This is a genomic window from Pedobacter cryoconitis (assembly GCF_003259615.1).
GTDB lineage: Bacteria > Bacteroidota > Bacteroidia > Sphingobacteriales > Sphingobacteriaceae > Pedobacter > Pedobacter cryoconitis.
Genome location: NZ_QLLR01000002.1, coordinates 346,029 through 393,710 on the forward strand (window position 1 = coordinate 346,029; position 47,682 = coordinate 393,710).

42 protein-coding genes and 1 tRNA gene (1 of these 43 cut by a window edge) are annotated in these 47,682 nt (G+C 39.4%); 29 read left to right on the top strand and 14 right to left on the bottom strand.

The window, feature by feature from the left end:
• The 3 genes in view from LY11_RS04450 to LY11_RS04460 are tightly spaced (at most 41 nt apart) and all read left to right on the top strand, a layout consistent with a single transcriptional unit that may run on beyond the window.
• Window positions 1-1,048 carry the 3' portion of a heavy metal translocating P-type ATPase gene (locus LY11_RS04450; RefSeq protein WP_111632517.1) on the top strand. 986 nt of this gene lie to the left of the window's left edge, so 1,048 of the gene's 2,034 nt are visible here — the last part of the coding sequence; its start codon lies off the left edge, out of view; it ends in the stop codon at window positions 1,046-1,048.
• Between the two features lie 23 nt (window positions 1,049-1,071).
• Complete coding sequence (locus tag LY11_RS04455; protein ID WP_111632518.1) at window positions 1,072-1,947, top strand: hypothetical protein; 876 nt, start codon at window positions 1,072-1,074, stop codon at window positions 1,945-1,947.
• A 41-nt stretch (window positions 1,948-1,988) separates the two neighbouring features.
• Window positions 1,989-2,582 carry a putative glycolipid-binding domain-containing protein gene (locus LY11_RS04460; protein ID WP_111632519.1) on the top strand — a complete coding sequence of 198 codons (594 nt, stop codon included), beginning with the start codon at window positions 1,989-1,991 and terminating at the stop codon, window positions 2,580-2,582.
• Window positions 2,583-2,640: 58 nt separating this feature from the next.
• Here the strand turns inward: LY11_RS04460 and alaS are convergent, their stop codons facing one another.
• Complete coding sequence (alaS, locus tag LY11_RS04465; protein WP_111632520.1) at window positions 2,641-5,340, bottom strand: alanine--tRNA ligase; 2,700 nt, start codon at window positions 5,338-5,340, stop codon at window positions 2,641-2,643.
• 116 nt (window positions 5,341-5,456) lie between these two features.
• On the opposite strand from alaS, the gene LY11_RS04470 reads away from it, so the two are divergent.
• The 3 genes from LY11_RS04470 to LY11_RS04480 are packed head-to-tail and all read left to right on the top strand — an operon-like array spanning window position 5,457 to window position 9,998.
• A complete protein-coding gene (locus LY11_RS04470; protein ID WP_068396413.1) occupies window positions 5,457-5,792 on the top strand; it encodes a MerR family transcriptional regulator in 336 nt (111 codons plus the stop codon).
• A gap of 48 nt (window positions 5,793-5,840) precedes the next feature.
• Complete coding sequence (locus tag LY11_RS04475; protein ID WP_245952601.1) at window positions 5,841-7,925, top strand: helix-hairpin-helix domain-containing protein; 2,085 nt, start codon at window positions 5,841-5,843, stop codon at window positions 7,923-7,925.
• Window positions 7,926-9,998, top strand: coding sequence for a ComEC/Rec2 family competence protein (locus LY11_RS04480; protein ID WP_111632521.1), 2,073 nt, complete (start codon window positions 7,926-7,928; stop codon window positions 9,996-9,998).
• Here the strand turns inward: LY11_RS04480 and LY11_RS04485 are convergent.
• Complete coding sequence (locus LY11_RS04485; RefSeq protein ID WP_111632522.1) at window positions 9,995-10,207, bottom strand: hypothetical protein; 213 nt, start codon at window positions 10,205-10,207, stop codon at window positions 9,995-9,997. The two genes, LY11_RS04480 and LY11_RS04485, sit on opposite strands and share 4 nt — an antisense overlap.
• 7 nt (window positions 10,208-10,214) lie before the next feature.
• Window positions 10,215-10,553, bottom strand: a complete 339-nt coding sequence (locus LY11_RS04490) for a hypothetical protein (protein WP_111632523.1) — start codon at window positions 10,551-10,553, stop codon at window positions 10,215-10,217.
• 159 nt (window positions 10,554-10,712) lie between these two features.
• Here LY11_RS04490 and LY11_RS04495 point away from each other — a divergent pair, with 159 nt between their 5' ends.
• The 3 genes from LY11_RS04495 (at window position 10,713) to LY11_RS04505 (ending at window position 14,535) form a co-directional block, all read left to right on the top strand.
• Window positions 10,713-11,492 carry an enoyl-CoA hydratase/isomerase family protein gene (locus LY11_RS04495; RefSeq protein ID WP_111632524.1) on the top strand — a complete coding sequence of 260 codons (780 nt, stop codon included), beginning with the start codon at window positions 10,713-10,715 and terminating at the stop codon, window positions 11,490-11,492.
• Between the two features lie 20 nt (window positions 11,493-11,512).
• Window positions 11,513-12,184: a DUF4412 domain-containing protein gene (locus LY11_RS04500; protein ID WP_111632525.1), complete on the top strand. Its 672-nt coding sequence runs from the start codon at window positions 11,513-11,515 to the stop codon at window positions 12,182-12,184.
• Between the two features lie 167 nt (window positions 12,185-12,351).
• Entirely contained in the window at window positions 12,352-14,535 is a 2,184-nt protein-coding gene (locus tag LY11_RS04505) for a S9 family peptidase (protein WP_111632526.1), read from the top strand.
• A 58-nt stretch (window positions 14,536-14,593) separates the two neighbouring features.
• On the opposite strand, the gene LY11_RS04510 is transcribed toward LY11_RS04505, so the two are convergent.
• Complete coding sequence (locus tag LY11_RS04510; protein ID WP_211321486.1) at window positions 14,594-15,370, bottom strand: SDR family NAD(P)-dependent oxidoreductase; 777 nt, start codon at window positions 15,368-15,370, stop codon at window positions 14,594-14,596.
• 114 nt (window positions 15,371-15,484) lie between these two features.
• Here LY11_RS04510 and LY11_RS04515 point away from each other — a divergent pair, with 114 nt between their 5' ends.
• From LY11_RS04515 to pdeM, 4 genes are read left to right on the top strand one after another with little or no spacing between them, the layout of a single operon-like run.
• Window positions 15,485-16,492, top strand: a complete 1,008-nt coding sequence (locus LY11_RS04515) for a ligase-associated DNA damage response exonuclease (protein WP_111632528.1) — start codon at window positions 15,485-15,487, stop codon at window positions 16,490-16,492.
• A gap of 1 nt (window position 16,493) precedes the next feature.
• Window positions 16,494-18,098, top strand: coding sequence for an ATP-dependent DNA ligase (locus tag LY11_RS04520; RefSeq protein ID WP_111632529.1), 1,605 nt, complete (start codon window positions 16,494-16,496; stop codon window positions 18,096-18,098).
• Entirely contained in the window at window positions 18,095-20,668 is a 2,574-nt protein-coding gene (locus LY11_RS04525; protein ID WP_111632530.1) for a ligase-associated DNA damage response DEXH box helicase, read from the top strand. The genes LY11_RS04520 and LY11_RS04525 overlap by 4 nt, the downstream gene beginning before the upstream one ends.
• On the top strand, window positions 20,665-21,312 hold the full coding sequence (gene pdeM / locus LY11_RS04530; protein WP_111632531.1) for a ligase-associated DNA damage response endonuclease PdeM: 648 nt from the start codon (window positions 20,665-20,667) through the stop codon (window positions 21,310-21,312). The genes LY11_RS04525 and pdeM overlap by 4 nt, the downstream gene beginning before the upstream one ends.
• Window positions 21,313-21,391: 79 nt before the next feature.
• On the opposite strand, the gene LY11_RS04535 is transcribed toward pdeM, so the two are convergent.
• Window positions 21,392-21,841 carry an NUDIX domain-containing protein gene (locus LY11_RS04535; RefSeq protein ID WP_111632532.1) on the bottom strand — a complete coding sequence of 150 codons (450 nt, stop codon included), beginning with the start codon at window positions 21,839-21,841 and terminating at the stop codon, window positions 21,392-21,394.
• 279 nt (window positions 21,842-22,120) lie between these two features.
• Between LY11_RS04535 and LY11_RS04540 the strand changes: the two genes are divergently transcribed.
• Window positions 22,121-22,723 carry a hypothetical protein gene (locus tag LY11_RS04540; protein ID WP_111632533.1) on the top strand — a complete coding sequence of 201 codons (603 nt, stop codon included), beginning with the start codon at window positions 22,121-22,123 and terminating at the stop codon, window positions 22,721-22,723.
• A gap of 20 nt (window positions 22,724-22,743) precedes the next feature.
• Here the strand turns inward: LY11_RS04540 and LY11_RS04545 are convergent, their stop codons facing one another.
• A complete protein-coding gene (locus LY11_RS04545; RefSeq protein WP_111632534.1) occupies window positions 22,744-23,721 on the bottom strand; it encodes a cation diffusion facilitator family transporter in 978 nt (325 codons plus the stop codon).
• 176 nt (window positions 23,722-23,897) lie between these two features.
• Between LY11_RS04545 and LY11_RS04550 the strand changes: the two genes are divergently transcribed.
• A complete protein-coding gene (locus LY11_RS04550) occupies window positions 23,898-25,091 on the top strand; it encodes a pyridoxal phosphate-dependent aminotransferase (protein WP_211321487.1) in 1,194 nt (397 codons plus the stop codon).
• Between the two features lie 90 nt (window positions 25,092-25,181).
• Here the strand turns inward: LY11_RS04550 and LY11_RS04555 are convergent, their stop codons facing one another.
• A complete protein-coding gene (locus tag LY11_RS04555) occupies window positions 25,182-26,252 on the bottom strand; it encodes a PDDEXK nuclease domain-containing protein (RefSeq protein WP_245952603.1) in 1,071 nt (356 codons plus the stop codon).
• 260 nt (window positions 26,253-26,512) lie between these two features.
• Between LY11_RS04555 and LY11_RS04560 the strand changes: the two genes are divergently transcribed.
• Window positions 26,513-27,706 carry an MFS transporter gene (locus tag LY11_RS04560; protein WP_111632535.1) on the top strand — a complete coding sequence of 398 codons (1,194 nt, stop codon included), beginning with the start codon at window positions 26,513-26,515 and terminating at the stop codon, window positions 27,704-27,706.
• Between the two features lie 35 nt (window positions 27,707-27,741).
• Here the strand turns inward: LY11_RS04560 and LY11_RS04565 are convergent, their stop codons facing one another.
• Window positions 27,742-28,986, bottom strand: coding sequence for an ABC transporter permease (locus LY11_RS04565; RefSeq protein WP_111632536.1), 1,245 nt, complete (start codon window positions 28,984-28,986; stop codon window positions 27,742-27,744).
• Window positions 28,987-29,215: 229 nt separating this feature from the next.
• Here LY11_RS04565 and queA point away from each other — a divergent pair, with 229 nt between their 5' ends.
• On the top strand, window positions 29,216-30,265 hold the full coding sequence (queA, locus tag LY11_RS04570; RefSeq protein ID WP_068396357.1) for a tRNA preQ1(34) S-adenosylmethionine ribosyltransferase-isomerase QueA: 1,050 nt from the start codon (window positions 29,216-29,218) through the stop codon (window positions 30,263-30,265).
• A gap of 155 nt (window positions 30,266-30,420) precedes the next feature.
• On the top strand, window positions 30,421-31,098 hold the full coding sequence (locus LY11_RS04575) for a 2-C-methyl-D-erythritol 4-phosphate cytidylyltransferase (protein ID WP_111632537.1): 678 nt from the start codon (window positions 30,421-30,423) through the stop codon (window positions 31,096-31,098).
• Between the two features lie 43 nt (window positions 31,099-31,141).
• On the opposite strand, the gene LY11_RS04580 is transcribed toward LY11_RS04575, so the two are convergent.
• The 5 genes from LY11_RS04580 to gatC all read right to left on the bottom strand — a co-directional run bounded on the left by LY11_RS04580 (window position 31,142) and on the right by gatC (window position 33,446).
• Window positions 31,142-31,300 (bottom strand): lmo0937 family membrane protein, encoded by a 159-nt coding sequence (locus tag LY11_RS04580; protein ID WP_111632538.1) that lies wholly within the window; start codon window positions 31,298-31,300, stop codon window positions 31,142-31,144.
• A gap of 153 nt (window positions 31,301-31,453) precedes the next feature.
• The gene (locus LY11_RS04585) at window positions 31,454-31,675 is read right to left on the bottom strand and encodes a DUF2795 domain-containing protein (RefSeq protein WP_008240955.1); all 222 of its coding nucleotides are present in this window, start codon (window positions 31,673-31,675) and stop codon (window positions 31,454-31,456) included.
• 83 nt (window positions 31,676-31,758) lie between these two features.
• Window positions 31,759-32,307 carry a cob(I)yrinic acid a,c-diamide adenosyltransferase gene (locus LY11_RS04590; protein WP_111632539.1) on the bottom strand — a complete coding sequence of 183 codons (549 nt, stop codon included), beginning with the start codon at window positions 32,305-32,307 and terminating at the stop codon, window positions 31,759-31,761.
• On the bottom strand, window positions 32,307-33,071 hold the full coding sequence (locus tag LY11_RS04595; RefSeq protein ID WP_068396348.1) for an ABC transporter ATP-binding protein: 765 nt from the start codon (window positions 33,069-33,071) through the stop codon (window positions 32,307-32,309). Before LY11_RS04595 ends, LY11_RS04590 begins: the two co-directional genes overlap by 1 nt.
• Before the next feature lie 84 nt (window positions 33,072-33,155).
• On the bottom strand, window positions 33,156-33,446 hold the full coding sequence (gatC, locus tag LY11_RS04600) for an Asp-tRNA(Asn)/Glu-tRNA(Gln) amidotransferase subunit GatC (protein WP_111632540.1): 291 nt from the start codon (window positions 33,444-33,446) through the stop codon (window positions 33,156-33,158).
• Between the two features lie 282 nt (window positions 33,447-33,728).
• Between gatC and trpS the strand changes: the two genes are divergently transcribed.
• The 8 genes from trpS (at window position 33,729) to LY11_RS04640 (ending at window position 44,942) form a co-directional block, all read left to right on the top strand.
• On the top strand, window positions 33,729-34,727 hold the full coding sequence (gene trpS, locus LY11_RS04605) for a tryptophan--tRNA ligase (RefSeq protein WP_111632541.1): 999 nt from the start codon (window positions 33,729-33,731) through the stop codon (window positions 34,725-34,727).
• A gap of 36 nt (window positions 34,728-34,763) precedes the next feature.
• Window positions 34,764-35,378 (top strand): deoxynucleoside kinase, encoded by a 615-nt coding sequence (locus LY11_RS04610; RefSeq protein WP_111632542.1) that lies wholly within the window; start codon window positions 34,764-34,766, stop codon window positions 35,376-35,378.
• A gap of 1 nt (window position 35,379) precedes the next feature.
• Entirely contained in the window at window positions 35,380-36,120 is a 741-nt protein-coding gene (gene kdsB, locus LY11_RS04615) for a 3-deoxy-manno-octulosonate cytidylyltransferase (protein ID WP_111632543.1), read from the top strand.
• 30 nt (window positions 36,121-36,150) lie between these two features.
• Window positions 36,151-36,690, top strand: a complete 540-nt coding sequence (locus tag LY11_RS04620; protein ID WP_111632544.1) for a hypothetical protein — start codon at window positions 36,151-36,153, stop codon at window positions 36,688-36,690.
• Window positions 36,691-37,154: 464 nt separating this feature from the next.
• Complete coding sequence (locus LY11_RS04625; protein ID WP_111632545.1) at window positions 37,155-38,771, top strand: CTP synthase; 1,617 nt, start codon at window positions 37,155-37,157, stop codon at window positions 38,769-38,771.
• Between the two features lie 20 nt (window positions 38,772-38,791).
• Window positions 38,792-40,594: a membrane protein insertase YidC gene (yidC, locus tag LY11_RS04630; RefSeq protein ID WP_111632546.1), complete on the top strand. Its 1,803-nt coding sequence runs from the start codon at window positions 38,792-38,794 to the stop codon at window positions 40,592-40,594.
• A 178-nt stretch (window positions 40,595-40,772) separates the two neighbouring features.
• Window positions 40,773-43,613, top strand: coding sequence for a S9 family peptidase (locus LY11_RS04635; protein WP_111632660.1), 2,841 nt, complete (start codon window positions 40,773-40,775; stop codon window positions 43,611-43,613).
• Window positions 43,614-43,703: 90 nt separating this feature from the next.
• Window positions 43,704-44,942 carry a nucleoside recognition domain-containing protein gene (locus tag LY11_RS04640; protein WP_111632547.1) on the top strand — a complete coding sequence of 413 codons (1,239 nt, stop codon included), beginning with the start codon at window positions 43,704-43,706 and terminating at the stop codon, window positions 44,940-44,942.
• 9 nt (window positions 44,943-44,951) lie between these two features.
• Here LY11_RS04640 and LY11_RS04645 read toward each other — a convergent pair whose 3' ends face one another.
• Window positions 44,952-45,191 carry a hypothetical protein gene (locus LY11_RS04645; protein WP_111632548.1) on the bottom strand — a complete coding sequence of 80 codons (240 nt, stop codon included), beginning with the start codon at window positions 45,189-45,191 and terminating at the stop codon, window positions 44,952-44,954.
• A gap of 131 nt (window positions 45,192-45,322) precedes the next feature.
• Between LY11_RS04645 and LY11_RS04650 the strand changes: the two genes are divergently transcribed.
• The 3 genes from LY11_RS04650 (at window position 45,323) to LY11_RS04660 (ending at window position 47,332) form a co-directional block, all read left to right on the top strand.
• Window positions 45,323-45,730, top strand: a complete 408-nt coding sequence (locus LY11_RS04650) for an OsmC family protein (protein WP_111632549.1) — start codon at window positions 45,323-45,325, stop codon at window positions 45,728-45,730.
• Window positions 45,731-45,796: 66 nt separating this feature from the next.
• Window positions 45,797-47,188, top strand: a complete 1,392-nt coding sequence (locus LY11_RS04655; RefSeq protein WP_317047977.1) for an exonuclease domain-containing protein — start codon at window positions 45,797-45,799, stop codon at window positions 47,186-47,188.
• Between the two features lie 70 nt (window positions 47,189-47,258).
• Window positions 47,259-47,332, top strand: a tRNA-Arg gene (locus LY11_RS04660).
• Window positions 47,333-47,682 lie beyond the last annotated feature (350 nt).

The window sequence follows — 47,682 nt, forward strand, 5'->3', positions numbered from 1 at the left end:
TGTTTTCTTAGTGATCAGCTGCCCTTGTGCTTTAGTTGTTTCGATTCCACTGGGTTATTTTGGCGGAATAGGGCTGGCTTCTAAAAACGGTATTCTGTTTAAAGGATCAAACTTTTTAGACGTGATGACTACGATCAATACCGTAGTGATGGATAAAACCGGGACACTGACTAAAGGTGTTTTCAAAGTACAGCGTGTAGTTGCAGTGAATGGCGATGAAAAAGAGTTATTGCGTTTAACTGCGGCTATTGAAAGCAAATCTACCCACCCTATTGCCACTGCGGTAACTTTACATGCGGGCGATATTTTACAAGGCACAAAGATTGGCGAAGTAGAAGAAGTGCCAGGAAAAGGTCTTAAAGGCTTAATTGACGGCAAACAGGTTCTGGCCGGAAATATCAGGTTACTGGATCAGTTTAACATTAGTTATGCTGAGGAAGCAGCGAAAGAAGAAGATACTGTGGTTGTAGTTGCGATAGATGGCGTTTATGCCGGGTTTATTACCATCGCTGATGAACTGAAAGAAGATGCAGTACAGGCGGTAAAGGAAATGCACGAAATGAAGATCCAGACGGTGATGCTGAGTGGTGATAAACAGGCTGTGGTTGACAAAATAGGCAGATTACTAGGGATAGATCGTGCCTTTGGAGATCTTTTACCAGAAAACAAAGTTGAAAAAGTAGAGGAGCTGAAGCAGCAAGGCAAACATATTGCTTTTGTTGGGGACGGAATTAATGATGCTCCGGTTGTAGCATTGGCTGATGCAGGGATTGCTATGGGCGGATTAGGTAGTGATGCCACTATTGAAACTGCGGATATTGTAATTCAGAACGATATGCCTTCAAAAATTGTCACTGCGATTAAAATCGGAAGACTGACTAAAAACATTGTATGGCAGAATATTGCACTGGCCATGGGCGTGAAAGTAATCGTACTGATTTTGGGAGCCGGTGGTGTTGCTACCTTATGGGAAGCAGTAATCGCAGATGTAGGTGTTGCTTTACTGGCGATTTTAAATGCAGTCAGAATTCAGAAAATGAAACTTTAATTTTAATTATCTTCATCCCTGAAATGAGAAGATTACAGGGAATAAAAAACTGCTGGAAATTAAGCCTGATCATAATCAGCTTAATTTCCTGTGGTCATCCGAAAGACAGCATTTATCAGGCAGAATTATTTACTGAAAAGACAGACCTGAATATACCTGCAAAAAACAAGCTTTTTCAAAGACTCACATTAACCAGCAAAAAGGAAGAATTGATAGGTGGTATATTTGGGCGCAAGGGGCACATGTCCTGGAATATTATCAATTACAGAGATACCACGATCCACTTTAATCCTAACCTGAAAAATGTAGTTGAGGATTATCAGTCAGCTGAAATACCTTTATTTGATTTTTCAGCAATTTATTATCTGAATCCACAAAAAACTGCATTCCTTGCAGATATGCCGGGGCCTTCCCATATCAGCAGCCGTTTTTTTGTATTTTGTGCACAACCAAACGGCCTAAAAGTTTACCGGGTCGAGCGTCCTGTTCAAGAACAGCTTTCCTCCGGAGACGAAAGCCTCTACCTGGGTATTTCTAAAATAGGCGGTAATCTGCTGTTGGTCAACAATGATTACCTTTTTAATCAGCGAACGGCAAAGGCATACCTGATCCCAAGACCAGATCCGAAAGAAAGAATGCAGGCAGATTTTACGATCCTCTCGCCTGATGGAAAAACTGTAGTTTTTAATGCAAAAGGCAGTTCCACTGACCAGTTTGACTATATCTATCAATTCCATTATCCAAGCGGCAAATTTGAAACAGATAGTATTCGTGCGGATCAATATCAAAGTCCGTTACTGGACAAGAAAAAAAAGTGGCCGGAAACTCACTATGACTGGAACAAAGATGCAAATGGAAGAATGTTTCTAAAACCTAAAACGGCTTTTAGTTTAAAATAATGCTATAAAAAACACTTCTTTCATTTACTTGTTTAGGTAGTATGGAACAGCTGCAACCTGAAACTAAACAAATCAATTTACTTTGGGAGGGTCACCATTATAAATCGGTAGAGAATTGTGTGGTGACTATCCAGGAAAAAGGAACCGAAATCACTGCTGTGGTTATTGGAGATTCCGGTGAAAAGCCTTTTCGCCTGGATTATACTATCAGAACCAATCAAAAATGGGAAACTGTCTTTTTTGATATTAAAAGTCAATTTGATGATCAAAGAGTTGAATTAAGCTTTGAAAGTGATGGAAAAGGTAACTGGACTGATCATGGAAAACCGCTGGAAGAATTTAAAGGCTGTATAGATATTGATATTTCCCTGACCCCATTTACGAATACTTTACCCATCAGAAGACTGGGTTCAAAACTGAAGACAGAACAAGAAATTAAAGTGATTTACTTTGATATTCTGAAACAGCGGGTCAGACCCAATTTACAGGCGTATATCGCATTAACAGACTTTTGTTACCAGTACCGGAATATAAACAACGGTTATGAGGCTTTGCTCACGGTTGACGAACAAGGACTTGTGGTTGTTTATCCGAGCCGGTTTATCAGAGGTACACACGTAGAGAGCAATTACTAGCTTATAAAAAACGTGCTGTCTTTTTAGAGACAGCACGTTTTTTGTATTGCAATTTTGATTACTGAATTAAGGTCGCCGCTTTTTCCAGCACTTTAGCTAATCCGTCTTTATTTTTCCCTCCGGCAGTAGCGTAGAAAGGCTGGCCTCCTCCGCCACCCTGAATATCTTTCGCCAGTTCTCTAACCATATTCGAGGCATTGAGTTTTTCATCTGCAACCAGATTATCAGATAACATGACACTGATTCCTGGTTTGTCATCAATCAGGGTCGTGAAAACAAGGTATAAATTATCTACAATATCCTTAATTGAAAACGCAAGGTTCTTCACTGCATCTGCACTTGGAAGATCTACATGAACAGCAATCATATTGATGCCGTTGATCGTTTTCATATGGTGAACGATTTCATGTTTAAGATTTCCTGAACGCTCTACAACCGCTTTTTCAGCTTCTTTTTTAAGTTTGTTATTTTCTTCAATCAAAGCTGTAACCGCACCAGCCAGGTCTTTATTTCCTTTAAGTAACGCTTTTAACTCACTGATTTCCTTATCCTGTTGTAAAATAAACTCTTCTGCGCGATCTGCCGTAATGGCTTCAATACGTCTTACACCCGCAGCTACAGCACTTTCAGAAATGATCTTAAAGTAACCGATCTGACCAGTTGCCTGAACGTGTGTGCCACCACATAATTCCTTCGAATAGTTATCATCGAAAGTAATGATGCGGACAAAGTCTCCGTACTTTTCACCAAACAAAGCAGTCACCCCGCTGGATAATGCTTCCTCGTAAGGTACAAGCCGCTGCTCTTTTAACGCGATGTTAGCTCTTACTCTTTTGTTAACGATGTGCTCAATCGCTGCTAATTCCTCCTCAGTGATCTTGCTGAAGTGAGAAAAATCGAAACGCAGGTAATCTGCATTCACCAAAGATCCCTTTTGATTCACATGATCGCCCAGGACGCTCTTTAATGCTGCATGCAGTAAATGTGTCGCCGAGTGGTTGTTATTCGTTTGTACGCGCTTATCTTCATCCACAACGGCCCAGAACTGACCATCTATGTCTTCAGGTAAAGAGTCTGCGAAATGTACGATCACCCCGTTTTCCTTTTTGGTATCTGTAATTTCAATAGAAAACATTCTGCTATGGTCTTCCAGACGGCCTGTATCGCCTACCTGACCACCGCTTTCACCATAGAAAGGTGTTTTCTGCAATACGATCTGATATTGTTCTTTTCCTTTGGCAGTAACTTGTCTGTATTTTAATATTTTAGTTTCAATTTCCAGGAAGTCATAACCCACAAATTCCGTTTCGGGATCATCATGAACGGTAATCCAGTCACCGGTGTCAATTGCTGTTGCAGCTCTTGACCTGGCTTTTTGCTTCTGAAGGCTTTTCTGGTATTCCTCCATATCCACACTCCATTTTTTCTCCCTTGCCATCAGCTCGGTCAAATCAATCGGGAATCCGTAAGTGTCCTGCAATTCAAAAGCAAAATCACCTGAAATTACCATCTGGTCTTTAAGGATGCTGTAAACCCATGGATCTTCAAAAGATTTCTCCAGGTCAATTGCATTTTCAGACATCAGGAAGTCTGCTTGTTTAGCGGTGTAATTTTCAAAACGCTGAATACCTGTAGCCAGTGTTCTCAGGAAAGAAACTTCTTCTTCCAATACTACTTTCTGAACAAAATCCTGTTGTAAAACCAGTTCTTCAAAAACGCCTTTGAACTGCTCTGCAAGAACAGGCACCAATTGGTTTAAGAAAGGTTCTTTTAAATCAAGGAAAGTATAAGCGTAACGTACTGCTCTTCTTAAAATCCTGCGGATCACATACCCTGCTTTATTGTTTGCAGGTAACTGCCCGTCTGCAATTACAAATGAAATTGCACGGATATGATCGGCCATCACGCGCATCGCAATATCCGTTTTTTCATCAGCGCCATAAGCTATACCAGCCTTTTTTGCGATGAACTGGATCAGTGGCTGAAATACATCAGTATCATAGTTTGAAGCCTTATTCTGCAACACGCGAACCAGGCGTTCAAAGCCCATTCCTGTATCAACGTGTTGTGCAGGTAATGGCTGTAATGAACCATCTTTCAACCTGTTGAACTGCATAAATACGTTGTTCCAGATCTCTATCACCTGTGGGTGATCTGCATTCACCAATTCTTTCCCGCTTGTGGCTGCACGTTCATGATCAGGACGGCAATCTACGTGAATTTCAGAACATGGGCCACATGGCCCCATATCTCCCATTTCCCAGAAATTGTCTTTTTTATTTCCCAGAACGATGCGCTCTTCCGGAACGTATTGCTTCCACAATTCGAAAGCTTCTGTGTCTCGGGGAAGGCCTTCTTTTTCGTCTCCTTCAAAAATGGAAACGTATAATTTATCTTTAGGGATACCATAAACTTCTGTCAATAATTCCCAGCTCCAGGCAATAGCCTCTTTTTTGAAGTAGTCACCGAAACTCCAGTTGCCCAACATTTCGAACATCGTATGGTGATAGGTGTCTATCCCCACTTCTTCAAGGTCATTGTGTTTGCCGGAAACCCGTAAACAACGTTGCGTATCGGTTACCCTTGGATACCTGGCGGGTGCCTCTCCCAAAAAGATGTCTTTAAACTGATTCATACCTGCATTGGTAAACATCAGTGTCGGATCATTTTTTACAACGATAGGTGCGGATGAAACGATATGGTGTTGTTTCGATTCAAAAAAAGCTAAATATGCGTGTCTGATTTCTTTTGCTGTCATTCGTAGTAGAAATTATCCAACAAAATTAAAATTTTATTGCGGTATTCTACTAAAATCCCTTTACATTTGAATGCTTTATATAAAAGCTATAAACCACTAAATATCAACATAGAAGTATGCCTTACAAGGAACGGGAAATTAATAAAATGTATTATACGATGGGTGAGGTGACGGAAATGTTCAATGTAAACGCCTCACAGATCCGCTTTTACGAGAAGGAATTTGACGTTCTGCAGCCTAAGAAAAACAAGAAAGGGAACCGTCTTTTCACTCCGGAAGATATTGAAAATCTAAAGATCATTTTCCACCTGGTGGATGATAAGGGTTTTACGCTTAAAGGTGCAAAAGATCATTTAAAGAATAATAGTGCAGACGTTAAAGAGAACCAGAAGATCATTGCCTCCCTGGAAAAGCTAAAAGATTTCTTATTAAAGTTAAACGACGAAATTTAATTAATAAATTAACTTAGTTAATTCAATCAGCAGTACTTTGGGCACATTATGCCAAAGTCAGCTATCTCTTCCATCCAGTGTCCCGGTTTGCAAAGTATCAGAACTTCTTTGCCGGGATGCGGAATATTACTCTATATAGTCCTTTTCTGCCCTTACAACACTGTATTTGCACAGCAAGAGGTACAAATCAAAGAAATAACAGCCACGCTTTCACCCAATTTTACAGCGGAAGACCTTGCTGAGCTGACTGAACAGCTTTCCTTTTATTTGAAACACCCTTTAGATCTCAATAGCGCAAGTCCTGAGCAGCTGAAAGAACTGTTTTTTCTTTCTGCCCTGCAAATCAGCAATTTTTTCACCCATATCCGGCTTACGGGAAAGCTAAAGGATGTGCTGGAACTTCAGGCTGTAACTGGTTTTGATGTCACAACAATTACCAGGCTGCTCCCTTTTGTTACCGTGAAAGAAGAGCTGCCCCTGGATTTCAGTAAAGCCGGTAAAGGAGTCAGCGAACTTACCCTGAGATACGGACAGCTCCTGGAAAAACAGAAGGGTTATACTCAGCTTCCGGGAAGCAGGTATCTGGGTAGCCCCGGAAAAATACTGCTCCAGTACAGATACCATCTGAATGATCGGGCCGCGCTTTCTATGGTAGCCAAAAAGGATGCCGGGGAAAGCTTTTTCAGCGGCAACAGCAAAAGTGGTTTCGACTTTATTTCAGGAAGTCTTGCCTTGTATAAATCCGGTAGATTTAAAAAGATAATTGCAGGAGATTACAGCCTGCAGTTTGGCCAGGGTTTAAGCCTTTGGTCTGGTTCGTCTTTTGGCAAAGGTGATGATGTAGCAGGCATTGCCAAAAAGGATACTGGTCTTAAACCTTATACTTCTGCCAATGAGTATTCATTTTTCAGAGGCACAGGTGTAACTTATAAAGTTATAGAAAGCATTGATTTAACTACCTTTATATCACTCAGAAATTTAGATGCCAGTTTAACAAAATCTCCAGAAGGGGATTACCAGTTATCAGCGATCAGCACCAGTGGTTTACACCGCACTGCTGCCGAAAACGAGCACAAAGGGAAGCTTGGGTTATTACTTTACGGAGCGGCCGTCACTTATAATAAGCACAGTTTAGATCTCGGGTTTACTGCCTATCATTCGAGCTATCAGCAGGAATTTATCACAGGTAATCAGCGTTACAAAAAGTATAATTTCAGTGGCCGGGAACTGACGAACCTCGGGTTTCATTACAATTATACTTTCCGGAATATTTACTTTTTTGGTGAAGTGGCGCATAGCATCCCCGGCGGTACCGCAGTTCTCACCGGGGCCATGGCCAGTTTGTCTCCGCGCGTCTCTGCTGTAGTTCTTGTCCGTAATTATGAGAAAGAGCATGTCAGCTTTTACAATAAGGCAGCTGGAGAAGGAAGTACAGCGGCCAATGAAAAAGGGGTTTATGCTGGTTTCCATATCAATGTGACCAAAAAGTGGACTTTATCAGCCTATGGAGACCTTTTTTGGTTCCCATGGGCAAAGTATAGAATTGATGAAGCGTCTGCTGGATATGAATTAAACGCAAGGATCAGCTTTAAACCGGATAAGATGTTTAAAGCGCTGCTGAGTTATCAAACCAAACAGAGCCAACAGAACGAAGGTTCAGGCAAACCTGTAAACCCAATAGCTGACCTCAGGAAGGATAACTGCAGACTGGAAGGTAATTTCACGTTCAACAGGAAAATAACTCTGCAAAGCCGCTTTGAACTGACCCGTTATCAAAAAGGAACTGTTAGTGCTGAGTATGGATATATGTTTTATCAGGATGTAGCTTACCACCCGATGTCTTCCAGGGTTTCAGCAAATCTCAGACTGGCTTTTTTTCACACGCCCTCTTATAATAGCAGGATCTATGCTTATGAAGATGATGTGCTGCATGGTACGGGTTCGGGCGTTTACAGCGGCGAAGGAATCAGGTCTTATTTTAACCTGAGTTATAACTTATCCAGGCAGCTCAGGGTATGGGGTAGGTATGCTGTATATGTGTATCCGGGAATGGAAAAAACAGGTTCGGGATTAGAAGAAATAGCTGGTAGCAGGAAGTCTGAAATCAAGCTTCAGCTGCGTTATCAGTTCTAAATGCGGATCCGGCAAAACATCAGTATTTTCGGTAAAATTCTGCTCCCATTTTGCATAGGAATATGGGTTTTGCAGGCAGCAGAGAATACCAAATTAAATTTGCCCATACTCATATTGGCAATTTTCGTCTTTATTTTATCATTAATAATCAATTCTTTATACAGATTACTTAAAGTTTATAATTACAAGAGGCTGCTGGCAATTTTAATTAACCTGCTCTTTTTCAGCTTAGGATTACTTTGCTATTCTAACGCAAATCTGTTTGAAAATCCGAACAACTTTTCCAACCAGCAGGCAGATTTCCTGAAGATTTCCATAGCGGACGAGCCGCAGCAACAGGGCTCGGTTTTAAGATTCAAAGCCAAGGTCCTTGCCTCCTATACCGGGCATCATAAACAGCGGGCATCTGGCTATTTACTGGTTGCGCTGCCTTCAGATTCAGCGCAGCCAGCCCGGCTTCATTACGGAGAAAATTACTATATCCCGGCGCACTATAAAGGGATAGCGCCTCCTTATAATCCCGCAGAGTTTGACTTCAGATCCTGGCTGGCTATGCAAAATATCCGCCACCAGATCTTCCTCCGGCCAGCAGAACTGATCACTGCAAATGCAGCTACAGGAATAGCTTTGATCAGCTTTGCACTGGAACTACGAAAACGCCAGGTAGAGCTTTATAGAAACCTGATTAAAGATGACAATGCTTTTGCGGTCGCCTGCACCTTAATCCTAGGCTACCGGGCAGATTTAAGCGCAGAAACCTTAACAGCCTATTCAAAAACGGGAACTATTCACGCACTCTCAGTTTCAGGGATGCACGTGGGGATTATTTACCTGGTGCTGAACTGGGCGTTAAGCTGGATGGACAGGAAAGTCTGGCTAAAATGGAGCAAAGTACTGCTCCTGTTCATCCTGATCTGGGGTTATGCGGTATTAACCGGCTGTTCTGCTTCGGTTTTACGTTCTGCAATTATGCTGAGTATATTCATCCTTTCCAGGTCTGTTCAGAACCAGGCAAACAGTTACCAGGTATTATACTTTTCAGCTTTCTGCCTGCTCGTGTACAATCCTTTTTTCTTGTGGGATGTGGGCTTTCAACTCTCTTACTCTGCAGTACTGGGCTTGATTTATTTACAACCAAAATTAGAACGGCTCCTGAGTTTCCAATCGTTTTGGTTAAGAAAGCTCTGGAGTTTGATTTGCCTTTCCATTGCAGCGCAACTCTTGACTTTCCCGCTGAGCAGTTATTATTTTCACCAGTTCCCTGTATATTTTATGGTAAGCAACTTGTTCATTGTACTTCCAGTTACACTTTTGATGTACATAGGTATGCTACTCTTATTGTTCCGCTTATACTGGATAGCCCCGCTGTTTGAGTGGCTGATTATTTTCATGAACCGCGGACTGGAAAAAATTGCAGCTCTCCCCTACTCCAATATCAATATGATCTGGTTTACAAAAACTGAGCTCATTTTACTTTGCCTGTTCCTGCTGCTGCTCTGCATTGCGCTGCAACAAAAGAACAAATACTATCTTCTGCTTTCGGTATTGGTTTCAGCCTATTTTCAAGCGTTGCTTGTCAAGGATGAACTCGATGCTGCAAGACAACAAAAGATCATCCCTTTTATTTTAAACAAAAATTATGCGGTCGCTTTTATCAGTTCCGATCAGGCCATTCTGGTGACTGATTTACAACCGGGCGACCAGGCTTTTAAATTCCATATTCAGCCTGCACTGGATCAATTGAAGATCCGGGAAACCACCTGTTTGAAATGGAAGGAAAATTGCACCACAAAAAATCTTCAGATCAGGGATCATCAACTCGTTTTCAGGAATTTCAGGGTATTATTACTGGATAGTGCTTTCAATAACCAGAGTATTAAAGGAAAACCAGTCTTTGATGCCATCTGGGTCCATGGGGAACCGCAGGTAACAATAGAGGGGCTGAGAACAGCTGTCGCTTTCCAGAAAATATGGATAGATGCAACCAATAGGAATTACACCATTCAGGGCTACCAGAAAGATACTACAAAATTTAGCAAATCAACGCTGGTTTTAAAACCCGGGTTCCGCTAGCCCACAGGATTCATAATTTTAAACTGCTCAATCCAGCCCTGTTCAAAATTACTATCCTGATATTTAGCTCCAAATTCTTCTGGCGTATACCACATCGCGGTATCCGGCTCATAGATCCAGCAATTTTGACGCAGTGCTTCCTTAATAAGTACAATCACGTCGATAAAATGCCCTTGCTGTTGTTGTTCATTAGTGAATGAATCCATCATAGTTTTTTTAGGTCATCTTAGTGGTGCTCACAAAGTAATCCTTTGCAATAGTGCCGAATAGAATAAAAACAAACCTGAATTTATAAGATTTAACACCAAACTGAATTAAAAACTGAACCAGATAAGGTTCTATGGCCTGTAAGAATACATTGCAGTAATCACCCGGCTGATTGACGATTTGCTTGGTCCTGTATCCTTCACTGAGTTTGTTCAGGTTAACTTTTACAGAACTATCTTCATCGACATTAAAGAAATCTCCGGCTGTAACCGACCAGCTTGAAGATTGACTGTTTTGCACCCATTGGTTCAGGTGATTGTTCAATTGTTTATTAAATTCTTTTTCCATAGCACAACAAAATTATGCTAATATTTTTAGTAAAACAAATAGAATTGAAAGTTTTTGCAGTAAATAACTTAAGCTGATTTATTTATCAGCAGCTGAAATATACCGTTTCTTTGCATTATTTTTTATTTACTTTTGAATAAAATAAGCCTCCTATTCTACATGACATCACCCCTGGTATTATACACAGTAGCTGACCGTATCGCTACGATCTCACTGAACCGCCCTGATAAACGCAATGCTTTTAGCCCGGAACTGGTTAGTTCTTTAACGGAGACTTTATTACAAGCATCTGATGACGAAGAAGTAAAAGTGATCATTTTAAAGGCCATTGGCCCGGTTTTCAGTGCTGGTGCTGACCTTGCTTACCTACAGCAGTTACAAAACAACACCCATGAAGAGAATGTTCAGGATAGCGAAAATCTGAAGACATTATTCACAACAATCTATTATTTACCAAAGGTGGTCATTGCACAGGTTGAAGGACATGCTATTGCTGGCGGATGTGGGCTGGCAACGGTTTGTGACGTTACTTTCGCTGTTCCTGAAGCTAATTTCGGCTATACAGAAGTAAAACTTGGTTTCGTTCCCGCAATCGTTTCTTGCTTTCTGATGCGTAAAACCAGCGAAACAATTGCCAAAAAGATACTGCTGACAGGCGATTTATTCTCTGCAGCGGAAGCACTGGCCTATAATTTGATTACTTATGTAACAAATAAGGATGAAATTAGTCAGAAGGTACAGGATTTTGCGCAAAAGCTTTGCAATGAAACCTCCGGAAATGCCTTGATGGTCACTAAACAGCTTATTGGTCAGACTACTAATCCTGAACTGGAAAAGAGCCTGAATTTAGCGGTACAAATTAATGCAAGAGTCAGGGAGAGTGATGCCTTTAAGAAAGGGATAGCCTCGTTTCTCAGCAAGGAAAAAATTAAATGGTAAACTATTAAAAACTAAAAAATATGTTAAAGTCGATTAAAACAAGTGTACTAGCTGTCATATTAATCAGCACAGCTGTGATAGCACATGCACAGAAAAAAGTAAATGAGGGTACACTGACCTATGGTATTACTTATGAGCTGACTGCAGAACAGCAGTCTATGGCTTCACAGTTACCTGCAGAGACTAAATTAAAATTCAATGGAAACCTGTTAAAAATAGAAATGCAGCAAGGACCTGCAAAAATCACTATTATTTCGGACGGTGTTCAGAAAAACGGATTGGTATTAGTTGATGTACCTCCTATCCAAAAACAATATGCAGTAAAAACTACAAAAGAGGAAAGTGAGCAGACTATGGGCAAACCTCCTGTTTTAAGTGATTTCAAAGCTACTGGTGAGAAATTAAAAATAGGAAACTATAACACAGAGAAATATACTTACAAGGATGATAAAGGTGCTGCTTTTGAGCTATGGGCAACGAATGATATTCAATTGCCGGAAGGAATCATTGGCGAAGAATTCAAAGCTTTAAAAGGTACGCCTATCAAATTTACACGTGTACAAAACGGCGTGAAAGCAGTTTTAACGATCACTTCGGTGGCTGAAGATAAAGTTGGCCCAATTACATTAGATGTTCCTGCAGCTTATGAAGTAACTACAATGGATGCTTTAAGAGCAATGGGTGGTCAATAACACTTCAAAATAAATAACAGGCCCTCTGATGAAGCATTTTAATGCGGATCAGAGGGCCTTTGTATTTTAATAGCGATGTACTTTAAAGGAAACAAACAATGTATTACATTTGAATTGCCGGAAAGATCAGAAAGCCAGCAAAAAAAGTAATTAAACCACTCAATCAAATGGAGCGAAAACTCATTATTTTAAAATTGTCTATTGCCCTGTTTATCACATCCTTCGCTGTTCCGGCAGCCAATGCTCAATATAAAAAAGAAGGAATCAACTGGACGAAAGATGGGAATGGCTATTACCAGAATTCCTATATGGGAATTGATGTAGTTACCTTACCTAAAAGTGAAACTAAAACCTTAATCAGCAGCGCACTACTTACTCCATCGGGCCAGAATCAGCCTTTGCAAATTAAAGATTTTGCACTTTCTGCAGACGGAACCAAAGCGCTGATTTATACCAACAGCAAAAAAGTATGGCGTTATGAAACCAGGGGAGATTACTGGCTGGCCGACCTGACTACCAATAAACTGGTACAAATCGGAAAAGATAAACCGGCTTCTTCTCTGATGTTTGCCAAGTTATCTCCGGATGCAAGCAAAGTTGCTTATGTCAGCGGCCATAATATCTATGTCGAAGACCTGAAAACCGGGACCAGTAAAGCGCTGACCACAGATGGTACAGCCAGACTGATCAATGGAACGTTTGATTGGGTATATGAAGAAGAATTCGATTGCAGAGACGGTTTCAAATGGAGCCCTGACGGAGCTTCTATTGCTTATTGGCAGATTGATGCTAAAAAGATCAAAAACTTTCTCATGATCAACAATACGGATTCTATTTATCCTTATACCGTACCCGTGGAGTACCCTATCGTTGGAGAAGATCCTTCGTCTTGTAAAATTGGTATAGTCAATGTAAGCACTGCACAAACTACATGGTTAAAAGTACCTGGTGATGCGATACAGAATTATATCCCGAGAATGGATTGGGTACCGAATACAAACGACGTAATTTTACAGCAACTAAACAGAGAACAAAATACCAGCCGTGTATTTGTTGCCAATACGCAATCAGGCTCGGTAAATAACATTTATACAGAAACTGATAAAGCCTGGATTGATGCTGCTCCGGAATGGCAATGGATTAACAATGGAAAAGAGTTTATCTGGCCAAGTGAAAAGGACGGATGGCGACACCTTTACCGGATTAGTAAAGATGGTAAAAAACAAACGCTGATTACTAAAGGTAATTATGATGTTATTGAAAGCAGCCTGGTAGACGAGAAGAATAACACAGTTTATTTCCTGGCATCACCAGCAAATGCGACACAAAAATATTTGTACAAAACAAAACTGGATGGTAAAGGCCAGTTAGATCAGGTTACTCCTTCTGTTTTCCCCGGAACACATGAATATGATATTTCCCCAAACGGAATTTTTGCCAAACACACTTATCAGAGTGCAAACATAGCGCCTATCAGCGAATGGATGAAACTGGATTCGGGTAATCCTTTCACGATGGAAGGAAGCCTGACTAACCAGATGGCAAGAATCCGCCAGCCGAAAAACAAAGTAGAGTTTTTCAAAATCAAAACTGAAGACGGCGTAGAGTTGGATGGCATGATGAAAAAACCAGATAATTTTGACCAGACTAAGAAATATCCGGTTTTATTTTATGTTTATGGTGAGCCAGGTGCACAAACAGTATTGGATACCTATGGAGTCGGTAATAATTTCTTATACGAAGGAAATATGTTTCAAGATGGCTACATCTATATTTCTATTGAAAACAGAGGCACACCAGCGCCTAAAGGACGTGAATTCCGTAAATCTATCTACAAAAATATCGGCGTTTTAAATATCCATGACCAGGCAATGGCTGCAAAAAAGATTATAGAATGGCCTTTTGTAGATAAAAACAGAGTTGCAGTATGGGGATGGAGCGGAGGCGGTTCATCAACACTGAACCTGATGTTCCAGTATCCTGAAATTTACAAAACCGGTATTGCTATTGCAGCAGTGGGCAATCAGCTTACTTATGATAATGTTTATCAGGAACGTTATATGGGTTCTCCATTAAAAACCAAGGAAGCTTATATTAAAGGTTCACCGATTACCAATGCCAAAAACTTACAAGGAAATTTATTATATATCCATGGAACAGGTGATGACAATGTACATTATCAAAATGCAGAAATGCTGATCAATGAACTTATTAAGTACAACAAAGTATTTCAGATGATGTCATACCCGAACCGTACACATGATATTTCTGAAGGTGATGGGACCAGGCAACATCTTTCTAAAACTTATACGAAGTTCCTGCAAACTTACTGTCCTCCGGGAGGTAAATAAACCAGTCTTTTAATTTTAGAGCCCCTTATTTGTTTAACAGATAAGGGGCTTTTATTTTTTATGCACCCTGCCCGATATTGATCATTAATCCTCCGTCCATCACATAAGTACTTCCGGTCACATAATTCGCTTCTTCGGAAGCCAAAAATAGAGCCAGGTAAGCAATTTCTTCTGGTCTGCCTGCTCTGCCCAGTGGAATATGCTGCTCTGCTTTTTCTCTGATTTTTGGATCATCAACAGCTTTCTGATTCATTGCAGTCAAAATCATACCTGGTGCTATATTATTGACATTAATTCCAAATTTACCGACTTCTAACGCAATGGTGCGCATCAGATTCTTTATGCCAGCTTTAGAGGCATTGTAATCGCCATTTCCCGGTGCATTGATCTCTTCATGAACGGAAGAAATATTAATAATCTTACCAGGTTTACTTATGCCTTTGCGGTGCTGAATAAACTTCCTGCTACAGAAAAATGTTCCGTATAGGTTTGTTTTAATAGTCTTGTCAAAAGTTTTTGTATCCATTTCATCAATAGGAATTCCTGAACCGTTTACACCTGAATTATTCACCAGAATATCAATTCCTCCAAATTCTTTGATAATTGCCTCCATTTTTGTCTCCACGTCCTGTTCATCACTTACATCAAATTCAATTAATGAAGCTTTTCCGCCATGCACTTTTACAGCTTTCAGCGCCTCCTGCCCCCTTTCTTCATTGCTATGATAGCAAACCACTACGTTTGCCCCGTTTTTAGCGAACTCAATCGCAATTGCACGTCCAATTCCAGAGTCTGATCCGGTTACCAATGCAATTTTGTTTTCCAGTTTCTTCATGATCTATAGTTATAAGCTGTTCGTGTTTATTAAGGTCAGCCTCCTAAGTAACCACAAAAATCAAGATATGTTTTAGCACTAAAACTTTACAGATAACCATTTGTTGTAACATCCATGGCATTAATTTCGTTCACAAATAAGGGTATATTCTGTAAACAGGGAGGTTTTTACATTGATCCCTGGCAGCCCGTAGATCTGGCTGTAACGACTCACGGGCACGCAGATCACGTGAAGTTTGGTAATAAAGCATATTTATGCCATGAACTGACTAAACCAGTTTTACTGCATCGTCTGGGTGCAGATTTACCTGTCCAGACCTTACCTTATTACAAGGAAATCACAATCAATGGTGTTAAATTAAGTCTTTTTCCTGCCGGACATGTGATTGGCTCTGCCCAGGTAAGATTGGAATACAAGGGTGAAATTTGTGTGATTTCCGGAGATTACAAAGTAGAATATGATGGGATCAGCACTGCTTTTGAACCTGTAAAATGCCACACTTTTGTCTCCGAGAGTACTTTTGGCCTGCCTATTTATAAGTGGCTGCCACAAGAAGAAGTCTTTGGAAAAATAAGAAACTGGGTTTCAGATAACCATGACCAGTTAAAAACGAGCGTTTTGATTGCTTATAGTTTAGGAAAGGCGCAAAGGCTGATTAAAAATCTTGCTGGTGATCAAAAGATCTATGTGCATCAATCCATTGCCAACTTAAATGAAGGCTTTATCAAAGCTGGTGTTGACCTCCCGGAAACGATCAGGATTACGCCTGATCTCAAAAAAGAAGAACTTCAAAAAGGAATAGTAATTGTCCCTCCTGCGCTTGCAGATGGCAAATGGATGAAGAGTTTAATGAGCGCTTCTACCGGGATTTGTTCCGGGTGGATGCAGGTAAGAGCAGGGCGCAGGTGGCAGTCTGCCGATGCTGGTTTTGCATTGAGCGACCACGCAGACTGGCCAGGCTTATTAACTGCGATCAAAGCTACAGAAGCTGAAAAGGTATTTGTAACCCATGGGTTTGTGTCTACATTTTCCAGATACCTTAATGAAATTGGAATAGAAGCAGAAGAAGTAACTACACGCTACGGAAGCGAAGAAGACGAAGAAATCATAAAAGAAGCATAATTTGAAACGGTTTACGGAATTGATACAGCAGCTGGAAACCAGCAATAAGACTAACGACAAAATCGCGGCCCTGGTAAGCTATTTCAGTACGGCTGATGAAAAGGACAAGCCTTATGTAATTGCGATGTTCACTGGCAAAAAGCCACGCAGACCGGTTACTACCGCATTGATCCGGGAATGGGCCATTGAACTGAGCGACATTCCGGCCTGGCTATTTGCAGAAAGTTACCATAGTGTTGGCGATTTAAGTGAAACCATTGCTTTGGTACTTCCGCCTGCTAAACATGTTACAGACCGCAAACTGCATGAATGGATTACAGATCTTGCTTTAATCAGCAACAAGGATGATGCTGCCAAAAAGGAGTTTATTCTGCAGTCGTGGGATAGCCTGGATACCCGGGAGCGTTTTATCTTTAATAAATTAATTTCCGGAAATTTCAGAATCGGGGTATCTAATAAGATGCTCGTAAATGCGTTAGCTAAACAAAGTGATACTGACAGTAATAAAATTATGCACAGTATTATGGGCAAATGGACTCCTGCAGAAATCACTTACCAGGAGTTGATTAATGGTGCCCATGTGAATACTGATAATTCATGGCCATATCCTTTTTGCCTGGCTTATGCGCTGGATAGCACACCAGAAAATCTGGGTGAAACTATGGCATGGCAAGCAGAGTGGAAATGGGACGGTATCCGTGGTCAGATCGTGAAGCGAAATGGCGAACTATTCATCTGGTCCAGAGGGGAAGAACTGGTGACGGATCAGTTCCCTGAATTACATTTCCTGAAGGATGACCTGCCAGATGGAACAGTAATAGATGGAGAAATTCTTTCGGTTAAAGATGGAAGTGTACAAGCTTTCAGTATCCTGCAGCAACGGCTAAACAGGAAAACTATTCATAAGTCACAGTTAAAGGATGCCCCAATAGGCTTTTACTGTTACGATGTTCTGGAATTTCAAGGTCAGGACATCAGAACCTCTCCTTTGTCGGCAAGAAGAAAAATTCTGGTGGATATTATTACGGCACTTCAAATCAAAGATGTGGCAATCCTCTCCCCTGTTATTGATTTCAATGATTGGGAGCAATTGGCGGAAATCAGAAAAGAGTCAAGGGCGAATAACAGTGAAGGCATTATGCTGAAAAAACTGGATTCTCTTTACCATAGCGGCCGTAAACGTGGCGATTGGTGGAAATGGAAGATTAACCCGTATACTGTTGATACCGTCATGATTTATGCGCAGAAAGGAAGTGGCCGCCGGGCAAACCACTTTACGGATTACACCTTTGCTGTTAGGGATGGGGAGCAGTTAATTACAATTGCCAAAGCTTATTCGGGTTTAACAGATATAGAGATTAAAGAGGTGGATAGTTTTGTCAGAAAAAATGCGATAGAGAAGTTTGGCCCTGTAAGGACAGTAAAGCCTGAACTGGTATTTGAAATTGCATTTGAAGGAATTGCTGAGAGTAAAAGACATAAAGCTGGCCTGGCTTTACGCTTCCCGCGTATCGCCCGCTGGCGGAAAGACAAAAATGCTTCAGAAATTAATACGCTGGACGATTTAAGACAGTTGTTAGCTTCAACGTTATCAAACGAATTATGATACTGGAAAAGAGTACAGGTTATAAAAAAGTAATCAAATGGTTAAAGAGCAATAAAAAAAAGCCCTTTAAGTTCCAGACTGATGCCTGGCAATATTATGCGGAGGGTTATAGCGGATTAGTAAATGCACCAACAGGTTTTGGAAAGACATTTTCCCTGTTTCTGGCGGTCGTGATTGATGAATTGAATACACAGTTACCTGTTAAAGCCAGCGCAGTAAAAAGGAGCGCGGTGCAAAATAGCGCAGTAAAAAGTAACCTGGTGCAAAGCAGCGCGGCAAAAAAAAGGAAAAAGAGTACGGGGCTTAAACTTATTTGGATTACCCCTTTACGCTCTTTAGCTAAGGATCTGGCCAGAGCCATGCGCGAAGTTTGCCTGGAACTGGAAATCGACTGGCAGGTAGGCGTGCGTAATGGCGATACCCCTCAAAATGAAAAACTGAAGCAGAAAAAGCAAATGCCGGAAGTTTTAATTATCACTCCTGAAAGCATGCACCTTTTACTTGCACAGAAAAACAGTTTGAGTTACTTTGAAGATTTACAATGTATAGTTGCAGACGAATGGCATGAGCTATTGGGAAGTAAGCGCGGGGTGATGGCAGAACTCGCTATTTCCAGAATCAAAGGTCTGGTAAAAGAAAAACATCCTGAAAGGCTGCTGAGAGTCTGGGGAATTTCGGCAACTATCGGAAATATGGCGGAGGCGCTTGATGTACTGGTTCCTGATCAGGACGTTTTAAAAACTACAGTCGTTGCTGATATAGAAAAAAAGATACAGATTAAATCTATCCTGCCTGACCATATTGATATGTTGCCCTGGGCGGGTCACCTGGGCCATAAACTGGCGCATAAATTATTGCCCATTATTGAAAAGAGCAAAACCACTTTAATCTTCTGCAATACCCGCGGACAAGCTGAACTCTGGTATCAGAATTTACTGAAGCTTGATGAAAACCTCGCAGGACAAATCGCTATTCATCATGGGTCAATAGATTATGAGTTGCGCAACTGGATTGAAGAAGCGATTCATACCGGAGTATTGAAAGCGGTAATCAGCACTTCTTCCCTCGATCTTGGTGTAGATTTTAAACCTGTAGATACCGTCGTTCAAATTGGTTCTCCTAAAGGGGTTGCCCGGTTTCTGCAGCGCGCCGGACGTAGCGGGCACTCCCCTTTTGAGACTTCGAAGATTTATTTTTTGCCTACTCATGCACTGGAACTGGTCGAAGCCGCAGCGATTAAAGAGGCAGCGAGGACACAGAATATTGAAAGCCGGCAACCTGTAGTGATGGCCTTCGATACGCTGATTCAATATATGGTCACGTTAGCTGTTGGTGATGGATTTGATGATCAGAAATTATATAATGAGGTCAAAAACACATTTGCCTTCAGAGAGCTGGAACTTGCAGAGTGGAATTGGATGATGCAGTTCATTACTACAGGAGGTGATAGTTTAACGGCTTATACCGAGTTCAGCAAAGTAGAAAAAGAGGACGGTTTATGGAAAGTTAAGAGCAGACAGGTGGCTATGCGCCATCGTTTGCATATCGGGACAATTGTCAGCGATGCGATGATTAAAGTCAAATATCTGACGGGCGGTTATGTGGGTATGCTTGAAGAGTCATTTATGGCTAAAATGAAACCTGGTAATAGTTTCACCTTAGCGGGCAGGGTGCTCGAATTTGTGATGGTCAAGGAAATGACTGTCTTGGTACGTAAAAGTAAACTCAAAAGTGCAATTACACCGAGCTGGATGGGTGGGAGAATGTCTTTAACAGCCAACCTTGGTGCAATTTTGAGGAAAAAGTATAATGAAACATTGGATAAAACCCACGAGGATGAAGAGCTTGATATTATTCTTCCGCTATTTGAAAGACAGGCAAAGGTTTCGCATGTCCCTAAAGATGATGAGTTCCTGATCGAATTGATTAAAACAAGGGATGGCTACCATTTTTTTGCTTACCCTTTTGAAGGCAGGCAAGTGCATGAGATCATGGCAGCCCTGATTGCTTATCGGTTGGGTAAAGTAAAACCAATAAGTTTTTCCATTGCGATGAACGACTACGGTTTTGAGCTGCTCAGTGAACAACCTATTCCTTTGGATGAAGAAAATATTAAAGTACTCTTTAGTCCCGCTAATTTGGGGGAAGATATTGTAGCAAGTATTAATGCGACCGAAATGGCAAGACGGAAGTTCAGAGATATTGCCTGCATTTCAGGCTTAGTCTTTCAGGGTTATCCGGGTAAGTATGTTGCGAACAAACATTTGCAATCTTCTTCCTCTTTATTTTTCAATGTCTTTAGTGATTATGATAAACATAACTTATTATTGCGTCAGGCTTATGATGAAGCATTTTATCAGCAAATTGAAGAACCGAGGCTTGCCGCAGCATTACATAGAATACAGGCTAGTAAAGTAATCATTGTCAAAGCTGAAAGTTATACGCCTTTATGTTTCCCGATCAAAGTGGATAGCCTGAGGGAAAATATGAGTACGGAAGAATTGGGAGAACGGATAGCAAGAATGACTGCTGAGGCAGATAAAAAGCAGACCACACGCAGTAAAAAATGATCATTACTATTAAAGGAGAAGAGCTGGTACTAAGTCAGCAAAGAGCAATTTACTGGACGAGCAAAAAGATGCTGATTATCAGTGACCTGCATCTGGGTAAAGGTGCTCATTTCAGAAAAGCAGGTATTCAGATACCTGTCACACTCAATACGGCAGACCTGAATAAGTTAACGGAATTAATCAATGAGTTTTCACCTGATAGTTTACTGATTACAGGTGATATGTTTCATCATCAAATGAATAGTGAAGCGGAGCTTTTCCGGCAATGGAGATTACAGTATCCGGGGTTGAAGATTATCCTGATCAAAGGGAACCATGATCGGTTAAAGCCTGGAGATTATTTAGGTTTAGGAATTGAAACCTATCAAAAAGAACTTTTATATGCACCGTTCAGGTTTATACACGATCAGCCGGAAATTAGTGATGAATACTATAATATCACTGGACATATTCATCCGGGGGTAACGATCTACGGAAAAGCACGTCAGCTGATGAGATTACCTTGTTTTTATTTCGGTAAAAACTGCGCAATTCTGCCTGCTTTCAGTGTCTTTACAGGTTTAAGTAAAGTTAAGGCTGAAAAGGGTGATTTATTTTATGCGATTACACCAGAAAGGGTAATCCTGATTGATCAGGTAAAGTAACGTTGGTCTGATTACGTAAAATCAGGCTGGTTTAATCAGAGGATCTCCCCTATGATTAAACCAGCCTGAATATTATAACCTAATCCGCAGATTCAGCGATCAGTGAAAGCAGCATATTAACTACCGTTTTATCAGTTTTAAAAGTTACATCACTTTCTTTCAGTTCATTCAAATCAATCCAGCGGAAAGATTGTAAAGTTTCAGGATCAAAATCAAGGGCTTCTGTTTTGAATTTCATCGTTAAGGCATTTACTTCCCTAACCAGGTAATAAATACTAATGATCTGACTATCGTTGAAAGATGATTTTTCGTAAAAATCTGTCGTGTAGAAATGACTTAAGACTTCTATCTCAGCATTACATTCTTCCATAAATTCACGTTTTAGTGCATCAATAAGGCCTTCACCATATTCTAATCCACCACCTGGAAACTTGCTGAAGCTTCGTCCTCCTGATTGTTCGTCGCTCAACAATAGCTGATTATCTGCATTGATTAAAAGACCGTAAACTCTTACATTAAAATAACTCATGGTTGAAATGTTTGTTTTGCTGATATATATATATAGCTACCTGAATCTAAATAAACACGAGGTTTTCATGGCGCAAATCTTTCCTGCAGGCAGCTAATAAGGGGACAAATATAAACAAACATATCACCCATGCTATGATAAAAGCATTTTTAAGTGAGTTCACAATGATGTGTTCAAACACGAGAAGAGATTAAACTTTAATATTAAATAATATATCAATTATATTAATTTATTTAATATTAGTTTTATTTTTGATCACTGATTTATTGAAACTATATTATGAAAAGACTATTATTTCTTATTTTTTTGTTCCCATTTATCTTACGCGCACAAACTGACACAGTAAATACCTTCGTATTCCCTGGAATTCAGGATAGTATACCCGGAACCTCTTTAATTTTAAAGAACAACATCCTGCTTTTTCAAAAAGTTTACTCTTCAGCGTTAAACAAAGAAGAACTTGCCAGCGCATTAAGATCTTTTCTGCCAACAGTGAATAGTTTTGAACTATCCGATGTTACGAATCAGACGACTTATCAGTTGAAAGGAAAAATCTCAAACTACTTTGTAAATTTCTTGAAGTATGGAGACGGATACCGTGGAGTAGCATACCTGATATATTTTCCTTTGAACGCAGATGTATTGATCCAGATTAAAGACAAAAAGTATAGAGTAACTATATCAAATCTAATAGTCCAGCAATATTATGAGAGTAGTATTATCAACAAAGACAATGCAGCGCTTGAATCATTTCTCACTAAGGATGACCGTTCTAAAATTCAAAAAAGCAATAAATTAATGAAGACGGCCCAATATATCAATTATGAGCTGACTACTTCATTCGACCTGAACTCAACCGCTAAAGTCACCGATGACTTTTAAGCATTTTAATATGGAATACCCTACTGGCTAAAATGCTTTTTATTTTTTGTAGTATTCTCTAAATTCCAGCCAATCTCTCCCGTAAAGGTTTCCTGTCTTACCTGACAATCTTTTAATTTGCAATAATTACAGCACTCTGGTAAACAGGGATCGGCATGTATAAATAGCTCTGTACTCCTATCAGCATTTCCGTTGATTAAATGATCAATTGATGAAATTTCAGTATGTACCTGGTTCAAATCATAATAATAAGGAAGTGTTAAGTGACAATCAATATGAAGGTCAGAACCGTACTGCTGTGCTCTTAAATTATGAACATCAATCCAGGAATTATGCCTGTTATCCTGCAAAATCTTCACAATAGTTTCAACCAGTTCCACGTTACTTTCATCCATTAAACCGCCTACAGATTTTCTGGTTAGCTTATATCCGCTATATACAATATAGAAACCCAGGAGAATAGAAATTACACTATCCAACCAGTAAATCTCCGTGACTTTGATCAAAAGGATACCCACTACCAAACCACCACTGGTAACCGCATCTGTCAGTAAATGTTTACCATCTGCTTCCAAAGTCAGTGAGCGGTGCTTTTTACCTGTATTGATTAAATAATAACCAACCAGCAGATTAATCACTCCGGTAATTCCAATAATGATAGCACCATCCAGCAGCTGATGAATTTCTCTTGGAACTACAAGGTCATAGCTGGATTTAAAAATGATAATCAGTCCGGCAACAGCAATCAGTACGCCTTCTACAAAGGCAGAGAAAAACTCCACTTTACCGTGGCCATAAGGATGATTTTCATCTTTAGGCAGGGTGGCCAGGTAGATACTGTAAAAAGCAAAACTACTCGCCAATACATTGACAATACTTTCGGCGGCATCTGTTAAAATTGCATTGGAATGTGTAATGAAGTATGCCCCGAATTTGGCCAGCATCAGCACAACGCTAATGCAGAGTGAAACGAGTATTGCTTTCTTTTTAGGCTGCAAAGGATTGATTTTAGCCCCAAAAATACAATTTCATAAGCAAAGAAGGTTATGTTCATTATTAAATCGATAATAAGACACCCCCTAAAATAAAAAATCAATAATTTGTATATTATAAGTTACTTTTTTTAGTGCCAAATTGCTACAGGTTTTTATATTTGCTTTCTTATAAGCGAATCATGACATTTTTATCGAAAAGAATCAATAACCTATCAGAATCACAGACCATTAAAATGGCAAAGCTGGGGAGAGAGCTCACCGCTAAAGGAATTGATGTAATTAATTTAAGCTTTGGAGAGCCTGACTTTTTTACACCAGAACATGTTAAGGAGGCCGCTAAAAAGGCGATCGATGAGAACTATTCTTATTATACTCCTGTATCAGGTTATCCTGAGCTGCGGAAGGCAATTGTTGAAAAGCTGAAGAATGAAAATGGATTAACTTATACTTTTGATCAGATTGTAGTATCAACAGGTGCAAAACAATCATTGGCCAATGCAGTGCTGTGTTTAGTGAACCCTGGAGAAGAAGTAATCGTACCTACTCCTTACTGGGTTTCGTACTCTGAAATGATTAAACTGGCAGAAGGTGAAACTGTTTTCATCAATGCAACAGTAGAGAATGAATTCAAAATCACTGCTGAGCAACTTGAAGCTGCTATTACTCCAAAATCAAAGCTTTTCATGTTTTCTTCACCATGTAATCCAACAGGATCGGTTTACAGCCATGAAGAATTAGCCAGCCTTGCAGCTGTGTTTGAAAAACACCCGAATATTTATATCATATCTGATGAGATTTACGAACATATCAACTTTGTAGATAAACACGCTTCGATTGCTTCTTTTGATTCAATCAAAGACCGCGTTATCATTATCAATGGTTTCTCAAAAGCCTATGCAATGACAGGATGGAGAGTAGGTTATATGGCTTCCAACACGGAGATCGCAAATGCTTGTGATAAATTACAAGGTCAGATTACTTCAGGAACTTCATCGATTTCACAACGCGCAGCCCTTGCAGCTTACCAAAGCAGCCTGGACAGTGTAGTTGAAATGAAAAATGAATTCAGAAAACGCAGAGACTTAGTTTATGGTTTACTGAAAGAAGTTCCGGGCATTAAGGTGAATCTTCCTGATGGAGCTTTCTATTTCTTCCCTGAAGTGAAAGAATACTTCGGAAAAAGCATCAACGGTAAAGTAATCACGAATGCTGAAGACTTATGTCTGTATTTATTAAACGAGGCACATGTATCAACTGTTACAGGTGAGGCTTTCGGTAATGAAGACTGTATCCGTATTTCTTATGCAGCAGCAGAAGAGCAATTGGTGAAAGCAGTATCAAGAATCAAAGAAGCACTATCTAAATTGAGCTAATTATATCAATTAGAAATTATAAGCTTTATTTTAAAGTTATCTCAAAAGCCAGTGATTATATAAATCATTGGCTTTTGAGATTTCAGGGAATTATTCCAGTCGCTTTTCCATTTCTATAGCGTCTCTTTCTTTTGCAATTTCCAGCTGTAACTCTTGCTCTGTTGGAAGATATGTTTTGTATTTCGATGCAAAAATCTGTTTACTATCGTTCAAAAGACTGTATTTGGCTACTGCTTTATTTTTCTCGGAGCAAAGTATTAATCCAATTGTTGGGTTATCACTTTCCTGCCGCATTTTCTCTTCAAAGATCCGGACATACATATCCATTTGTCCAACATCCTGATGGCTGAGTTTGCCTGTTTTTAAATCAACCAGCAGGAAACATTTGAGAATATAATTGTAAAAAACAAGATCGATAAAAAAGTGCTCTCCAGCTAAGCTTATCCGGTATTGCCTGCTTACAAATGAGAAACCTTTGCCCAGTTCCAATAAAAAACCCTGTAGTTTATCAATAATAGCCTGTTCAAGTCCCTGTTCGTAAAAACTTGTACTAGTGGTTTTCAACTCCAAAAAATCAAGCACATAAGGGTCTTTGATAATATCCTTTGCTTCCATAATTTCTTTCTTGCTTTCCGCTTCAGCTTTTATCAAAGACCTGTCGCCTTTTTGAGTTAATATCATCCTTTCAAAATACAGGCTGTTGAGTTGCCTTTCCAGTGTCCGGGTACTCCAATTTCCATCAATCGCTTCCTGCATATAAAACAATCTGGCATCTTCTCTTTCTGTTTTTAACAGCAGCCTGTAATGGGTCCAGCTCAATTCGGAACGCACTGCGTTCCATTTTGGAAAAACAAAGTAAAACTGTCGTATATAACGCAAATTTCGACTACTAAAGCTTTTTCCATATTCATTGGCTAACCGAACCGATAGCTCTTCAAGTAAAGCTGCTCCGTAACCGGCCTTCTCTTTCCCCCCTTGTTCGTCTTCAACAATTAATTTACCAATTTGCCAATATACCTCAACCATTGTAGCATTAACTGCACGGTAAGCAGTATCTTTTCCTTTTTCTATAACATGCCTGATCTCGCTGTAAAGTTTCTCTATATGAGTTGACAGCATATTATTTGTGATTTCAATACTAATGTTTTCCTTTTGATTCATATTTCTATAATTACATTATTTATATTGCCACAAATCCCGCCCAACAAAGATACTGAGGTAATTACTTTAACTGTTAATTTAAATACGGACTTTAAGATATAATTCACAAAATCTTTAAACACCTCTCTAATTTCATCTTAAAGTAATTATACAAGCCGTCTTCCTATTTAATACCGTACAGCTATATAAATCTCTTTAGCTTTGTCGCTTCATCTTAGCATTGAGGGATTTACTACAATTAAGAGAGATTATTTTAAGTTATGCAAGCAGGTACAATCACGGACACATCTTCATCAAAAGTCCGTTTAACAATCACAAAGTTCGTTACATTCACTTTTCTAGGCTACTTTACCATAGGCCTGTCGCTGGCAGTACTACCCGTTTTCATCCATCAGCAATTAGGTTACAGTCCGATGATTGCAGGTATAGTTATCAGTCTGCAATACGTAACTACTTTTCTGTTCCGTGGATATGCCGGAAACATCGTTGATAAAAGAGGGCCAAAACCGGCAGTACTAATAGGTATGGGCGGATTCGCCATAAGTGGAATACTACTCTTTGTAGCCTATCATTTCAAAGACATACCAGCACTAAGTTTAGGTATACTGGTCTTAACCCGTTTTGTGACCGGTTTTGGAGAAGGACTGATTGGGGCGAGCCCTGTCAACTGGGCAATAATTGCTGTCGGTGATCAGCATACCGGCAAAGCCATATCATTTAATGGTATTGCCAGTTATGGTGCACTCGCTGTAGGAGCACCATTAGGTGTAATCTTACATAACGCTTATGGCATTGGAAGTATTGGTATACTGATTATTATAGTTGGAATAGCAGGATTCTTTTATGCCAGAAGTCAGCAAGCCCTGAAAGGTGATCATAAAGAGCCCAGACAACCCTTTCTTCAAGTATTAAAAACAGTATCACCCTACGGAATCTGCCTTGCCTTAGGAGGCCTTGGATTCGGTACAATTTCTACCTTCATTACCCTTTACTACGCTTCCCTGAACTGGCCCGGCGCAGTCTTATGCCTGTCGGTTTTCAGTCTGTTATTTATTGTTGGCCGTCTTATCTTTGGCCGCTCTATTGAAAAATACGGAGGGATGAAAACATCCATTGCCTGCCTGGCTATAGAATCCCTGGGTCTGTTCATCCTTTCCTTAGCTACTACTCCTCACCTTGCACTGGTTGGTGCCGGAATCGCCGGACTTGGTTTTTCCCTGGTCTTTCCCGCCTTAGGCGTAGAAGCTGTTAAATTAGTCCCTGCCTCTAACAAAGGTGCTGCCCTTGGAGGCTACGGTCTGTTTATAGATTTGTCCCTTGGAGTTACAGGTCCATTAGTCGGAGCTGTAGCCAGTCACTTCGGAATGCTTTATATCTTCCCCTTCAGCATGACTGTTGTATTTATAGGTTTCGTAATGGCAGTACTCATTCATTACCAGCAGAAAAAAATGTAGCACAACCGTTTTTCATATCCCACTCCGAAGAAAGGTTAAGACCGTATAGCCTCCACCGGATCCAACCTCGAAGCCGAGAAAGCCGGCCAAAAACCAGAAATCATGCCTATGACCACGGAAATACCAATCCCCATGATCACGTTTTTCATATATAAAACTACCTCAACCTTCACCGCATATGTAAACACCAGTGTTAAACTATACACCAGGAACAGCCCCAGCAACCCTCCTAAAACACAAAGCGCAACCGCTTCAAACATAAACTGTAATAAAATAAAGTAATTCTTTGCCCCCAGTGACTTCTGTATTCCGATAATATTCGTCCTTTCCTTTACAGAAACGAACATAATATTTGCAATACCGAACCCACCCACTAAAATAGAAAAACCACCAATCACCCAACCCGCTATCCTGACCATTTTAAACATCATATCCAGCTGATTAGAAATCATAGTCGTCTTGTTCAGTGCAAAATCTTCTTCAGCCCCGGGTTTAGTTCTGTGAATAGATCTCATAGCCCCTTCAAGCTCACTTTCAACCTCTTCTAACGGAATACCCGCTTTCCCCCTTACTGTGATCTGAGGCCCGTAATTTCCATTCTGAACATCAAACAATCCACGCGCTAAATTCAAAGGAATCAGTACATTCTTATCCTGAGACATCCCGATCATATCCTCCCCCTCTTTCTTAAACACCCCAACAATCGTCAGCCTGCGTCCCATCACCTTAATCTGTTTACCAACAGCAGGTTCTCCATTAAATAACCCGGTAGCTACATCAGCCCCAACAATGGTAACCGGAGCACCAGACTTACCCTCACTCTCGGTAAAATATCTTCCTTCCTGGAAATCAAGCGTCCAGGTTTTATCATAATCCTGCGTTCCTGCATTCAAAGTTACCCCATTTACAGAACTGCTCCTGTATTTGATCGTTCTGTTACTCGCAGAAGCCTCAAAAGAAATTCCGTCCACATTTTCCATGCGCTCCTTTAAAGCTTCATAATCTCTGATACTCGGATCAGGTCTGTTGATATATTTCCACCACGGATAATCACCCCCAAAACCCCATGGCCATTTCTGGACAAAAAGTGTGTTGGACCCCAGTTTATCGACACTTTCCTGCAACTTGTTCCGCAGCGTATCTACTCCCGAAAAAACTGCAATAATTGTGAATATACCGATTGTGATCCCTAGCAAAGAGAGCATAGTCCGAAGTTTATTCTGACGGAGTGCATCGGCAGCAAACCTGAAACTTTCACCTATAAGTCTGAATATCATCATAATTACACTTTAGATTAAAAAAGGGACAAAAGGTTACAGTCAATTCAGTTTTTTATCAAAAAATCTTTACAAGATGTTTAAGCTCCGGACACAATCTTTCGAAACCATCAACGTTAAAAAACAATAACAATTCCGATGAATTTAAACATAAATTTATCAGAATAAATATTTATACACGAATGAGCATTAAATTTCTTAAATTTGCGGCCTTAATTATTTTATAAAAAACATGAAGTTATCTCAATTTAAGTTTAATCTACCTGAATCATTAGTTGCCAATAATCCTTCAGAACATAGGGACGAAGCCCGTTTAATGGTTTTGCATAAAGAAACCGGTAAAATTGAACATAAAATATTTAAAGATGTTTTAGAGTATTTTGATGATCAGGATGTCATGATTTTGAATAACACCAAAGTTTTTCCTGCACGTTTATACGGTAATAAAGAGAAAACAGGTGCTACAATTGAAGTATTTTTACTACGCGAACTGAATAAAGAATTACGTTTATGGGATGTTTTAGTAGACCCGGCACGTAAAATCCGTGTAGGAAACAAACTTTATTTTGGTGATGACGATTTACTGGTAGCAGAAGTTGTGGACAATACAACCTCACGCGGCCGTACTATCCGTTTCTTATTCGACGGTACTGACGAAGAATTCAGAAAAAACATTGAGATCCTTGGAGAAACTCCACTTCCAAAATATATTAAACGTAAAGCTACCGCTCAGGATAAAGAACGTTACCAGACTATCTTCGCTAAACATGAAGGTGCTGTTGCCGCCCCTACTGCAGGTATGCACTTTAGCCGTGAGTTAATGAAACGTCTGGAATTGAAAGGAATTAATTTTGCAGAAGTAACCCTTCACGTAGGCTTAGGTACTTTCAGATCTGTTGAAGTTGAAGATTTAACGAAACACAAAATGGATTCGGAGCAATTCATCATTGAAGAATCACAAGCTAATATAGTTAACAAAGCATTGAATGAGAAAAGACGTATCTGCGCTGTAGGTACTACTTCTATGCGTGCAATTGAATCAGCTGTTTCTTCAGGAAGAATGCTTAAACCAGCAAATGACTGGACAAGTAAGTTCATTTTCCCTCCATATGACTTCAGTATCGCAAATTCAATGATCACTAACTTCCACACACCAGAATCTACATTATTGATGATGGTCAGTGCATTTGGAGGTTATGACTATGTTAGAAATGCTTACGAAGTTGCATTGAAAGAAAAATACCGTTTCTACAGTTATGGTGATGCAATGCTGATCATCTAATTGCGGTAAACAAACCATGATATTAAATAGGAGGATCTTTAGATCTCTCCTATTTTTTTTGATAAAAAAGCTGTTAAAAATTTATAATTTTAGAAATCCGCTTCAACTTAAGCAGAACTAAAAGGCTTTAATAACAGGTAAACCCAAAAACACAGATGAAATATTATGCTATAATTGTTGCAGGCGGTAAAGGTAACAGGATGAATTTAGCTGTCGCAAAACAATTTTTAGAACTGGATGGCAAGCCTATTTTAATGCACACCCTGGAAGCCTTTTATCAATGTGTCCTAAATCCCGAAATTATTTTAGTGCTGAACATCCACCAACACCTTTTTTGGGAGGAATTATGTACTAAACATGACTTCAAAATACCACACCAGGTTATTAAAGGAGGACAAGAACGCTTTGATTCTGTACGAAATGGGTTGAAAGTTATCAAAGGAAAAGCCATCGTAGCCATACATGATGCTGTACGCCCTTTAATTACAGCAGAAATAATCCTGCAATCTTACCAGATGGCAGCAGAAAAAGGCAATGCAATTACAGCAATACAGCCTGTTGATTCTGTTAGAATAAAGCGTGAGGGGCAGGATTCCGAAGCTTTAAACCGGGATGAACTTTACCTGATTCAAACCCCGCAAACCTTCCAGATCGAGCAGTTAAAGAAGGCTTACCTTCAACCTTACCGCAATGAATTTACAGATGACGCTTCTGTAGTGGAAAGAGCAGGCTTCAATATCCATCTGCTTCAGGGAGAACGTGATAATATTAAAATAACCTATACACAGGATCTGGAACTTGCTTCCTTTCTGTTAAAAAAGAAAGGCTCCTGATTTCTCAGGAGCCTCTATACAAATTTTTCGCTATGTTGATCTTTTAAGCAGCTCTGTTGATTATTTTCAGGATAATTGCAATTACTGCAATCACCAATAATACGTGAATCAGACCTCCTACATCGCCGAAGCCATGGAAGAAAAAGCCGATTACCCATAGAATGATTAACACTACTGCAACTAAATAAAGTAAATTTCCCATAATTGTAATTTTTTTGGTTCGTTAATTAAATGATTAAAAAGTTGAGACAACTCCTGACATTTCATAAACAATCATCGTTCCAAAAAAAGAAAGCCCCATTCACGGAGCTTTCAATTATGCGTATTTAAGAATAACTTTAAATTCTAAGTAAATCTAATATTCGTCTTCATTAAAGAAGAAATCATCTTTAGTCGGATAATCCGGCCAGATTTCTTCGATAGTTTCATACGGTTCACCGTCATCTTCTAATGCTTGCAGGTTTTCAATAACCTCTACAGGTGCACCTGATCTGATACCGTAATCAATAAGTTCGTCTTTTGTTGCAGGCCATGGAGCGTCTTCCAAATGCGATGCTAATTCTAATGTCCAATACATATTCTATACTATTTTATTGTTCTTATTTATTTTGCAAAAGTATATTAAAAATACTGATGAAAACAAATTTTTTTTCCACCATTTTATAACCTTGGTAACCAGATACTTTCATCTGTTTTACTATCAAAAGCAAGCTTCCTTCCCAGCACAAACAGATAATCGCTTAATCTGTTCAGATAGATCGTGACCTTATCGTCAACAAAGCTATCCATAGCCAGATGCACAGTTAACCGCTCAGCCCTTCTGCATATACAACGTGCAATATGACAATAAGAAACCACAGTATTCCCTCCTGGCAGCACAAAATGTTTGAGTTCCGGCAGAATTTCATTCATCTTGTCCATTTCTGCTTCCAGCAGTGTAATATCCGTTAAATTCAAATCAGGGATTTTCATTTTTGACTTTTCAGGATCTGCAGCAAGGGAAGCGCCAATGGTGAATAAACGATCCTGTATTTCCTTTAGTATCTGCTTTGAATGAATATCAATTTCCTGGCACTGGATTAAACCAATGTAGGAATTAAGCTCATCTACGGTACCATAACATTCAATACGCAGATGGAATTTTGGGACTCTTGTCCCACCGATTAAAGAAGTTTCCCCTTTATCTCCGGTCTTGGTATATATCTTCATTAATTATGTCCCATTTTTTCAAAATCTTCCCCTGCCTCCATTAATTTAGAAAGGCGTGGAGAAACAGTTTTGATGTCTGTATTCAAATAATCGTTTTCAATCAGTCCGTCACGCATTCTAACGATCCGGTGTGCATGTAAGGCAATATCCTCCTCGTGTGTAACCAGGATGATTGTATTTCCTTTGCTATGGATTTCTTCCAGCAAGCCCATGATCTCCACCGAAGTCTTGGTATCCAGGTTACCTGTAGGCTCATCGGCCAGGATAATAGAAGGATTGTTAATTAATGCTCTTGCAACAGCCACACGCTGCCGCTGACCGCCTGAAAGTTCATTAGGCTTATGCGTAACCCGGTTTCCTAAACCAACGTTCTCCAGCGCTACTGTAGCCCTTCTGTCCCGTTCTTTTTTAGTAATACCGGCATAAATTAATGGTAAAGCAACATTATCGAGCGAAGTAGACCTTGGCAACAGGTTAAAAGTCTGAAATACAAATCCGATTTCCTGGTTCCTCACTTCTGCCAGCGCATCATCTGTCATTTGACTTACATTGATCCCGTTCAGAATGTAATCCCCTTTACTTGGTGTATCCAAACAGCCCAGAATGTTCATCAAAGTTGATTTTCCTGAACCTGAAGGTCCCATTAAGGCTACAAATTCACCTTTATTAATATTGAGTGAAACTGATTTCAAGGCATGGATAACCTCAGTTCCTATCACGTATTTACGGCCTATTTCCTTAATATCTATTAACGGTTTTTCCATTTGTACCTATGTTTTAACGATGACAAGCTTGATTAGCTTTGAAGGTTAGACAGCGCCGGTGTACTGTTGTTACAAAAAACGAAATTACTTATCCAGTATTTTCGGGACAAGAAAAAAGTCTTCATTGTGCAAAGCCGAATTTTTTAAGCCTTCACTTACAGTAATGTCCTGCTGAACAATATCTTCTCTCCATACATTCACTTCAGGGTTCATGTAAACCAGTGGTGCCACATTTTGAGTATCCAGCTCATTTAGCTTTTCCATAAAAGTCAGGATTTTGTTCATATCAGCCTGCAAAGTTTCCACTTCCTGTTCCGCAATCTCTATTCTTGCAAGGTCTGCCACCTTATAAATCGTTTCTTTAGCTATCTTCATCTGTTTTAAAGTGTATAAATACCCGTCTTCTGCTTCATAGACAGGAATTCAAAAATACTCTTTTGCAGGCAATATTCCACGGTAAAATAAAGCAACATCATTCCAGGTATTTTCTAACATTATAGAGGTCATACACAGCCTGTTCCTAGATAAAAATCAATTATTGAACCTTCGGATGAGTGTTTTTTCTTAATTTTGGCCTTCAGAAACCTATACTGGCAGAAATCACACCTGCCAATTAACATGAATTATTAAAGGTTTCAGCAAAAAAAATCCAGCAAAATGAAAGAAACAGTAGTAAGCGGTATACGTCCAACAGGGAAATTACACCTGGGCAATTATTTTGGCGCAGTAGCCAACTTTATAAAGATGCAGCACGAGTATAATTGTTATTTTTTCATTGCTGATTTACACTCTTTAACTACACATCCTACTCCTGGAGATCTGCATAGCTACGTTAGAAACGTACTGGTAGAATACCTGGCTTGCGGCATCGATCCGGAAACAGCAACGATCTATATCCAGTCTGATGTTCCGGAAGTCACCGAACTTTATCTGTACCTGAACATGAACGCTTATATGGGCGAACTGGAAAGAAGTACTTCTTTTAAGGATAAAGTCCGTTCTCAGCCAGATAATGTGAATGCCGGGTTATTAACTTACCCTGCGCTAATGGCCGCAGATATTCTGATCCATAAAGGCGTTAAAGTTCCTGTAGGAAAAGATCAGGAGCAACACCTTGAAATGACCCGTACTTTTGGAAACCGTTTTAACCGTTTATACAATTCAGATTATTTCCCTGAAGCTTTTGCTTTCAGCTATTCAGCAAACCTGGTTAAAGTACCTGGTCTGGATGGAAAAGGAAAAATGGGAAAATCAGAAGGCGATGCAAATTGCATTTACCTGGCTGATTCTCCGGAAATCATCCGTAAAAAAGTATTAAAAGCTGTATCTGATGGCGGCCCTACTGAAGAGAACCAGCCAAAACCAGAAGCGATTCAAAACTTGTTTGACCTGATGAAAATTGTTTCCTCTGCGGACACCATCGCACACTTTGATGAACTTTACAACAAATGCCAGATCCGCTACGGTGATTTCAAGAAACAGCTGGCTGAAGATATGATTGTATTTAACAGTCCGATACGTGAACGCATTGAAGAAATCTCCAAAGACAGTGATTATCTGCGTAAGGTAGCTAATCTTGGGGCGGAGAAAGCAAGAGAAAGTGCAAGAAGAACAATAAAAGATGTCAGAGAACTGATTGGTTTCAAACCATTTTAATACATTTAGATAATTTAAGCTCATCAGAGGAATCATATGCATATAGCAATAGTTGGCAACATAGGTGCCGGTAAAACTACTTTAACAAGCCTGCTGGCTAAAAATTATGGTTGGGAAGCTTTGTACGAAGAAGTAGACAACAACCCTTATCTGGAAGATTTCTACAGTGATATGAAACGCTGGAGTTTCAATTTGCAAATCTATTTCCTGAACAATCGTTTTCAGCAAATCGTAGATATACAAACCAATAAACGGGATGTGATACAAGACAGAACCATTTATGAGGATGCACATATCTTTGCAGAAAATCTTCATGAAATGGGTTTAATGACCACAAGAGATCATCAGAACTACAGAGATATTTTTGAAAACATCACTTCTTTCATCAAACCACCAGACTTACTGGTTTATCTGCGTGCTTCGGTTCCTACTTTAGTGAACAACATTCAACGCAGAGGACGTGATTATGAAGCGAGTATCCGCCTGGATTACTTGTCAAAATTAAATGAAAAATACGAAGCCTGGATTAAGAATTACTCTCTCGGTAAATTACTGATCCTGGATAAAGACAAATTAGATTTCACGAACAATCCGGAAGATCTGGGTGCGGTGATACAAGCCATAGAAGCAGAAATACACGGACTTTTTTAAAATGGCTAAACTAGGAATTATTCCTGCACGGTACGCGTCAACGCGGTTTCCGGGCAAACCGCTGATCGACATCAACGGTAAAAGTATGATTCAGCGGGTTTATGAACAGGCTTGCAGCTCTGCAAGCCTGGATCAGGTTGTCATTGCTACAGATGATGAAAGGATTATTACTGAAATCAAGCGATTTGGCGGTGTATATGCGCTCACCAGGGCTGACCATCAGAGCGGTACAGATCGTTGCGCTGAGGTGGCCACACAATTCCCGGGCTTTGAGGTGGTCATCAACATCCAGGGAGACGAACCTTATATTGATCCAGTACAGATTGATTTATTGAGCTCCTGCTTTGACGATCCGCAGGTAAAACTGGCTACACTAGTCAAAAAAATATATACAGAAGAAGAATTATTCAATCAGAATATTCCTAAAGTTGTATTGAATGCGAACCAGGAAGCTATTTATTTTAGCCGGCAGACTATTCCTTTCCAAAGGAATACAGCCCCGGAAGATTGGATCAAGACCTTTCAATTTTACAAACATATTGGAATTTACGGTTATACGACTGAAACGCTGTTAAAAATTACTCAACTTGCCCCCTCTTCACTGGAGCTTGCAGAAAGCCTGGAGCAACTCAGATGGCTGGAAAACGGCTACAAAATAAAGACCAAAATAACTGATTTAGAGACATTTGCCGTAGATACACCCGAAGATCTGGAGAAGATCATTAGGATCAAGGGCAATTAATTCCCTATCTTAGGGAGAAAATACCTCTGCATGAAAAGCGTTTATAGTTCCCTTTTAATTTTAGGTCTGTTTTTAACAGCTTGTAACTCCTCAGAGCCAGCTCATTTAAAAGATGCTGCTTCCCATACCAGGACGGCTTTGCGTTCCTTTAGTGATACTACAAAACTCGATACTTTTAAAATTGTCCTGAACGGGGACCAGCCAAAAAATATGGAACTGGTTTTTACCATCACCACACAGGCCGGTCAGCAGGTTTACGCTAAAACTCTGAAGGCCACAGCGCTGCTGGATAACTACAAAGAGAGTCTTGACTTAGGAAAAAAGAAAGAACAGCTGCAATTTATGAGAGAAGAACTCTCCCTTTTCTTTGATGAGGAGAATTTTATTGAACCTGCAGTCACTGAAACAGAAAAACCAGACAATAATACACCGGATAAAAACTTTTTTGAAGAATTAAAAAAAACTGGTGTAAATGGTTTCAAATACCGTTTAGGCAAAGAAAGCAAGGTCTATATTGCCTGGTCTGAACAGGAAAAAAAGGTTAAAAATTATTACGAATGCTGCAAATAACGTAACAATGTTAGTGTATGACAGCTACTCCTGGTAATTGATTGCCCCTGCTCCCTGTTTGAATGGAAAACTGTCAATTAACGCTATATTTTTACCTTAAAACGATAAAGTGAAGAACATACCAACAATTAATCTACCTGACAATCAGATAATTACAATTATAATCCGCTTTATTCAACAATGTGTATACTAATTTCTAAAATTAATATTAGATTTACCTTAGTGTTACGGCCTGGTGTTTTAGCATTAATTTAACTACGCATATTCTAACCAAATATAAAATAGAAAAAGGCCGGGTATATTATCTGGTCTTTTTTTTTGAGCAATAGCGCCATCCAATCACAGTTATTCGATTAGATTCACAATTAGTTTCCCAATTCCACAATATTTCTGTAGCTTTGTATCCCGTACAAAAACAATAAAAACGCCCTTAAAAGCGGCTTTTATTTCACAAACTCACAAACATGACTAAGTATATTTTTGTTACGGGCGGTGTTACTTCCTCTTTAGGTAAGGGCATCATCTCCGCTTCATTGGCCAAACTTTTACAAGCAAGAGGTTACCGTGTAACCATTCAGAAATTCGATCCGTATATCAACATTGATCCGGGAACCTTAAATCCCTATGAACATGGTGAATGCTACGTAACTGAAGACGGTGCTGAAACTGATTTAGATTTAGGTCATTATGAGCGTTTCTTAAATGTACCTACTTCACAGGCTAACAATATCACTACAGGTCGTATTTATCAGAATGTAATCAACAAAGAGCGCCAGGGTGAATACCTTGGAAAAACTGTTCAGGTTGTTCCGCATATCACTGATGAGATTAAACGCAATATGCGTATCCTTGGTGAAACAGGTGACTATGACATCGTGATAACTGAACTTGGTGGAACTGTCGGAGATATAGAGTCTCTTCCTTTCATTGAAGCAGTAAGACAATTTAAATGGGAAGCTGGCGCGAATAACGCAATTGTAATCCACTTAACACTGATCCCTTACCTTGCAGCAGCAGGTGAGCTTAAAACAAAACCTACACAGCACTCAGTTAAAGCATTATTGGAATATGGTATTCAACCAGATATTCTGGTTTGCCGTACAGAACAGCATATCAACATGGACATCCGTAAAAAGATCGCCCTGTTCTGTAATGTAAACGTGAATGCAGTTATTGAATCTATCGATGCTTCCTCTATTTATTCTGTTCCATTGTTAATGATGAAGGAACAACTGGATAAAACAGTATTGAGCAAACTTAAACTGGCACAGAAAAATGAGCCGGATATGGAAAGCTGGAAAGACTTTTTAGGAAGGCTTAAAAATCCAACTTCTGAAGTTAGAATTGGTCTGGTAGGTAAATATGTTGAATTGCCAGATGCTTATAAATCAATTATTGAAGCTTTCATTCATGCAGGTGCTAAAAATGAATGTAAAGTAAGAGTAGAATATATCCCTTCTGAAGAAGTTAATTCAGAAAATACAAAAGAGAAATTAGGTCATCTGGATGGTGTTTTAGTCGCACCAGGATTTGGTAGCCGTGGTATTGAAGGAAAGATTGATGCGATTCGTTACGTTCGTGAAAACAATGTTCCTTTCTTTGGTATTTGTTTAGGTATGCAGTGTGCGGTTATTGAGTTTGGCCGTAATGTACTGGGCTTAAAAACAGCAAATACAACTGAAATTGATGAATTAACAGTTGATCCGGTAATCAATATGATGGAAGATCAGAAAACAGTAACGACTAAAGGTGGTACAATGCGCCTTGGTTCTTACCCATGTGATGTTAAAAAAGGTACTAAAGCATTTGGTGCTTATGGCAAACAACACATCAATGAACGTCACAGACATCGTTATGAGTTTAACAGTGCTTATTTAAGCCAATATGAAGAAGCTGGTATGATCGCTTCAGGTACTAATCCTGACAGTCATTTAGTGGAAATTGTAGAGCTTAAAAACCATCCTTTTTTCGTTGGTGGACAATTTCATCCGGAATTAAAATCAACAGTTGCTAATCCTCACCCACTTTTTGTTAAATTTGTCGCCGCTGCGATGGAGTATGCGAAGAAAAAAACAAACTAATACGCGTTTAAATAACAATAATGGATAAAAATACATTCACAGGATTGTTCCTGATCATGATCGTTTTGGCGGGTTCTTTCTATTTCTTCAAGCCAAGTGAGGCTGAAATGAAGAAAGAACGGGAGCGGATCTCTCTTGATTCCGCTAGTAAAGCTGGTGTTAAACATTCACCTGCTGCCCTTGCTGAAAATGCACCGGCTCCGCAATTAGACTCAGCAGCGCTGAAAGGTCCTTTCGGAACCAGTATTTCTGGTACCGCTACTACCAGCGTATTAGAAAACGAAGCTTTAAAATTAACTTTCACTAATAAAGGTGGTAAAATTAAAGCTGTAGAAGTAAAAGGTGAAAAAACTTACCTGGATAAACCGGTTGTATTGTTTGATGGTGACGAAAATATTTTCGGCTTAACCTTAAACGTTGGCGGTAAACTGGTAAAAACCAATGATCTTTATTTTACAGCAACAAAAACAGCTAATGCAATGGTGATGCGCGCTAATTACAGCGCAGACAAATACATTGAGTTTGTTTATGACTTACAGCCTAAATCTCATAATGTTGGTTTTAACATCAACTTAAAAGGGATGAACCAGGTTATTCAGAGAGATAGTATCACACTGGACTGGGAAACTGTATTACTTCAACAGGAAAAATCGTTGAAAAACGAGCAGCAATATTCTGCGCCTTATTACAAGTATGTAGAAAAGAACCCTGATCACCTGAGCATTGCTAAAGATGAAACAGAGAGTCTGGCTAAAGCTAAAATTGAGTGGATTGCCTTTAAGCAACACTTTTTCTCCGCTGTGCTGATTCCTGCTGATCCTTTTAACAAGGTTAACCTTGCGGTAAGAATTCTGACTGAACCAGGTCATGTAAAAGGATATGCTGCAAAAGTAAACCTTCCTTTCAACCAGCTTGATGCACAAAACTACAAGATGAAGTTCTATTTCGGAACCAATCAGTTCAAAGTGCTGAAAGCTCAGGGACAAGAAATTGAGAAACTGGTAGAAATGGGCTACTGGCCATTGAAATACATCAACAGGTTTGTTGTATTGCCAGTATTTAACTTCCTGGAGAGCTTTGGCTGGAACTACGGCCTGATCATTTTAGTCTTAACTATTGCCTTAAAAGTTGTATTGTCACCACTGACTTACAAGTCTTATATCTCTATGGCTAAAATGAGGATCTTAAAACCAGAAATGGATGAGATTAAAGCCAAAGTAGGTGAAGACAATGCTACTTTATTACAACAGGAATATCTTAAGCTGTATAAACAGGTGGGTGTAAATCCACTCGGTGGTTGTTTACCGATGCTGCTTCAGTTGCCTATCGTAATGGCGTTCTTCTTCTTCTTCCCGAATTTATTCGAATTAAGAGGACAGAGTTTCTTATGGATGCACGACCTTTCAACTTATGATGACTTCATTAAATTTGGATTTACAATTCCATTTATTGGTGATCACTTAAGTTTAATGTGTGTATTGATGACGATCTCTACCTTGATTTATACTTATTTCAATAACCAGGTATCAGGTGCTACCGGACAAATGAAATACATCGGTTATATTATGCCGGTTGTATTCTTAGGTGTACTGAACAGCTACCCTGCTGGTTTGAACTACTATTACTTCCTGGCGAATATGCTAACCTTTGGTCAGCAGTTCCTGATCAAGTCAATGGTTAACGATGAGAAAATTCACAATATTCTGAAGGAAAACAAAAAGAAACCTGAAGAGCAAAAGAAAAAATCTAAGTTCCAGACTCGTTTAGACGATTATATGCGTCAGCAACAACAAGTTAAAACACAAGAAAAAAAGAATAAATAGTATTCAAAAGATCTCAGTAAATGGCCGCTTTTCTCTAAGAAAGGCGGCCATTTCTGTTTTAATACCATTTAGCAATACCTTATTGTTTAGGAATTATGTAAAATTTAATATACAAATGGCATATATTGGTAAAAAATTACAATTTTTAAGGCTGAATTTAAATCCCAACCCCTCAATTATGCAGAAAAACCTTACTCTTCTTCTCTTATTCTTTGCGAGCGCTGCCTTCGCCCAGAAAAAACCATTGGACCATACGGTCTATGATTCATGGGAAAATGTCGGCGTTAAACAGTTATCAGACAATGGGCAATGGGCGGCTTATTCCATCGTTAAACAAGAAGGCGATGCCAACCTGTACCTGAACAACCTGGCAAATACCACTAAAATACATATACCAAGAGGTGAAAGACTAACGTTTAGCGCAGACTCCAAGTTTGCCGCTTTTTTAATTAAGCCTTTATTTGCGACTACACGCCAGGAAAAAATTAAAAAGAAAAAAGCAGATGAAATGACCAAAGACTCTTTAGGTTTTGTGAACCTGAGTACTGCTGCAATTCTTAAATTACCGAGAATAAAATCATTCAAAATACCTGAAAATGCAGGAAATTACCTTGCTTATCAGAAAGAACCTATTTTAGATACTACTAAGAAAGCAAAGTCTGCTGCCGAAGAAAAAGAAGACGGAGCAAATGATTTCTTAGTGAAGGATGAAAAAAAGGATGCTGCTAATAAAGCAGGCTCTGATTTAGTTTTAAGAAACCTGTTAACCGGTACCGAGAGAACTTTTAAATACGTTACTGAATATGAATTCAGTAAAAACGGTAAACAACTGGTTTATAACTGCGTTGGCTCTAAGAAAGATAAAACAGCAAAACCTGGTGTATTCTTATTGAATACTGAAAAAGGAACTGTTAAAACGCTGGTTAGTGCTAAAGGCAATTTCAAGGGTTTCATCTTCGATGAGGCAAGTGAGCAAGTGGCCTTTTTAGGGGAAACTTCTCCGGAGAAAAAAGAGATCAAAGATTACAGCATTTACTTTAATTCACTTACACTGGATACTGCGCAAGCTTTAGTAGATTATGAAATTGATGGTATGCCCGCTAAATGGTCAGTAAGCGGAGACGGAAAACTGACTTTTAGTAAAGACGGAAACAAATTATTTTTCGGCATTGCGCCAATTAAAAAAGAGAAAGATACCACACTGGTAGATTTTGAACATGCTAAATTAGACATCTGGGGATATAAAGATGACTATTTGCAGCCTATACAGCTGAAAAACGCAGATAAAGAGGCTAAGAGAAGTTATCTTTCGGTTATTGACATCTTTAGCAGCGATCCTAAAATCGTTCCTTTAACAGACCTTAAACTTCCTGAAGCAAGCATAGTTAAAGAAGGTGATGCTAACTTTGTGCTGGCCTCTACAAATTACGGAAATCGTTTACAGGCACAATGGACAGGTTCTACAGTGAGTGATTATTATTTAGTCGACACTAAAACCGGTACAAGAAAGAAAGTTATCTCGGCTTTAGACGGTCAGGCAACTGTTTCTCCAGCTGGAAATTATGTGCTGTTTTACAACAATAAAACAGGAATATGGTCTGCTTATGCTGTAGCTACAGGAAAAACTGCCGCATTAAATACCAACACTGCTGTTAAATTCGCCGACGAAGATAACGACGTACCGGATGATCCAAGAGTATATGGACTTGCAGGATGGACTGAAGAAGATAAGCAGGTTTTAATCTATGATAAATACGACATCTGGAGCTTTACACCAGATGGAAAAACTGCCCCTAAGAACATGACCAATGGTTTTGGAAGACAGAATAATATTACTTTCCGTTATGAAAACCTGGACACGACTGTAAAATTCATCAGTAAAAAAGATGATATGTGGTTAAGTGCCTATAATAATGTTACTAAAGAAAAAGGGTTCTACAAAACAAAAGCAGGAGATACTAAAAGCCCTGAGCTGGCTGTAATGGCTAAGTTCAAATACTCTCCATTAGTTAAAGCAAAATCAGCTGAGCGTTTTATCTACGACAAAGCAAGCTATACTGCTTCACCTAATGTTTATGTATCTACCGATTTAAAAACTGAAACTAAGTTAAGCAATACCAATCCGCAGCAACAAAATTATAACTGGGGAACGGCAGAACTAGTTAAATGGACTACGCCAAAAGGTTATAAAGCAGAAGGTATTTTATACAAGCCGGAGAACTTTGATCCGAATAAAAAGTACCCGGTGATTGCTTATTTCTATGAAAAATTAACGGACGGGCTTTACAATTACCAGGCTCCTGCCCCTACTCCATCAAGATTGAATATTTCATTCTTTGTAAGTAATGGCTATCTGGTATTTGCACCGGATATTAGTTATGAAAAAGGATACCCGGGAAAATCTGCTGAAGAATATATCAATTCAGGTGTAGAATCATTGAAAAAGAACAGCTGGGTTGACGGAACCAAAATCGGTATCCAGGGTCAAAGCTGGGGAGGTTACCAGGTTGCACACTTAATTACAGCTACCAATATGTATGCTGCTGCATGGGCAGGTGCGCCTGTAGTTAACATGACTTCTGCTTATGGCGGTATCCGCTGGGAATCTGGAATGAACAGACAATTCCAATATGAGAAAACACAAAGCAGAATTGGTGCTACTTTATGGGAAAAACCAGAATTATACATTGAGAACTCACCACTTTTCTCTTTACCAAAAGTGACTACTCCGGTAGTGATCATGTCTAATGACGCTGATGGAGCTGTGCCATGGTACCAGGGAATTGAAATGTTTACTGCTTTAAAAAGATTAGGTAAACCAGCATGGTTATTAAATTATAACAATGAAGCGCATAACCTGGTGCTTCGTCAAAATAGAAAAGATATTCAAATTCGCGAACAGCAGTTTTTTGATTATTACCTGAAAGGTGCCAAAGCACCCGTATGGATGACTGGCGGGATACCAGCTACAGAAAAAGGTAAAACATGGGGTTTTGAGCTGACCAACGACAAGCCTTAACTCAAATTATTCGTTTTGATTATAAAAAAGGGTCTGTATTCTGATGAATACAGATCCTTTTTTTTTACATTCATGGCTTCAAACTAAAATATGGCTTTAAATTATCTATGGATTGCGTTTTTTCTGATCGCATTCGTTGTGGCACTCATCAGGTTAATCTTTTTCGGTGATACAGAAATATTCAAACTGATTGTAGATGGTACATTTGAATCTGCAAAGGTGGGTGTTATGGATATTGCGCTGCCGCTGGTAGGTATTATGACCTTATGGCTGGGCATTATGAATATCGGTGAAAAAGCCGGGGCTATCAATTTCCTGTCCCGCATTATCGGTCCTTTTTTTAGCCGTATCTTTCCTGAAGTACCAAAAAACCATCCTGCTACCGGACATATGGTGATGAATTTCTCTGCCAATTTACTGGGTCTGGATAATGCTGCTACTCCTTTTGGTTTGAAAGCTATGCAAAGTTTACAGGAAATTAACCCCGATAAAGATACCGCCAGCAATGCGCAGATTATGTTTTTAGTCCTGCATACTTCCGGCCTTACGCTGATCCCCTTGAGTATTATGGCGCAGCGGGCTATTCTGGGAGCTGCAGATCCGGCAGATATATTTATTCCTTGTATGATCGCCACTTATGTAGCTACCCTGGTAGGCCTGATAGCCGTTGCAATCAAGCAAAAGATCAACCTGTTTAATACCGTAGTCATTTCCTGGTTAGGCGGTATTACCGTGTTTCTGGTAGGCATGATCTATTATTTCACGAACTTCCTGACTAAGGAACAGATTGAGGTTGTTTCCCGGGTCGCTTCTAATTTTATCCTTTTCTCTATTATTATTGCTTTTATTCTGGGTGCTGTCCGTAAAAAGGTGAATGTATATGATGCATTTATTGAAGGGGCAAAAAATGGTTTTACCACTTGTATTACGATTATACCTTATCTGGTAGGGATGCTGGTCGCGATTGGTGTATTAAGAAATTCCGGCGTATTGGGTTATATTGTTGATGGCTTTACCTGGTGTTTTGTACACCTGGGTGTCAATACTGACTTTACGCCTGCCCTGCCAACTGCGCTGATTAAACCATTAAGCGGAAGTGGTGCAAAAGCGATGATGGTAGATACGATGAAAACTTTTGGTCCTGATTCATTTGTAGGCCGCCTGTCTTGTGTATTTAACGGCTCTGCGGATACTACTTTTTATATTGTTGCCCTGTATTTTGGTTCAGTAGGTATTAAGCGTACACGTTATGCAATTCCATTTGGCTTGATTGCAGATTTAGCCGGAATTATTGCTGCTGTATTTGTCGCTTATTTATTTTTCCATTAGCCTTTGAAATCAGGCCGATTTATGGCTGTTGAGAGAGTTGATGATTTTTTCCAGTATTCCGGGTTCTACACTCGTATATCTGGAAGAACGCCAGGTAGAAGAAGGTTGATCAAGCCAGATGCAAAATGAGTGGTAACCTTCCACTATTACGGCATAGGTTTCATGAAAATCGTCCTGGATCTGAAGGCAAAAACCGCTGACAGGTTTGCCTTGTACATCAAACTGGAAGTTGAGATAATTACTTAACATAGTCATAATTGGTTAGTTGGTCTATCATAACAAATATGGTTATCAAATGTTTAACTAATTTTAAGCCGGCAACATTTTTCTGTTAAGTTCCTGCTTATTTTAAGCTTAAATTTAACCACAAAAATAACCTTATGGATAAGAAACAAATCACAGCAGTTACCGAATTGGATCGTTCACATTACCTGACCAAAGTTTATGCAGGCGGACATTTTATTTATGCGGACGAACCAACCGATGTTGGCGGAACTGATGAAGGGATGAATCCCGGTGCGCTGCTTTTAGCCAGCTTAGGGAGCTGTACAGCAATTACGATCAGAATGTATGCAGATCGGAAAGAAATGGCACTGGATACTATTAAAATCCATCTGGCTATATGTAATGAGCAAGAAATGAGCACAACCACCAAGATTACACGTAAAATTGAATTTGGTGGGGAGCTTTCTGAGGCAGAAATAACCAGGTTAATGCAGATCGCAGATAAATGCCCTATTCATAAAATGTTGAGCAATCCTATACAAATAGAAACAACCTTGGCATAAATTTTTGAATAACCTGCTATATTACTAAATTTATTAGCACATTTGTATATACCTATAGCTCAATAAATGTTGAAATACGCAGTAGTCGATATTGAAACTACCGGTGGTTTTGCCGCCGGTAACGGGATCACAGAAATCTCTATTCTCATTCATGATGGTTCAAAAGTCATAGATAGTTTTGAAACCTTAATTAATCCTCAGCAGGATATACCTATCTATATCCAGACCTTAACCGGCATCAGTGATGATATGGTTCGCAGCGCCCCTCTGTTTGAAGAAGTTGCGCCTAAAATTTATGAGCTTTTAAAGGATAAGATTTTTGTAGCGCATAATGTAAACTTCGATTTCTCTTTTGTGAGGCATCAGCTTGCGCAGTCAGGATTTGTCTTGCAATCGAAAAAGCTGTGTACGGTAAGAATGAGCAGAAAAATCGTTCCCGGACTTTCTTCTTATAGTTTAGGTAAGCTCTGCACTTCACTTGGTATTCCATTAAATGACCGTCACCGTGCTGGTGGTGACGCGGCAGCAACAGCCTTATTGTTAAACCTGTTGTTAGAGAAGGATGTGGCCGGCCTGATTCCGCTTTCCTTATTGAAAAGTTCAAAAGAACAGGTTTTGCCCCCAAACTTATCAAAGGATAGTATTGATGCTCTACCAGATCAGCCCGGCGTATATTATTTCAAAGATCAAAAAGGGAAGATCATCTATGTTGGTAAAGCTATAAATATCAAGAAGAGGGTATATTCCCATTTCTCAGGAAATAAAATCAATCAGCAAAGACAAGATTTCCTTAAGGAAATTCACGAGGTAGATTTTACTATTTGCGGCACTGAATTAATGGCATTGATCCTGGAAGCTTCAGAAATACAGAAACACTGGCCAGAAAAGAACAGAGCTTTAAAGCGCTTTGAGCAGAAATATGCTTTATATGATTTCGAAGACCAGAAAGGTTATATACGGCTGGGAATTGATAAGTATAAGAAACACAGTCCTGCTTTATATACTTTTAACAGTTTGCTGTCCGGACAAAGTATGTTAAGGGGAATGATCAACGAACATACTTTATGTGAAAAGTTATGTTTTATTCAGAAGAACAGGCTGGCTTGTACCGCGCACGAGAAAGGAAATTGTCATGGCGCTTGCCTGGGAATTGAAGATCCGGCAGCGTATAATTTAAGAGTTAATGAGGCTATTGCGCATTTAAAAGTTGCACTTCCCTCCTTTGCGTTGATAGATTCAGGTAGAAATAAGGAAGAAAAAAGCTGTCTATGGGTAGAAGAAGGTAAATTTTATGGGATGGGTTATATTTCTTTTCATAGCGACATCACTGATATAGAAAATCTAAAATCTTGTATAGTTCCTTATACATCAAATGATTATATTCTGAATATGGTTCTTTCTTATGCAGAATCCCATCCTCAGCAAAGAATAGAGATCTCAAAATCTATGCAATTCTAGAATTATTTTAAAATAGATTTGCGTTTAAAGTACTTTAATCTTACCTTTGTCGTCCCTAACAAAGGGAAACGCATCCATAGCTCAGCTGGATAGAGCAACGGTTTTCTAAACCGTAGGTCATAGGTTCGAATCCTATTGGGTGTACAAGAGATTTATCTCTTAATTAAAGGCGACGTTGCTCCAGACGTTGCCTTTTTTTTGTATAAAAACGTTTTTGGACACAACGGATCAATCCTTACCTACTCCTTCACAATCACATCTGGGATCAAGTCATCAACTTTTGGAGCAGGGTCTTTTTAAGGATCAAGCGGAATTCTTGGGGGGAGATAAATTTTAAGCATATATTTTCGATAACCTGAACAGAAAGTCTTTGCTGTCACGGATGCTGTTATGCCTCTGGAAGTTGCGCTGAAAGCTTTCAATTTGCATGGGAATGACTCAGCCGAAACAAGGCCGGGCTGTTAGTAAATAAATTCAAAATAGCTTAATAATAG

Excerpts from the sequence above, each read along its gene's own strand:
- LY11_RS04455 (WP_111632518.1), top strand. The coding sequence starts at position 1,072 with ATGAGAAGATTACAGGGAATAAAAAACTGCTGGAAATTAAGCCTGATC.
- LY11_RS04460 (WP_111632519.1), top strand. The coding sequence starts at position 1,989 with ATGGAACAGCTGCAACCTGAAACTAAACAAATCAATTTACTTTGGGAG.
- alaS (WP_111632520.1), bottom strand. The coding sequence starts at position 5,340 with ATGACAGCAAAAGAAATCAGACACGCATATTTAGCTTTTTTTGAATCG.
- LY11_RS04470 (WP_068396413.1), top strand. The coding sequence starts at position 5,457 with ATGCCTTACAAGGAACGGGAAATTAATAAAATGTATTATACGATGGGT.
- LY11_RS04475 (WP_245952601.1), top strand. The coding sequence starts at position 5,841 with ATGCCAAAGTCAGCTATCTCTTCCATCCAGTGTCCCGGTTTGCAAAGT.
- LY11_RS04480 (WP_111632521.1), top strand. The coding sequence starts at position 7,926 with ATGCGGATCCGGCAAAACATCAGTATTTTCGGTAAAATTCTGCTCCCA.
- LY11_RS04485 (WP_111632522.1), bottom strand. The coding sequence starts at position 10,207 with ATGATGGATTCATTCACTAATGAACAACAACAGCAAGGGCATTTTATC.
- LY11_RS04490 (WP_111632523.1), bottom strand. The coding sequence starts at position 10,553 with ATGGAAAAAGAATTTAATAAACAATTGAACAATCACCTGAACCAATGG.
- LY11_RS04495 (WP_111632524.1), top strand. The coding sequence starts at position 10,713 with ATGACATCACCCCTGGTATTATACACAGTAGCTGACCGTATCGCTACG.
- LY11_RS04500 (WP_111632525.1), top strand. The coding sequence starts at position 11,513 with ATGTTAAAGTCGATTAAAACAAGTGTACTAGCTGTCATATTAATCAGC.
- LY11_RS04505 (WP_111632526.1), top strand. The coding sequence starts at position 12,352 with ATGGAGCGAAAACTCATTATTTTAAAATTGTCTATTGCCCTGTTTATC.
- LY11_RS04510 (WP_211321486.1), bottom strand. The coding sequence starts at position 15,370 with ATGAAGAAACTGGAAAACAAAATTGCATTGGTAACCGGATCAGACTCT.
- LY11_RS04515 (WP_111632528.1), top strand. The coding sequence starts at position 15,485 with ATGGCATTAATTTCGTTCACAAATAAGGGTATATTCTGTAAACAGGGA.
- LY11_RS04525 (WP_111632530.1), top strand. The coding sequence starts at position 18,095 with ATGATACTGGAAAAGAGTACAGGTTATAAAAAAGTAATCAAATGGTTA.
- pdeM (WP_111632531.1), top strand. The coding sequence starts at position 20,665 with ATGATCATTACTATTAAAGGAGAAGAGCTGGTACTAAGTCAGCAAAGA.
- LY11_RS04535 (WP_111632532.1), bottom strand. The coding sequence starts at position 21,841 with ATGAGTTATTTTAATGTAAGAGTTTACGGTCTTTTAATCAATGCAGAT.
- LY11_RS04540 (WP_111632533.1), top strand. The coding sequence starts at position 22,121 with ATGAAAAGACTATTATTTCTTATTTTTTTGTTCCCATTTATCTTACGC.
- LY11_RS04550 (WP_211321487.1), top strand. The coding sequence starts at position 23,898 with ATGACATTTTTATCGAAAAGAATCAATAACCTATCAGAATCACAGACC.
- LY11_RS04555 (WP_245952603.1), bottom strand. The coding sequence starts at position 26,252 with ATGAATCAAAAGGAAAACATTAGTATTGAAATCACAAATAATATGCTG.
- LY11_RS04560 (WP_111632535.1), top strand. The coding sequence starts at position 26,513 with ATGCAAGCAGGTACAATCACGGACACATCTTCATCAAAAGTCCGTTTA.
- LY11_RS04565 (WP_111632536.1), bottom strand. The coding sequence starts at position 28,986 with ATGATGATATTCAGACTTATAGGTGAAAGTTTCAGGTTTGCTGCCGAT.
- queA (WP_068396357.1), top strand. The coding sequence starts at position 29,216 with ATGAAGTTATCTCAATTTAAGTTTAATCTACCTGAATCATTAGTTGCC.
- LY11_RS04575 (WP_111632537.1), top strand. The coding sequence starts at position 30,421 with ATGAAATATTATGCTATAATTGTTGCAGGCGGTAAAGGTAACAGGATG.
- LY11_RS04580 (WP_111632538.1), bottom strand. The coding sequence starts at position 31,300 with ATGGGAAATTTACTTTATTTAGTTGCAGTAGTGTTAATCATTCTATGG.
- LY11_RS04585 (WP_008240955.1), bottom strand. The coding sequence starts at position 31,675 with ATGTATTGGACATTAGAATTAGCATCGCATTTGGAAGACGCTCCATGG.
- LY11_RS04590 (WP_111632539.1), bottom strand. The coding sequence starts at position 32,307 with ATGAAGATATATACCAAGACCGGAGATAAAGGGGAAACTTCTTTAATC.
- LY11_RS04595 (WP_068396348.1), bottom strand. The coding sequence starts at position 33,071 with ATGGAAAAACCGTTAATAGATATTAAGGAAATAGGCCGTAAATACGTG.
- gatC (WP_111632540.1), bottom strand. The coding sequence starts at position 33,446 with ATGAAGATAGCTAAAGAAACGATTTATAAGGTGGCAGACCTTGCAAGA.
- trpS (WP_111632541.1), top strand. The coding sequence starts at position 33,729 with ATGAAAGAAACAGTAGTAAGCGGTATACGTCCAACAGGGAAATTACAC.
- LY11_RS04610 (WP_111632542.1), top strand. The coding sequence starts at position 34,764 with ATGCATATAGCAATAGTTGGCAACATAGGTGCCGGTAAAACTACTTTA.
- kdsB (WP_111632543.1), top strand. The coding sequence starts at position 35,380 with ATGGCTAAACTAGGAATTATTCCTGCACGGTACGCGTCAACGCGGTTT.
- LY11_RS04620 (WP_111632544.1), top strand. The coding sequence starts at position 36,151 with ATGAAAAGCGTTTATAGTTCCCTTTTAATTTTAGGTCTGTTTTTAACA.
- LY11_RS04625 (WP_111632545.1), top strand. The coding sequence starts at position 37,155 with ATGACTAAGTATATTTTTGTTACGGGCGGTGTTACTTCCTCTTTAGGT.
- yidC (WP_111632546.1), top strand. The coding sequence starts at position 38,792 with ATGGATAAAAATACATTCACAGGATTGTTCCTGATCATGATCGTTTTG.
- LY11_RS04635 (WP_111632660.1), top strand. The coding sequence starts at position 40,773 with ATGCAGAAAAACCTTACTCTTCTTCTCTTATTCTTTGCGAGCGCTGCC.
- LY11_RS04640 (WP_111632547.1), top strand. The coding sequence starts at position 43,704 with ATGGCTTTAAATTATCTATGGATTGCGTTTTTTCTGATCGCATTCGTT.
- LY11_RS04645 (WP_111632548.1), bottom strand. The coding sequence starts at position 45,191 with ATGTTAAGTAATTATCTCAACTTCCAGTTTGATGTACAAGGCAAACCT.
- LY11_RS04650 (WP_111632549.1), top strand. The coding sequence starts at position 45,323 with ATGGATAAGAAACAAATCACAGCAGTTACCGAATTGGATCGTTCACAT.
- LY11_RS04655 (WP_317047977.1), top strand. The coding sequence starts at position 45,797 with ATGTTGAAATACGCAGTAGTCGATATTGAAACTACCGGTGGTTTTGCC.